This window comes from Colwellia sp. KS18-150 (assembly GCF_057551365.1).
Map to the genome: position 1 here is coordinate 230,686 of NZ_BAAJMC010000003.1, position 57,671 is coordinate 288,356.

At 36.7% G+C, this 57,671-nt stretch carries 46 protein-coding genes and 2 pseudogenes (2 of these 48 only partly in view); 13 read left to right on the top strand and 35 right to left on the bottom strand.

All coding sequences use genetic code 11. From position 1 onward, the window contains the following. The 5 genes from AC27IF_RS06605 to pgi all read right to left on the bottom strand — a co-directional run. Positions 1–952 carry the 5' portion of a cupin-like domain-containing protein gene (locus AC27IF_RS06605; protein ID WP_487053070.1) on the bottom strand. 71 nt of this gene lie to the left of the window's left edge, so the window shows 952 of its 1,023 coding nt (coding positions 1–952); the start codon lies at positions 950–952; its stop codon lies off the left edge, out of view. 10 nt (positions 953–962) lie between these two features. Beyond that, entirely contained in the window at positions 963–1,679 is a 717-nt protein-coding gene (locus tag AC27IF_RS06610; protein WP_487053072.1) for a SapC family protein, read from the bottom strand. A gap of 310 nt (positions 1,680–1,989) precedes the next feature. After that, on the bottom strand, positions 1,990–3,543 hold the full coding sequence (locus AC27IF_RS06615; protein ID WP_487053074.1) for a tryptophan halogenase family protein: 1,554 nt from the start codon (positions 3,541–3,543) through the stop codon (positions 1,990–1,992). Positions 3,544–3,632: 89 nt separating this feature from the next. Beyond that, on the bottom strand, positions 3,633–6,293 hold the full coding sequence (locus AC27IF_RS06620) for a TonB-dependent receptor (RefSeq protein ID WP_487053075.1): 2,661 nt from the start codon (positions 6,291–6,293) through the stop codon (positions 3,633–3,635). A gap of 560 nt (positions 6,294–6,853) precedes the next feature. Further along, a complete protein-coding gene (gene pgi / locus AC27IF_RS06625; protein ID WP_487053332.1) occupies positions 6,854–8,494 on the bottom strand; it encodes a glucose-6-phosphate isomerase in 1,641 nt (546 codons plus the stop codon). Positions 8,495–8,782: 288 nt separating this feature from the next. Here pgi and AC27IF_RS06630 point away from each other — a divergent pair, with 288 nt between their 5' ends. Beyond that, positions 8,783–9,808 carry a LacI family DNA-binding transcriptional regulator gene (locus tag AC27IF_RS06630; protein ID WP_487053076.1) on the top strand — a complete coding sequence of 342 codons (1,026 nt, stop codon included), beginning with the start codon at positions 8,783–8,785 and terminating at the stop codon, positions 9,806–9,808. 18 nt (positions 9,809–9,826) lie between these two features. Here AC27IF_RS06630 and AC27IF_RS06635 read toward each other — a convergent pair whose 3' ends face one another. Further along, on the bottom strand, positions 9,827–10,438 hold the full coding sequence (locus AC27IF_RS06635) for a TetR/AcrR family transcriptional regulator (protein ID WP_487053078.1): 612 nt from the start codon (positions 10,436–10,438) through the stop codon (positions 9,827–9,829). A gap of 183 nt (positions 10,439–10,621) precedes the next feature. Between AC27IF_RS06635 and AC27IF_RS06640 the strand changes: the two genes are divergently transcribed. Further along, positions 10,622–11,797: an efflux RND transporter periplasmic adaptor subunit gene (locus AC27IF_RS06640; RefSeq protein WP_487053080.1), complete on the top strand. Its 1,176-nt coding sequence runs from the start codon at positions 10,622–10,624 to the stop codon at positions 11,795–11,797. Next, positions 11,797–14,910, top strand: coding sequence for an efflux RND transporter permease subunit (locus AC27IF_RS06645; RefSeq protein ID WP_487053081.1), 3,114 nt, complete (start codon positions 11,797–11,799; stop codon positions 14,908–14,910). Before AC27IF_RS06640 ends, AC27IF_RS06645 begins: the two co-directional genes overlap by 1 nt. A gap of 256 nt (positions 14,911–15,166) precedes the next feature. Here AC27IF_RS06645 and rraB read toward each other — a convergent pair whose 3' ends face one another. Continuing rightward, a complete protein-coding gene (gene rraB / locus AC27IF_RS06650) occupies positions 15,167–15,517 on the bottom strand; it encodes a ribonuclease E inhibitor RraB (protein ID WP_487053082.1) in 351 nt (116 codons plus the stop codon). 5 nt (positions 15,518–15,522) lie between these two features. Beyond that, a complete protein-coding gene (locus tag AC27IF_RS06655) occupies positions 15,523–16,260 on the bottom strand; it encodes a 1-acylglycerol-3-phosphate O-acyltransferase (protein ID WP_487053083.1) in 738 nt (245 codons plus the stop codon). Between the two features lie 279 nt (positions 16,261–16,539). On the opposite strand from AC27IF_RS06655, the gene AC27IF_RS06660 reads away from it, so the two are divergent. Next, positions 16,540–17,139: a hypothetical protein gene (locus AC27IF_RS06660; RefSeq protein WP_487053085.1), complete on the top strand. Its 600-nt coding sequence runs from the start codon at positions 16,540–16,542 to the stop codon at positions 17,137–17,139. 33 nt (positions 17,140–17,172) lie between these two features. Here AC27IF_RS06660 and AC27IF_RS06665 read toward each other — a convergent pair whose 3' ends face one another. From AC27IF_RS06665 to AC27IF_RS06685, 5 genes are all read right to left on the bottom strand, one after another. After that, positions 17,173–17,943: a response regulator transcription factor gene (locus AC27IF_RS06665; RefSeq protein WP_487053087.1), complete on the bottom strand. Its 771-nt coding sequence runs from the start codon at positions 17,941–17,943 to the stop codon at positions 17,173–17,175. 259 nt (positions 17,944–18,202) lie between these two features. Further along, positions 18,203–19,072, bottom strand: a complete 870-nt coding sequence (locus tag AC27IF_RS06670; protein ID WP_487053088.1) for a sulfite exporter TauE/SafE family protein — start codon at positions 19,070–19,072, stop codon at positions 18,203–18,205. A 14-nt stretch (positions 19,073–19,086) separates the two neighbouring features. Beyond that, positions 19,087–19,587 (bottom strand): YcxB family protein, encoded by a 501-nt coding sequence (locus tag AC27IF_RS06675; RefSeq protein WP_487053089.1) that lies wholly within the window; start codon positions 19,585–19,587, stop codon positions 19,087–19,089. A gap of 67 nt (positions 19,588–19,654) precedes the next feature. Then, positions 19,655–21,109 carry an HDOD domain-containing protein gene (locus tag AC27IF_RS06680; RefSeq protein WP_487053090.1) on the bottom strand — a complete coding sequence of 485 codons (1,455 nt, stop codon included), beginning with the start codon at positions 21,107–21,109 and terminating at the stop codon, positions 19,655–19,657. A 138-nt stretch (positions 21,110–21,247) separates the two neighbouring features. Continuing rightward, complete coding sequence (locus tag AC27IF_RS06685; protein ID WP_487053091.1) at positions 21,248–22,060, bottom strand: crotonase/enoyl-CoA hydratase family protein; 813 nt, start codon at positions 22,058–22,060, stop codon at positions 21,248–21,250. A 293-nt stretch (positions 22,061–22,353) separates the two neighbouring features. Here AC27IF_RS06685 and nagB point away from each other — a divergent pair, with 293 nt between their 5' ends. Continuing rightward, positions 22,354–23,160: a glucosamine-6-phosphate deaminase gene (gene nagB / locus AC27IF_RS06690; RefSeq protein ID WP_487053092.1), complete on the top strand. Its 807-nt coding sequence runs from the start codon at positions 22,354–22,356 to the stop codon at positions 23,158–23,160. A 338-nt stretch (positions 23,161–23,498) separates the two neighbouring features. Here nagB and arsJ read toward each other — a convergent pair whose 3' ends face one another. Genes arsJ through AC27IF_RS06710 form a run of 4 tightly spaced genes read right to left on the bottom strand, consistent with a single transcriptional unit; the run spans position 23,499 to position 26,654 of the window. After that, positions 23,499–24,731, bottom strand: a complete 1,233-nt coding sequence (gene arsJ / locus AC27IF_RS06695) for an organoarsenical effux MFS transporter ArsJ (protein WP_487053094.1) — start codon at positions 24,729–24,731, stop codon at positions 23,499–23,501. Further along, a complete protein-coding gene (locus tag AC27IF_RS06700) occupies positions 24,731–25,741 on the bottom strand; it encodes an ArsJ-associated glyceraldehyde-3-phosphate dehydrogenase (RefSeq protein ID WP_487053095.1) in 1,011 nt (336 codons plus the stop codon). Before AC27IF_RS06700 ends, arsJ begins: the two co-directional genes overlap by 1 nt. A gap of 22 nt (positions 25,742–25,763) precedes the next feature. Continuing rightward, positions 25,764–26,264 carry a phosphatase domain-containing protein gene (locus AC27IF_RS06705; RefSeq protein ID WP_487053096.1) on the bottom strand — a complete coding sequence of 167 codons (501 nt, stop codon included), beginning with the start codon at positions 26,262–26,264 and terminating at the stop codon, positions 25,764–25,766. A 39-nt stretch (positions 26,265–26,303) separates the two neighbouring features. Then, positions 26,304–26,654: a metalloregulator ArsR/SmtB family transcription factor gene (locus tag AC27IF_RS06710; RefSeq protein WP_487053098.1), complete on the bottom strand. Its 351-nt coding sequence runs from the start codon at positions 26,652–26,654 to the stop codon at positions 26,304–26,306. 371 nt (positions 26,655–27,025) lie between these two features. Here AC27IF_RS06710 and chrA point away from each other — a divergent pair, with 371 nt between their 5' ends. The 4 genes from chrA (at position 27,026) to AC27IF_RS06730 (ending at position 29,429) form a co-directional block, all read left to right on the top strand. Continuing rightward, entirely contained in the window at positions 27,026–28,180 is a 1,155-nt protein-coding gene (chrA, locus tag AC27IF_RS06715) for a chromate efflux transporter (protein ID WP_487053099.1), read from the top strand. Positions 28,181–28,270: 90 nt separating this feature from the next. Beyond that, positions 28,271–28,438 (top strand): hypothetical protein, encoded by a 168-nt coding sequence (locus AC27IF_RS06720; RefSeq protein ID WP_487053100.1) that lies wholly within the window; start codon positions 28,271–28,273, stop codon positions 28,436–28,438. A gap of 134 nt (positions 28,439–28,572) precedes the next feature. Then, positions 28,573–29,091: a hypothetical protein gene (locus AC27IF_RS06725; protein WP_487053102.1), complete on the top strand. Its 519-nt coding sequence runs from the start codon at positions 28,573–28,575 to the stop codon at positions 29,089–29,091. After that, positions 29,088–29,429, top strand: a complete 342-nt coding sequence (locus tag AC27IF_RS06730; RefSeq protein ID WP_487053104.1) for a hypothetical protein — start codon at positions 29,088–29,090, stop codon at positions 29,427–29,429. The genes AC27IF_RS06725 and AC27IF_RS06730 overlap by 4 nt, the downstream gene beginning before the upstream one ends. Positions 29,430–29,526: 97 nt before the next feature. On the opposite strand, the pseudogene AC27IF_RS06735 reads toward AC27IF_RS06730, so the two are convergent. Then, a pseudogene (locus tag AC27IF_RS06735) lies at positions 29,527–29,814 on the bottom strand (thymidylate synthase); the annotation flags it as partial. Positions 29,815–30,246: 432 nt separating this feature from the next. Here AC27IF_RS06735 and AC27IF_RS06740 point away from each other — a divergent pair. Further along, positions 30,247–31,362: a cysteine desulfurase family protein gene (locus tag AC27IF_RS06740; protein WP_487053106.1), complete on the top strand. Its 1,116-nt coding sequence runs from the start codon at positions 30,247–30,249 to the stop codon at positions 31,360–31,362. A gap of 46 nt (positions 31,363–31,408) precedes the next feature. Here the strand turns inward: AC27IF_RS06740 and AC27IF_RS06745 are convergent, their stop codons facing one another. From AC27IF_RS06745 to AC27IF_RS06755, 3 genes are read right to left on the bottom strand one after another with little or no spacing between them, the layout of a single operon-like run. Continuing rightward, positions 31,409–32,488: a phosphoadenosine phosphosulfate reductase domain-containing protein gene (locus AC27IF_RS06745; RefSeq protein WP_487053108.1), complete on the bottom strand. Its 1,080-nt coding sequence runs from the start codon at positions 32,486–32,488 to the stop codon at positions 31,409–31,411. After that, positions 32,489–35,719, bottom strand: a complete 3,231-nt coding sequence (locus AC27IF_RS06750; RefSeq protein WP_487053110.1) for a hypothetical protein — start codon at positions 35,717–35,719, stop codon at positions 32,489–32,491. Continuing rightward, a complete protein-coding gene (locus AC27IF_RS06755) occupies positions 35,719–36,663 on the bottom strand; it encodes a DUF4007 family protein (protein ID WP_487053112.1) in 945 nt (314 codons plus the stop codon). The genes AC27IF_RS06750 and AC27IF_RS06755 overlap by 1 nt, the downstream gene beginning before the upstream one ends. 302 nt (positions 36,664–36,965) lie before the next feature. On the opposite strand from AC27IF_RS06755, the gene AC27IF_RS06760 reads away from it, so the two are divergent. Genes AC27IF_RS06760 through AC27IF_RS06770 form a run of 3 tightly spaced genes read left to right on the top strand, consistent with a single transcriptional unit; the run spans position 36,966 to position 41,352 of the window. Continuing rightward, entirely contained in the window at positions 36,966–38,600 is a 1,635-nt protein-coding gene (locus AC27IF_RS06760) for a DEAD/DEAH box helicase (RefSeq protein WP_487053113.1), read from the top strand. Further along, positions 38,597–40,405, top strand: a complete 1,809-nt coding sequence (locus AC27IF_RS06765; RefSeq protein ID WP_487053115.1) for an ATP-binding protein — start codon at positions 38,597–38,599, stop codon at positions 40,403–40,405. Before AC27IF_RS06760 ends, AC27IF_RS06765 begins: the two co-directional genes overlap by 4 nt. Positions 40,406–40,431: 26 nt before the next feature. Continuing rightward, a complete protein-coding gene (locus AC27IF_RS06770) occupies positions 40,432–41,352 on the top strand; it encodes a phospholipase D-like domain-containing protein (RefSeq protein ID WP_487053117.1) in 921 nt (306 codons plus the stop codon). A 93-nt stretch (positions 41,353–41,445) separates the two neighbouring features. Here the strand turns inward: AC27IF_RS06770 and AC27IF_RS06775 are convergent, their stop codons facing one another. The 14 genes and pseudogenes from AC27IF_RS06775 to ptsP form a co-directional block, all read right to left on the bottom strand. After that, the gene (locus tag AC27IF_RS06775; RefSeq protein ID WP_487053119.1) at positions 41,446–43,479 is read right to left on the bottom strand and encodes a DNA phosphorothioation-associated putative methyltransferase; all 2,034 of its coding nucleotides are present in this window, start codon (positions 43,477–43,479) and stop codon (positions 41,446–41,448) included. Further along, positions 43,469–44,173, bottom strand: a complete 705-nt coding sequence (locus tag AC27IF_RS06780; RefSeq protein ID WP_487053120.1) for a hypothetical protein — start codon at positions 44,171–44,173, stop codon at positions 43,469–43,471. The genes AC27IF_RS06775 and AC27IF_RS06780 overlap by 11 nt, the downstream gene beginning before the upstream one ends. A 192-nt stretch (positions 44,174–44,365) precedes the next feature. After that, positions 44,366–45,427 (bottom strand): hypothetical protein, encoded by a 1,062-nt coding sequence (locus tag AC27IF_RS06785; protein WP_487053121.1) that lies wholly within the window; start codon positions 45,425–45,427, stop codon positions 44,366–44,368. Beyond that, the gene (locus AC27IF_RS06790) at positions 45,424–45,930 is read right to left on the bottom strand and encodes a hypothetical protein (RefSeq protein WP_487053122.1); all 507 of its coding nucleotides are present in this window, start codon (positions 45,928–45,930) and stop codon (positions 45,424–45,426) included. Before AC27IF_RS06790 ends, AC27IF_RS06785 begins: the two co-directional genes overlap by 4 nt. Next, a complete protein-coding gene (locus AC27IF_RS06795; RefSeq protein ID WP_487053123.1) occupies positions 45,930–46,463 on the bottom strand; it encodes a hypothetical protein in 534 nt (177 codons plus the stop codon). Before AC27IF_RS06795 ends, AC27IF_RS06790 begins: the two co-directional genes overlap by 1 nt. Before the next feature lie 319 nt (positions 46,464–46,782). Continuing rightward, positions 46,783–48,060, bottom strand: coding sequence for a hypothetical protein (locus tag AC27IF_RS06800; protein WP_487053125.1), 1,278 nt, complete (start codon positions 48,058–48,060; stop codon positions 46,783–46,785). A gap of 44 nt (positions 48,061–48,104) precedes the next feature. Further along, complete coding sequence (locus tag AC27IF_RS06805; protein ID WP_487053126.1) at positions 48,105–48,689, bottom strand: hypothetical protein; 585 nt, start codon at positions 48,687–48,689, stop codon at positions 48,105–48,107. Continuing rightward, positions 48,682–50,775 carry a tyrosine-type recombinase/integrase gene (locus AC27IF_RS06810; RefSeq protein ID WP_487053127.1) on the bottom strand — a complete coding sequence of 698 codons (2,094 nt, stop codon included), beginning with the start codon at positions 50,773–50,775 and terminating at the stop codon, positions 48,682–48,684. The genes AC27IF_RS06805 and AC27IF_RS06810 overlap by 8 nt, the downstream gene beginning before the upstream one ends. Beyond that, the gene (locus AC27IF_RS06815; protein ID WP_487053128.1) at positions 50,775–53,708 is read right to left on the bottom strand and encodes a hypothetical protein; all 2,934 of its coding nucleotides are present in this window, start codon (positions 53,706–53,708) and stop codon (positions 50,775–50,777) included. The genes AC27IF_RS06810 and AC27IF_RS06815 overlap by 1 nt, the downstream gene beginning before the upstream one ends. 14 nt (positions 53,709–53,722) lie before the next feature. Further along, positions 53,723–54,637, bottom strand: a complete 915-nt coding sequence (gene thyA / locus AC27IF_RS06820) for a thymidylate synthase (protein WP_487053129.1) — start codon at positions 54,635–54,637, stop codon at positions 53,723–53,725. A gap of 290 nt (positions 54,638–54,927) precedes the next feature. Then, positions 54,928–55,497, bottom strand: a pseudogene (locus AC27IF_RS06825) (thymidylate synthase); the annotation flags it as partial. Next, on the bottom strand, positions 55,497–56,345 hold the full coding sequence (gene lgt / locus AC27IF_RS06830; protein ID WP_487053131.1) for a prolipoprotein diacylglyceryl transferase: 849 nt from the start codon (positions 56,343–56,345) through the stop codon (positions 55,497–55,499). The pseudogene AC27IF_RS06825 and the gene lgt, both read right to left, overlap by 1 nt. 69 nt (positions 56,346–56,414) lie before the next feature. Continuing rightward, complete coding sequence (locus AC27IF_RS06835) at positions 56,415–57,221, bottom strand: sulfite exporter TauE/SafE family protein (RefSeq protein ID WP_487053132.1); 807 nt, start codon at positions 57,219–57,221, stop codon at positions 56,415–56,417. A 4-nt stretch (positions 57,222–57,225) separates the two neighbouring features. Next, on the bottom strand, positions 57,226–57,671 hold the final stretch of the coding sequence (ptsP, locus tag AC27IF_RS06840; RefSeq protein ID WP_487053133.1) for a phosphoenolpyruvate--protein phosphotransferase. Its footprint extends 1,876 nt past the window's final position; the window shows 446 of its 2,322 coding nt (coding positions 1,877–2,322); the start codon falls outside the window, past its right edge — the gene reads right to left on this strand; it ends in the stop codon at positions 57,226–57,228.

Consider the following 57,671-nt stretch of genomic DNA (forward strand, 5'->3'; position numbering starts at 1 on the left):
TGCCCAAAGCATGCTCTGGGATATGATTATTTTTTGAACTTTGCTCTGAAAAAATATAATAGTTAAAAAACGCCTGCCAAGCGTGTTTTTGTTCTTGCGGCAAATCACGAATAGCCAACATTGCCATTAACATAGCATCAAGTGGCACAGGTTTAGCTTTACCAGCAATAGAGCCCCCCGACCAATAATTAACTAAAATATTAAAGCCACCATAAGAATGAACATGGTGCCACCATAATGAAGGAATATATATAGCATCCCCCGGCGCTAAATCCGCCACCAAAGCTTGTGATAACGCGGTTTTAAATTTGGGGAATTGTTTAAAGTCTGGCTTGGCAAAATCCACTAAACTCACTTGAGCTCCAGCAGGAGTAAAATCAATTGGACCAGGATAAAGGTTATCTATTTGGTTAGGTGGGAATAAAGTAAAACGTCTTTTACCGCTAACTACACAAGCAATATTCTCAGCATCATCAAAATGCGCGGCAACGACAGCGTTATTACCAATCCAAATGCGTGGCGGTGTGGCTTCATCAAAAAGATCAAAGGTATTCTCTTTAGTAAACTCAGGAAAATAATCACTAATCAGTGCACTTTGTAAAGCAAGTGTTTCTCTACCCTCTTGTTGAGAATTATTAAATACCTCCTGCAAAAACCTCTCTAATGGCGCAACCTCTCGCTTAAAGTTAAAGCCCGTCATATCTTCATTATAAGTGAACAGGCCATCATATTTAGCCGCTAGACGAGCAAATCGAACATTACCACCAACATACTGATTAGTTAAATATTTGCAGGCAGATTTTTCACTTAAATCAGCCGCTTTTACAGATGGCCAATCATCCACATACCCTTTCAATATAGCCGGCTCATAACGGGGAATAATATCTCGTTCTAGTACTTCACGAGTAACATTATTCCACACTGACACTTGTTTTAAGGGTATGTTCATCATTAAATAACCGTTATTTATCACTATCTAGTGAAGATTTTAACTGTAGTAATCGTTTAAACTGACTTAACGATGTTAAGTGTGAGTAAATAGCGGAAAAATATTTACGTTTGTATAAATCTAATACCACCTCATCATCAAGTTGATGTAATGCTTCTTCATTCACTTTATACAAACCCGCTATTTTTCGTTCTCCCTGCTCTCCTAAATTTACTTTAAGATCAGCATCTTGTAATAATTCATATTTTACCAAAGTCGCTATCAGTAAATCGGTTGCCTTCTCACGAGCGATTAAGTCAACTAATAATGTAGAAACGTTATTTGTGGTTTCACTCGGCTTTCCATCTTCATCAAATAAAGCGATGCCCTCATTAGCAATTAAATCACTATTAAGATCAATACACAGCACCATATTTTCATCGTCACTATTTTCACCCGCAACCGAAAAAGGTTGGCGCCTAAAGTGAACCGGTACATAAGAAGTATTAACTTTGCCTTGAGAAAAAAATACATTTTCGCCTTGCTCAAAGCCCATTAAAGCAACACTTTTAAATTGCCCGGTATCTTGTTGCTTAACAAAAACGATAGGAAAATTTCCGGCTGCTGATAAATACTCTGCCGCCACTAAAGGTACTATATGTTGATTACTAGCATGAGCATAATTTTGCTCGGGTTTTATACATATATTTTTATGCTTATTAGCATCTAATGGCACTATATTTTGAGACATGAATTATTCCTCTTACTCTATTGTCATCATAGATGATATTTAACCGTTTATATTTTACTTAATACCAATCCATCTAAAGAAGTGACCACTTAGAACGACATGGGCGATATGAGAACAAACAAAATATGTTTAGATATAGTTATTCTACATCAAACAAATTTTGTGCCTTTATCATGATGCCCATACGTTCCCGAAGGGCGAGCTTTAAAGGCTTATATGCTGCGTTATTGATTTTAACAATAGAATAACTATTGTTTGCAATCAATGCCTTGCCTCTAAACCTTTAAATTCTCGCTAAGCGATCACTTTCTTAGATGGAATGGTATATGCCATACGTTTTAATTTTTTCAATTAACTCTCTATGTGAGCCAAATTGTGTACTCACTTGCTCTGCATGTAGTTTTACTTTAGCTATTTCTGTTTCAGCCTTGTCTTGATGTGGAAATCTACCAGCACAGCTAGCTAGCTGTGTGTTAAATTCCATGCCGTAGAGAACATACTGATAATTCTCCAATTGAAAGACTTCATACTTACTAAAAAAATCTGAGGCTGATGGCGGTGTATGTTGCCAAAAGTCTAGTTTATCTAACAAACTATCAGGTATTGTTTTTCGGTCGGTGTTATCTAACCAAAACTGACTATCTGTTCTTTTACTCAAGCAGTAGTGCAATTTAATAAAATCAATAACCCTCTCCCAAGCGTAATGAGTAATCTTGTTAAACGATCGTTGAGCATAATCAATTCCAGCCTTATTAGCAGGTAATTTTTCGGCAAGTAACTTTGCTGTGGCTTCCACAAGTAACAAAGCAGTCGCCTCTAAAGGCTCGACAAAACCTGCAGACAAACCAATCGCAACACAGTTTTTATGCCAAAATTTTTCTCTAAAACCTATTCTCATAGGTATACGTCTTGTAGCTATATTTTTACTTTCACTGCCAGCATAATCTCTTAATACTTGTTCGGCTTGCTCATGGCTAGTATGTTTGGATGAGTAAACATAACCAAGCCCACGACGTGCGCTTAATCCTATATCCCAAATCCAGCCAGCTTCTTGGGCCGTAGCAATAGTATATGGAGAAATTTCTTGTTCCATATCAGCATAAGGTACTTGTATTGCAATAGCGGTATCCACTAATAATTGCTGCCCTTTATCAATAAAATCGACTTCGAGGGTTTCTCCTAATAATTTAGAAGCAAAGCCTGAGCAATCAACAAAAAAATCTGATGATATGCGCCTATCATCAGTAGTAACCAAGGTATCTATGTTTCCTTCATTACAACGCTCTACCTCTTTAATCGTTGCAAAGATATGATTGATGCCTAGCTTTTCTGTGCCATGTTTACGAAGAAAACTTGCAAACTTTGTTGCATCTAAATGGTATGCATATTCAAGTGGTGCTTGGTATTCTTTATGCGTGATCTTCTTAGGGGCTAGCTTATTCAAACAAGCCCGACCTTGTACGCTAATGCTATCAGCAAAATTATCCACTCGATCACCTAACAACCAATAAGGTGTTAGATCAAAACCTGGAGTATGGGGGTAATTAAACAAGTGATGATAGCTATGTGAAGATTTTTCAGTCGGCGCGTGTAACCAATCAACAAACTTAATTGATTGTTTAAATGTTGCATCACATTCACGAATAAAGTCACTTTCACTAACACCAATTAACTGTAATGTATTCCTCATGGTTGGCACTGTTCCCTCACCAACGCCAATCGTTGGGATATCTGCAGACTCAACCAAAGTGATACTGACTTGATTACTGTTAGCGCAATTTAGCTGTTTAGCTAAAATACATGCTGTTAACCAACCAGCGGTTCCACCACCCAGAATGACAATGTTGTTAATTTGGCTATTCATTAATGTACACCTCAATAAGAAAAGCGATGAAGCCTAAAATAAAAAAGTCGAACCTAGGCTCGACTTTTTATATCTCTTGCAAGCGTTAATTAGAAATTAACACGAATACCGGCAACAAGGCGAAGACCATTAGCGTAAATAGACATTACACGATCTTTTTCTGTATTGTATTGCACGACTTCTTCGTCAGTTAAGTTAATCGCTTCTAACGTCAATGAAACACTTTCAGTTAAGTTATATGACGCACTTGCATCAATTTGACCATATGAATCAGTCCATAATTCATCACCATTAAAGTGTAATCCTGTGTACCACTCACTACGGTAGTTATACATGATACGCGCACCGAAAACATCGTTTTCATAATAAGCCATCAAGTTAGCCATATGCTCAGAAGTACCATCAATCAAGCCTGAGCCTGGTTGAGTTAGGTCACGTTCAGAATCGGCACTAGAATCAGTGAATGTATAGTTAGCAGAAACACCAAAACCACCGAAGTCATGTTGCAAACCTAATTCTAAACCAGAGATTGTGCCACCAGGGCCATTAGTTGGCTGCGTAAAATCAACATCAACCATTTCACCTGTTGACTCATTGAAACGAGGCTCTGTCACTACAGTAGATGCTCTAAGTGAATCAATATCTTTGTAGAATAACGTCGCGGCTAATAGAGACGAATCCGCATAGTACCATTCATAAGCAATATCGAATTGATTAGCAATTGTTGGTTCTAAATAAGGATTACCACGTGTACCTTTAGGATCTTCAACATTTAAACTACCGAACGACTCAGAAGAAGAAATATCTGCCCAGTTTTGACGAGCCATTACTCGAGCTGCAGCAAAACGAACCAGTTGATCATCTGAAACATTATAAGTTAAGTTAAAACTTGGTAAAATTTCAGTGTAATCATTATCAACACTCACCCATGCTAATGTTTCTGGGTGTAGCCATTCGCCATTAATAGTATTGAAGCCCCAGCTGTCTGTAGAGAATTCATAACCAGAAGAGGTTTGATCGGTTGATACGTAGCGAATACCTACATTACCTGTGAAGTTTTCACCTTCAAAATCACCTTGAATATAGGCTGAAAGGTTTTTCTCTTCTACATCCCAAATATTAGCTAGATTTTGGCTGATTGCATAACTAGCATCGATTCCGCCTAAGCCATTAAAAGCAATATCTTCCATTACTGCGCGGTTTTGCGCAACTTGGTCGGTAATATTACCATTGGCGGCAACATCAACACTTACTGCACCTTTATCATCTAAACCACAAGTTGCTAAGGTTGGACACGTGTCAAAAATGTGTTGTAAATATACGTCCCAATCTGCGCCTCCACCATCGGTAAATGGTGCATGCCAGCTGTAAACATTGTGATCTTGAGTACGTTTTGCGTCACGGTATTTAACACCTGTTTTAATCGCTGTAAACATACCCATTTCAACTGGGATATCAAAATCTAATTGAGCAAAGTCTTCATCATCCGTAGTTGGTTTTTCACCACCCCATATCCAACCGGCCGCAAAATTAGCGCCGTCACTTGGGTCAACACCAAACTCGACTGTTGGTTTACCGGTTAAGTCGTAAGAATAACCAGCATCGGTATCGATATATTCCCATGAAGTTTCGCGATAAGTACCACCTTCAGCTGAGGTAGTACCAATTTCAAAGTTTAAAGTGAAAAGCTCAGCATCATAATCAATATCTAAATGAAACTGTGAAGTTTCTGTGCTTGAGATACGGTTAATGTAGTTATAACCGATTTTTCCTGCCGGGTTTGATGTGGCAAGAACAGCACCGTCAGAGCCAACTTTAGTTACATTAGCAATGTCAGTGGCTGAATCAGAGAAATGCAATAAGTTAGCATTTTCATTATTAGCGTCCATTTCAGATGTCATGGCGTTAAAGGTAATTAATAAGTTATCGCTAGGAGCTGCTTGTAAGGTAGTGAAGAAAGTTGTTCTTTCACGATCTTGTTTAAATAGTGGCACACCAATATTACCTGGTACTAAATTATCATCAACTTCATTCCAGCTAAGTACTTCAAAACCTTTACGTTCTACCGTACGATCTTGCTTAACTGCTGAAACCATAATACCGAATGATTCATTTTCATTTTTCCATGAGTACATGGCATTAGCTGAAGGGTCTGTTTCTTCTGATGCATCAGAATAAGCAGCTTCCAAACCTAAGCTCACGGTATTGGCATCCATATCTAATGGACGGCGTGTTTTGAGTATTACCGTACCACCAATAGAGCCTTCATCAATACTAGCTGTTGGTGATTTGTGTACTTCTAACGATTTAACAATAACAGATGGCAATAAAGTGTAGTTAAAACTACGTGATGCTTCATCCAAAATAAACCAATCAGCAGTACCAACGGTTTGTCCATTTAAAAGAGTACGGTTGTATTTCGGACCTGCGCCACGAATACTGATTTTTTCACCTTCACCAAATTCACGGCTAACCGAAACACCCGTAATGCGAGATAAAGAGTCGGCAACGTTCTTATCTGGGAACTTGCCCATATCTTCAGCAGTGATAACATCAACGACGGTATCTGCAAATCGTTTGGCATTAATGTTTTCTTTTAAAGAGCCACGAATACCAGTTACTTGAATAACTTCCATGTCTTTTTCTGCGGTTGATTCTTCGGCAGCCATAACCATTGGTGCAGTACCACCGGCTAGGATTAAAGCGATTGAACTCGCTAAAGCACCTTTCTTAAATGTTTTTGATGACATCGACTTTCCCTTACACACGTTTGTTTTTTTTGAAAATGTATTTTTATACACTAATAATATTTTATTCTTCCTCAAGGACAGCGCTGTCATAATTTAATGACAACGCTGTCATATCAGTAAGTCAACCATAACGCTTATTTGTACATTTGGCTAGCTTAAATTGACAAAAAATTGCACATTCGATCTTAATTAAAACAAAAAGCCTTTATTATCAATAAATTAAAAACATACAAAATATTGAAAAATTCAGTTGATTTCAATGATATTCTGCGCAAAATTACAAGTAATCGCGAATTTATCATGGTGTTTTTACAAATATGAACAATGTTAAAATAGATTCGAGCAAAGATTTCTAGCTGAAGAAAACAGTAAAGAATTGCTATCTACAAACAATGCCTACTTCTAAAACTTTTAACTCTTGCTGAACGTGGATAAACGTATTGGAATTGAAATTGGTGTCACAAAACTGAGGGTTTGGAGTGTGAGAGTTTTGGCTTTTATTCGAGCACTTCAATAAAAAAGTGCCCGAACGAACTGGCTATTTACTCGTGAACGATTCTTTATTTAGATTTTTGATAAAAGGCCATCAAGCTTGCCGTTGAACAATCATGATGTGAAGAGACTTTATCTCCCTCTAATTCTGCTTGTATTTCTGCAGCTAATCCTTTGCCAAGTTCAACGCCCCACTGATCAAAAGAACAGATCTGCAGAATAATCCCTTGTACAAATATTTTGTGTTCATAAGCAGCAATCAAACTACCTAACGCTTTTGGATCGATACGTTTTAATAAGATGGTATTTGTTGGTCTATTACCTTTGTGAACTTTATGCGGAGCAACCTTATTTATATAATCATCCGTTCTCCCCTTCGCTTTTAAATCAGCCCTAACCTGTTTTTCATTCACTCCTGCCATTAACGCTTGTGTTTGGGCAAAGAAATTCGCCATTAAAGTCTCATGATGCCCTTTAACTGGTGTCACACTTTCTACTGAGCCAATGAAGTCAGCTGGTACAACATTATTGCTTTGATGTAAATATTGATAAAAGGCATGCTGACCATTTATACCTAATTCTCCCCAAATTGATGGTACCGTAGCATAATCAACCTCATAACCATCCCAAGTAACCGACTTACCATTACTTTCCATCTCAGCTTGCTGTAAGTATGCTGTTAACATGTGCAGTGTTTGATCATAAGGCAAAATAGCTTGTGACTGAGAGCCTAAGAAGGTGGTATTCCAAACACTGATTAATGCCATAATAACCGGCATATTTTCTTGTAATGGCGCATTAACGAAATGTTGATCCATTTCATTAGCACCACTTAATAGTTCTTTGAATTTATCAAAGCCTAAGTCGAGCGCAATTGCCAAACCTATTGCAGACCACAGAGAGAAACGACCGCCAACCCAATCCCACATATCAAAGATATTATCCGCTTCGATACCAAGGCTCATTGCATTATCTTTATTGGCAGTGACCGCCACAAAGTGTTTCGACACCGATTTTTCATCAAATGAAGCGCTTGTTAACCATTGCATTGCAGTGCGGGCATTGGTCATAGTTTCTGTGGTGGTAAAAGTTTTACTGGAAACAATAAACAGTACTTTTTCTGGCTCAAGCGGACGTAATACTTCAGCAATTTGAGCGCCATCTACATTGGATACATAATGAACATTTACACTACCATCGCTATAATGCTTTAGTGCTTCTGTCACCATTTGAGGCCCCAAATTAGAGCCCCCTACGCCAATATTTACGATATCCGTAATACGCTTTCCTGAATATCCAAGCCAATGACCTTGTCGTACTTTATCGACAAAAATTTCCATTTTAGCTAATTGATTTTGCACATGCTCAGTAACATTTTCATTATCGACAATTAATGGCTCATTACTTTGTCTACGTAATGCTGTATGTAGTACAGCTCTGTCTTCAGTTTTATTTATTTTCTCACCGGAAAACATCTTTTCACGCCACTGACAAACTTCTGTTTCCTCAGCTAACGCCAAAAGACTCTCAAGTGTTTCGCTATCAATTAAATTCTTCGAATAATCAAGCAACATATTGGGAAGTTCAATAGAGAATTTTTGAAAACGTTCACTATCTTGAGCGAACAAAGTATTCATGTGCTGAGACTTTTTATCTTGAGCGAGTTGCTCAAGCTTTTTCCAACTCGCTAAGTTTTGACGCGTTGACACTGACATATTGATTCCTATTTTTAGGCAAAGTAATTAATCTATTTATCGCTTTATGATAATAATGAAACTAAATGACCTTATTATGAAAACGCTAAAACTTGTGCTACCCTAATAAACTATGACAGCGCTGTCAATTCAATATTTATCTCGGTTATAGTTTCCACGCTCATTAAGGTGCTAAGTAGATAAAAATAACAATAGTTATTGCCGCACAGGGAAAGAAGCACTACTCTATTGCACGTAGACTCAGTACAATATGAAAAAATAGCTAAAAGGCTAAAGGGATAGATGAAAGCAACAATTAATGATGTCGCCAAACTTTCTGGTGTTTCGATAAAAACAGTATCACGTGTGATGAATAATGAGCCGTCTGTGCGTCAACTTACTCGTGAAAAGGTGCAAGCAGCAGTTAAAGAGCTAAACTACCAACCCAACTTAGCAGCTCGAAATTTAGCAGGAACAAAATCATATACAATTGCTTATGTTTACGACAACCCCAATGCTTATTATGTAATCGATATGCAAGAAGGTATTTTATCTGCTTGTCGACAACAAGGTTTTGAGTTATTAATCAACCCATGTAACTCTCAACAAGAAAATATTACCGAAGATATTATTAACACCATTAAGCAAGCACGTGTTGCAGGCTTAGTATTAACCCCGCCTTTTTCTGAAAACCCTGAGTTTGTAAAACGTATTACCGCGCTAGATATTAAAGTTGTTCGTATTATGTCTGGTGATACCGCTCCCGATGAATTAAGTCCATGCGTTATGGTTAATGATAGAGACGCAGCACAAACAATCACTCAGCACCTCATTGACTTAGGGCATAATAAAATAGCTTTTATTGCCGGTGATGCAGAGCATATGTCAACCATTGAGCGTTATAAAGGCTACCGTAGAGCATTGAAAAATAATGATATTGAATTCAATAAAAACTTATTAATTGAAGGAGAGTACTCATTCGAGTCAGGGGTTGAAGGCGCTAAGCAATTGATGTCTTTAGACAATGACGAAGATGATCGACCTACCGCCATTTTTTCATGTAACGATGAAATTGCTGCCGGTGCTTTATTTGCCGCTCGGTTAATGAACTTCAATATTCCTGAGCAGTTATCTATTGCCGGCTTTGAGAACAGTCCTTTCTCTCGCCAAACTTGGCCAAAGCTCACCACAGCTAACCAGCCTAACAAAGAAATTGCAAAAAATGCCGCTAGCTTGTTAATAAGCCAAATACGCAAGCAAGACAATAATATTGAAACCAGTCAATATGTACCACAATTAGTCTCTCGCGATTCTACAGGTAAAATTTAACAACTCTTTTATGGGTTACTATTGATCTGTATAACCACGAACGAAGAATTCAACACTCGCTTTTAAATAGGCTTGTACATCTTCAGCTGAAATTCTGTCCTTTGCGTTAAATTCAAGTTGCATCCATAACTCACCTTTCATCATAGTTAAAAACTGTACGGCTGCGTGTCTCGGATTTTCAATGTTCAAGATGCCTTTCTTGTGTAAGTTTTCCATTAACTGTGTCACTTCATTTGTCACTTTTAATGGTCCGGATTGATAAAAAATATCCGATACTTGCGGGTATGCACTTGACTCAAAAGCACATATTTTATGTACCGCGCAAGCGTGTTTAGAAGTGATGATTTCAGTAAAACGTTGGGCCAACTCAAGTAAGATTCGTTTAGGGTCATCAAGATCATCAATAGACAAATCAATAATATGCAAAGATTCACATTCTTGAGCTATGGATGCAGAGAATAACTCATCTTTATTCCCAAAATGGCTATAAACGGTTTGCTTTGACACATCCGCATTTTTAGCGATTAAGTCCATGCTGGTGGCTGCATAGCCTTGCTCGGTAAACAAATTGATTGCAGAGTCTAAAATTTGTTGTCGTTTTGTTATATTTTTACTTCTTTTATTAACCATTTAGCTCTCATTACTTCAAGTTTTGCATTTATATCTAGCATTATTTTACCAAACTACACTAGACAGTCCAGTTTAATCTATTTACACTACAATTAAATAGACTGTACAGTCTAGTCTGTTTTTGTTCAACTTTGTTTCTTTTTGTCAATCGCCTTATTAGGCTTATACTTTAGGCATAGTAAAATGAATTTATTTTCTAATATAACGTTTTCTCTTACTTCGATTACCAAACTTCACTTATTAGCCTTTGCTAGCTTAGTATTAATAACAACTTCAGGGTGCTCTAAAAAACAAGCTGAAACGCAAAAGCCATTTCACCAAAGTGCAACGCTTACTACCATTACCCCTGAACAAGGTTATGTAATTACTCGTAATTATCTCGGGCAAATAAAAGCAAAGCAGCATACTAGTTTGAGTTTTGAATACTCAGGTAAAGTAAAAGAGTTGATCGTTGACGATGGAGACATTGTTCAAAAAGGTCAAGTACTCGCAATTCAAGACACTCAGTTATTAAGCTATAAAACATCTGAATTACAAGCTCAAATCAAACAGCTCACTGCGCAAATCAATTTAAATAGAGCTAACTTAACAAGAATCTCAACATTAATTTCTGATGGTTACAGCTCAAAACAAAGCTTAGATGAACTAAATGCTGAGAACCAAATACTCAACGCACAAATTAATGGCATAAAAGCACAAATCAACTCTTTGGATTATCAAAAAGCCAAAGCAAATTTAATAGCGCCTTTTGATGGTGTTATCACTAAACGTCTTATTTCTACTGGGGAGGTGATCGCTTCTTCCGTTCCTATTTTTCGTTTAATCGAACAAGGTAATAATGAAATTAGTGTCGGTGTACCAGCTAAATTAGCCAGTACATTAGCATTAGATCAAACGTTTACTGTTTCCATCGCCAATCAATTAAATTCGCCGCAAACTGCACAGTTGATCTCTATTGGTCAACAAATCGATGCGATTAATCGTACCGTGCAGTTACGACTGAAGTTAGCAACAACATTAAATAAAAGCGAACGTTTTAATGGCCAGTTAGTGCGAGTGGCCATTGAAGATGTGATACAAAAATCTGGTTTTTGGCTGCCACTAGAATCAATTACTGATGGCGTTAGAGGGCAATGGCAAGTATTTATCGCTTCTCCAGTAGCTCAAAATCAGAACAATTATATTTTACAAACGGCAATGGTAAAGGTTGAACATGCCAATGAACATTCTGTTTATGTAACCGGACTTGCTATTGAGCCTCATAAAATAATATCTCAAGGAGTTCATCGTTACGTCGGTGGTCAAGAGATTCAATCCACTCATCAAGCTGCTCAACTAACGACTACAGGTATTCAATAATGATCCGTTCATTCGTTAAAAATGGTCGGTTAATGTCGCTAGCAATAGTGTTGTTATTCGTTTCTGGTTTAGGTGCTATTTCTACCATGCCAAGAATGGAAGACCCACGCATGGAAAACCGACATGCTAGTGTATTAACTCGCCTACCAGGTGCAAGCGCAGAAAGAATAGAAGTACTTATTACTGAAAAGATTGAACAAAAGTTACGGAAAATTCCAGAAATAAAGAATATCACCTCAGTCTCCAAACCGGGTATATCGGCGGTCAAGCTAGAGCTATTGGATGAAGTAACTAATTCAACACCTATTTGGTCTAGAGTCAGAGATTTAATTGATGATGTTAGCTCACAACTGCCAGCGAATACTTTAGCGCCCACCTTAGAAGATGATAGAAGTTATGCGTTTACACAGCTAATTGCGTTAAATTGGCAAGGAAGTGGAGAAAGCGACATTACCAGTTTAGGGCGCTATGCTAATGATTTACAAAACGAATTACGCACGGTTACCGGTACAGATATAGTCAACATTTTTGGCCAAGGTAATGAGGAAGTATTAGTTGAAATCGATCAAGGATTAAACGCTAAATTAAAATTATCTAGCCAGATAATTGCCCAAAAAATTCAACGCTCTGACGCTAAAGTTTCAGCTGGTCAATTAGTCAATAATAACAACCAAATGCAAGTTGAGCTTGTTGGTGCTTTTGATACGGTCACACGAATTGAGAATATTCCCGTACGTGAAAACCAATCAGGCGCTATTCTACGCTTAGGGGATATTGCCAAGGTTAGCAAAAGCCTTGCTTGGCCGGCACAAGAGATGGCTATAGTTAATGATAAACCGGCTGTGGTGGTTGCTGCTCGTATGTTACCTAATTTACGTATTGATATTTGGAGTAATAACATTACTCAAGTATTGGAAAAATACCGCCAACAACTACCTAAAAATATTAAGCTTGAAGTACTTTTTGATCAGAATAAATATACTGAAAAACGCTTAAAAGATTTAATCAATAATATTGCTCTTGGCTTTGTGCTAATTTCCGTTGTGCTTTTTATAACCTTAGGTTGGCGTTCGGCTGCAATCGTTGCAGCTTCATTACCACTGACAGTACTATTCACTCTCTCAGTAATGAACTTTTACGGTATTCCCATTCACCAGATGTCGGTCACTGGTTTAGTGGTAGCTTTAGGGATTATGGTGGATAACGCCATCGTTATGACAGATACAATTCAGACTAAGCGACAGCAAGGTATGAGAAGGCTGGACTCTGTTGGCTATGCCGTCAAGCATTTATGGCTGCCGTTACTTGGCTCAACCATCACTACTATTCTCGCCTTTATGCCGCTTATTTTGATGCCTGGAGCATCTGGAGAGTTTGTTAGTGGCATTGCCTATAGTGTTATTTTCTCATTAATTGGTTCATATATCATTTCTCACACCATCGTTGCTGGCTTAGCTGGCCGCTTTATTCCTAAGGGCTCTGTAAATACTAGTCAAGAGCAGGTTAAAAAGAGTTGGCTACAAGTGGGAATTCACCTACCAAAACTTAATGCCCTGTTTGTACGATGCTTGAAATGGGCTTTACACTATAAAAAGTCCACTGTCTTATTGGTTTTTTGTATTCCGCTAATGGGCTTTGTTTTATCAAAGCAATTAAGCGAACAGTTCTTTCCACCTTCAGATAGAGATATGTTTCAAATAGAATTATTTCTCCCAGCGCAAAGTAGTATTTTGAATGTACAAAAGGTTAGCCAAGAAATCAGCTCTTTCCTTTATCAACAGCAAGGTATAGAGAAAGTAAGATGGTTTTTAGGTAAAAATGCCCCTTCTTTTTATTATAATTTAGTGCCGACTAAAGATGGTTGGCAAAATTATGGGCAGGCCATGATCACAGCAACAGACTTTAAAGCCGCCAATAAACTTATTTCCTCATTACAATCCGATTTAGATGTACTTGTGCCACAAGCGCAAATATTAGTCCGTAAATTAGAGCAAGGCCCTCCGTTTAATGCTCCGGTTGAATTACGTATTTTTGGACCTAATTTAGATACCTTAAAACTGATTGGCGATGATCTTCGTAAAGTGATGTCTCAAACTACCGATATCACTCATACACGAGTAACTTTACAACCGGGAACACCTAAAGTATGGGTAAAAGCGGACGAAGAAGCTGCGGCCTTAGTAGGGCTTTCGCTAGTTGATATCGCTGAGCAGTTACAAGGAACATTAAGTGGTCAAGTCAGTGGCTCAATCATTGAAGCTACTGAGTCGATACCCGTTAGAGTAAGAATTGCCAATGAACATAGAGCAAACGTTACTGATTTGGCCAACATCAATTTGCTTAGCCCAAACAGTAATGAACAGATCATTCCATTGACTGCCCTTGCTGATTTTTCACTTAAGCCAAGCCGTGGCGCTATCCCCCATCGAAATGGCTCTAGAATTAACGTTGTTGAAGGCTACATTCGTGCCGGTGTATTACCTAGTGTGGTGTTAACACGGGTAAAAGAAAATCTCGCTTCACAAAATTATCAACTTCCTGCTGGTTATCGTCTTGAAATCGGAGGGGAGTCATCCCAACGTGATTCTGCCGTAGGGCAACTACTGGCAAGTGTTGGTATTATTTTCGCACTGCTAATCACTGTCGTAGTGCTTTCTTTTAACTCGTTCAGGCTTGGCGGTATTATCTTTTTCTCGGCCATGCAATCGGTTGGTTTAGGTTTGCTAAGTGTCTATTTATTTGATTACCCGTTTGGCTTCACCGTTATCATTGCTTTATTAGGTCTCATGGGGTTAGCGATTAATGCTGCTATTGTAATTATTGCAGAATTAAAAAGTGACCCTCTTGCTATCACAGGTGACACTAATGCAATAATTCAAGGCGTTCAAAGTTGTACTAGGCATATAACGTCAACCACAATAACGACTGTAGGTGGCTTTTTACCCTTAATTTTAGCGGGGGGAGGTTTTTGGCCGCCATTTGCAATTGCAATAGCAGGCGGCACGGTGTTAACCACGTTATTATCCTTTTTCTTTGTACCCGCAGCGTTTTCATGGTTTAGTCAAAAACGTGCTTTTGAGTTAAATGAGCATGAAGCCCAAGTGCAAGGATAATAGTTTTTAGAGTATTTCCTTATGAGTTACCTACGCTGAAAAGATGCTTTGGGGTTGTAGGTCTCGTCAATCTTTTTGATTCGCTCGATGTGCTTAAAGTGAGCACGTCGAGCGGCATAGATAAAAATACTGATAATAACAATCACAGGTATTGCTATTGAAAGAGGTTCTTGTGTGAAAAAATTACTTAGCCATTCCATGGTATATTAATCCTTTTTGAAAATTTACTTCTGTTCTTACTTTAAAGAGTGCTTAATTATTCTTCAAAGTATGTTCCCCATCCATCATAGTCTACTTTACACTGCTTTGCTAACTCAAACATAGTTTGTGTTTCAGCTTTTAAGGTTTTTATATTCAACATTTGCTCAGTTACAATATCAAAAGCAAAAACTTTTTCACCACTTTCTAGCTCTGCTTCTTCAGGCTCCTCAATTTCAAGGCCTAATTTGAACGCGGTGATGGCAGCTTTTTCAAGTAGTTCAAAGTCTTCACTAGCAAAGTGATGCTCGATAGTATGATAAACCTCATCATTAGTACCATCTTCAAGTAATTCTGTAACTAGTGTTTCGGTATGTTCAAACCAATGTTGTAACTCATCATTATTCATGACAATTATCCTTCTTTACTCGCTAAATTATTAGCAATTTCATCATCTAATTCGTTAATTTTTGTCTTCATTAAACTATGTGTCTGATCAGCAGATTTTCTAATATTCTCACGGCTACTGCTATCAATATATATAGGCTCTAAGAACTCTATAATTATTTTTCCGTTATCCCAACGAGAAAAGTCAATCGTTTGATGCTGATTGCTACTACAAATTGGTACTATTGGAACGCCTGCATGTGCGGCTGTACGAAAAGCCCCCGTTTTAAAAGGCAATAACCCTCGCCCACGGCTACGTGTTCCTTCTGGAAACATCCACACAGAAAGCTTACTTTCTGTTATTTTTTTAGCGGTTAAGCTCATGGTGTCCATAGCTTTACTGGTATTTTTTCTATCAATAAGAATATTACCCGTTAGCCAATACATTTGTCCAAACAGTGGTATCCACTTTAAGCTTTTCTTGCCAACTGTCACCGTACCCGGCTGTACCGCGTTTGCCATTGTTAGTAGATCATAGTTATTTTGATGATTAGCTACATACACTACTGCGCCTATCTCTTTAATCGACTCAGGTATTCTCACCTCTACATCTAAGCCAATTATTTTCGTTATTTTTCCTAAATACTTCGCAGTATAATGAACGTTATTACGATGAAATGGCCTTAACAATGAGTATAAACAAGACAATAAAGCGACAATGACAAATGCGACTAACATTAATGCGAATCGTAAAAGAGTTAACAAGATAAAATCCTATAAAATTTTCAAGTGGCGAGTATATACTATTGGTAGTTTTACTGCTCCACTTTTTCTTCTGTACAACAAAATCAATCACTTAGTTTTTCATCAGAAAATATTGTCTTTTTTATAAAAAATTTACCTTACTTTCCACAGTTTTTGACTATAGTTAATTAAGCGACATATTGAGTTTTCTGATTCACATACTCGACAATAAAAATATCGTTAATCATTTAAATTCTTCAAAGATAAGATCAAAATAGTGGTTTAACGACAGGGAATGACATGAAAAATTTGGCTTTTATCACAGTGCTTATTTGGTTTCTTTCATTAGCGAAACTTAGTTATGCCGAAGAACAAAAGAAACTGATTAATGCAAGCTCTCCAATAGCAAGCACCTTCACTATCAACCACTCTCAACTTTCTCAGTTACTGACTTATCACGACTTAACAAAAGCAAACAATTACACAGTAGATGCTATTGAGCAACAGTCACAAATTCAAGGGAATTACGCGGCAGGTATAGTGTCATTTGAGACAGGGTTAATACAATCAGAGCAAACATCGAGCTGGAGAAAATATTACTTTTCAGGAGCCGTTACCCTTCATCAACAGAATGCTTTTAACTTGTCTTTAACAGCAAGTATTGAGCAATTAACTGATGTTCAAGTTAACTCTTACCAACCCCGTATTTCAGATAGTTTTAATATTATTAATGATTCAGAATTAATTTATAGTTACGGTTTAGTGGGTAGTTATTCCGTAAATTCTACATGGAATTTTTCTGGAGGGATTATTCTTTCACCCGTTGAGTATGATAGCCATAACACAACGTCGTATACTAATAATCATATGGCATTAGTTGGCACCACCTATTCCTTCTAGTGATACCAACTCATAATTCAGTACGATGGATATTTATTCTGCAACATTAAGCATATAACCTTGTCCCCATATTGTTTCAATACGAGTCTGTTGCTCAGGTGATACCGTAAGCTTTTCTCGTAACTGAGAAACGCGAACATCCACCGTTCTTTCACTACCATTATATTCACGACCTAACAGGGTACGGTAGATATAATCTCTACTCATTATCTTTCCTGTATTTTCAGCCAATAAACATAACAATTTAAACTCAAATTGCGTTAAAGCAATTGAATGGTCCCCTAATTTACATTTATATGAAAAAGGGTACAAAGTTAAATCGCCAGCACTAATTTGACTACTTTCATCAATGACTTGGTTTTTTACATAGCGTCGAAATAATGCCTCTATTCTGACGGTGAAAATATTCGCCGAAATAGGTTTCACTAAGTATTCATCAACACCTAAGTTAAAGGCTGTCACTTGTTCTTGTTCACTATCTCGCGAAGTTAATAAGACTAATGGCCCCTTAAAGTGATTACGGATCTTTTCAATGACAGATAAGTGAGTTAAATCACTAAATCCAATATCCAAAATAACCATGTCAGCGGTCATGCTTGGCAAACCTTGTTCAAATTTACTGTCGCGAAGTTTTTGTTCAACTTCATAGCCACGAGCTTGCATGTGCTGTTGCAAGGTATTTGATAGCAGTTGATCATTTTCGATTAATACAATCCGTTTACTTTGGTTATTCCCAAGAGTATTACTTGCTGCTAACTTGTTATGTGAATGCTCACTGTTCTCAGTTATTAAATCATTTGTCATCACAACTCTCCTTACCTTCAAGTGAATAAGTTTTCTTGATAAGGAAAGTGTAAAACAGAGTTACAAACTTAGTTGTAAACTCTTGTTAATATCCGGTTTAAATTTGTTATTTAAATAAAAAAACTGAAATTAAGTCAGGAATTAACCAATAAAGAAATAATTATTCTATCCGGTTATTTTGATAAATCTGCGAAGGGGCTTTGTTCGATGCATATTACCTTCGCCATTAAGCAAGGATAAGAGTTTATCGACTCAGTGATTAGATGATACCGACACTACCTGTAATTAGTAGCCAGATTGCAAAGAATAATTTAAGCCTTGTTGCAGACATATGAGTAACGAGTGTTTTGGCAAAAATTCCTCCAAGAACGGCACCAGGACCTGCAAATAAAATAACTTGCCAGTAAACATCCTCTTTAACTTGTCCTATTGCAACCCAAACAGTTATAGCAGACACCACAACAGCTGCTGCCACTGCCATATTAATATCAAAGCGTCTTAAGATAAGGTATATCACTAACAGCTCACCAACGCCTACACTCAACCATGCTGTCACAGCACCACCGAACAGACCCAAAACGATTAAAGCAATGTAATCGAAAAGATAAATTTCACTTCTTTCTCGGTGTGGTTTAAGCATATAAACCGTTAATATAATAAACACACCTAATAAAAGAGAGAACCAACTAAAACTGAAATGAAGCGATGCTGGTGATGATACTTGCCAACTAAAAATACCGGTAATTGCAATCATCGATGCTACAGAGGTAACTGAAATAATACGTTTAAAGCCTTGCCATAAACGTAAATCTCTTTTTTGACTATGATAATGATGGCACCAAGTAACGGCACCCGCTGTCATGCCAAAACATTGAATTGCAAAACTTGTGGCAATTGCTTGCTGCTCAGTAAAATTCAACTGAGTAAACATAGGAATAAAAATTACGCCACCACCAGCGCCTGTCGAATTGGCAAATATAGCACCAATGACACCTAAAAAGCTGAATAGCCAATAATCAAATAATTCTTGTAAGGGCTGGCTAGCGCTGTACAGCATAAATAGCCATAAAAGAGCAAAAACAACAATAAACTTAGGGTTAGACAAGCGAATTGGATTAGCACTAGACATGAGATTTACAGCTCTTAACTCTTTAACGTGTTAGATTTTTCTACGATATAAGCCTGAGCTTCAATAGATAAACAATTTTTCGATAAATAACTTTTACCGCTTGTTTTATCCATAGTATAAAAAATAGTAAAGCCTAGCTCTGACTCTTTTATTTCAGTGGTATCTTGCCATAAAATTCGGCCTGAATTATAAAAGGATTCACTTAAAACGCCTTGTTCATCGATAGTTAACGTCACTTCACTATTAGAAGCCCTTGAGAGCATCTGTCTGATGACCCACCAAGGTTGGTGGTAAAATATACTTACGGCTTCCAATATCCCTAATGCGATCACAAACCAAGCCGCATAAGCATTTACCTGAGTGAAGAGTAAAAGATATAAACCAAACACCGTTAAAATACCTGATTTGAAATATGCCTTGTTCGAACGATCAACCGTATTGGTTTGGGTATAACATTCTATAAAATGCTGCTTATCTAGGGTAAATTTACTGGTAAAAGATGGAGAAGAAGTCATGAGGCTCTATAGCAATTATTGGAAATAATAAAAAACAGAGTCTAACAGATGTTAAACGGTAATGTCATTAGCTCCGCATGATCATAGTTAAGCACATATTTAAGTGATCAACTAAAGAGGATAACTGCGTAAAATCATCTGTTGTGATCTTTTTATTATTTGTTAGAAACTGTCCACAGACAACACCGATAGTTTTATTACCAATGCTTACTGGCATGATAGCGATAGCCCCTTCATTCATAAATGTTGCAAACTCTTTAGTGATTAAATCTCTAAACTGTCGATGCGTATAATCATTAATCAGTACAGGTATGCTCGAGGCTATAACACGTGTTATGGCACTTTCACTTTTTTGAATATTGAGAACATATTTACTGAGATCTTTCTCTCCATGCTCATTGAAAACAAAGCGGGATTTCACCATACTTTTATCATCAGATAGCATTAAAAAACTGCAACGTTCGAATTCAAAAGCTTTCGCGGCATCAATTAATACGGTTTGAATATATTCATTAAAATCACGACTAGTTTTCATTAACTTAGTTAACGACATGAAAGAAGAGAGTACCGCTTTCTCTTTACTAATTTGTTGGATGGAAGCAAAGTGCTTATTAACACCAAAATCGCTACCTTTAGGCAGTACCTTTATTAGATCAGATAGTACTTCTGCGCCATAGGAGCTTAATAACTCTACCGCCTTCTCTCGAGTATGAGCAATTCTCACCTTTAATTGTTTGACACTGATATCCATAATATCAGCGATACCTTCAAGTAAATCAGTAAAGTCTTCTTCATTATCACCAGGCTGAGCTATGTTAGCACTCAACTTATCAGCAAAATAAATGATCTTTATTTCATCGGTACGGCTTTCTGGCTGATCTAATGCTTTTAATAATAAATCACTTAAGTTCCAAGTGGTGGCTAAACCTTTGCTTAACGCATTAAAACTTGTCCCTATTTCTTGCTCGCAATATTGAGAAAAATCAGGATTATCCATATCAACAGAGTTTGCTAGTTTATCAGCAAATTCGCCGCCACTACTCCAAAAAGCAGTTTCCCCAATACTGTAAAGTAACGCTGCTAGATAAACTTCTTCTTGAGTTTCATCGCTATAATTGGGCACCATCATTTTAGCTAACATGGCAGCATAAAAAGAGTTGGCCATTAACTGCATCAGCTTTTCATAAACGCGAAAATCTAAACTTTTACTCGCTAATAAGCTATCGACTAATTTAGCAGTTAAACAAACATTTTTAACCGTTTGAATACCTAAAACAACGGTTGCTCTAGATACTGTCGTCACCTTATTAATACCTATATGTTGGGCATTATTGGCAACTTTTAGTAAACAAGAAGAGAGGGCTTGATCATGTAATATCGCTTTACTTAATTTGGGTAACGACGATTTATCATCATTCGAAAATTTATCAAGCATTTTCGCAGTTGAAGTTATTGCCGGTAGCTCAGTATTAGCAATCAACTCTATCCACTGCTCAGTCGTTTTGGGCGATTGTTTAATCATTAATAATGTTCACTTCAGATAAATCCCCTCAAAACCATCAAACACCTTATGAGCATTAATTTGAGTTTATTTTGAAATAGATACTATTAACTATGCACTCAATTAGTTGTTTTGTCGAAAGTTATTTATTTCCCCCTGTTAAAAACTACTACGATCAAAAAACGCCTGCTTTTCTTTACCTTTTTTAGCTAAACCATTTTGCATGGCTATACGTTGATTCTTTCTCCCTAGCAAACGTAACTGAGTGATTCGCTCCCAAAGCAAAGCGCCCCGAGTATCTTTTTTCCAGGTTTTTTTATACAGATATTTTGTTGCTGCAATAGCATCAGGGCTTTGCTTAGCAATTGTTTGCGCTAACGTTTCAGCAACCTCTAATGGTGTTTCACTCACTTTTGAAGCTAAACCGTACTCCGCAGCCTCTATACCAGAGAAAAATCGCCCTGTCATCGTCAGCTCTTGAGCAATATCAATACGAGTTAACCGCGACAGTGTCACCATGCCGCTCATATCGGGAATTAATCCCCATTTCATTTCTAAGATTGACATGTTGGCATCAGGCGTTACCACCCTATAATCGCAGCCTAAAATAATTTGCATACCTGCACCAAAGCAGTTGCCCTGTACAACAGCAATGACAGGAATAGATAAGTCACGCCAAACATGCCCAACACGCTGGAACATATTATCTTTTCGCCAAGGTAGTTTAAGAAAAAAACGCGCAATCATGGATGGGTGTTTAGCGACATAATTAAAATCTAAACCGGCACAAAATGAAGCTCCCTGCCCTTGTAAAATCACACAGCGAATAGAGCGATCTGTTTTAATACGTTGAGCCGTTTGCACTAATGCTTTAATAAGCCCTTCATCTAAACCATTATGCTTGTCGGGCCTATTTAAAGACACATAAGCAATATTATCATCAAGGTGAAAAAGCACTTTATCGTTAGCCATATTTTAATCATTATCAAACAAGTGGTATTTGCTAGTCTCTCACAAACACACTGGTAGAACCAGATGAAATATTCATATTACAAATATGTAAACAAGCAATAAAATACCTTATTTATACTCCATAAACACTATCGCTTGTGATAAACTGCAAAAACGCACCTAGATAAATGTCATTGCAAAAAATAATAAGCCATAGGCTACCTAACAGACAAACATGTTAATAAGCAATGATTCTGTTCCCTATAGGAAGTTACTTCCTAGGGATAATAGTTTAATTTTTCTAAGGAAATATCATGCAAGTTATTATTTTTGATGATGCACAACAAGTAGCCGAAAATGCTGCTGACTGGGTTGCTGAATTAATCAATAAAAAACCTTCTCCTGTTTTAGGCTTAGCTACGGGTAGTACCCCGATTAGTCTTTACCAACAATTGGTAAGCAAACATAAAACCAGTCAATTAAGTTTTAAAAACACCACCACCTTCAACCTTGATGAATACCTTGGTATTGAAGCGAGCAACGCGCAAAGCTATCGTCACTTTATGAATGAGAATTTATTTGATCATGTCGATATAAATAAAAACAACACCTTTTTACCTACCTGCGCTCAAGGACAAAATCCCAGAGAGCAAGGTTTAGCTTATGAAGAAAAGATCAAACAATATGGCGGTGTTGATTTACAAATTCTAGGTATCGGCGCTAATGGCCATATTGGTTTTAATGAGCCAACATCAAGCTTAGCTTCTCGTACGCGCATTAAAACCTTAACACAGCAAACACTTACCGATAACTCTCGTTTATTTGATGCCGATGAATTTCAACCTACCCTTGCCATGACCATGGGTATTGCCACCATTTTAGACGCTAGATATGTGTTATTAATGGCAACAGGTGAAAATAAAGCTAAAGCGGTAAAAGATATGGTTGCCGGCCCACTATCGGCGATGTGCCCAGCATCTGCATTACAAATGCATGAAAATGCCATCGTGTTACTCGATAAAGCCGCAGCTAGCCAGTTAGATGATCAAGAATATTATCAATGGGCTAATAATCAAAATATTAAAATCAACCAAGAGTTTGGTTTATATCATAATTACTAATTTAATAAGATAAGAGACACTATTGCTGCTTACCCGTTTAAGCTATACCAATCCGTATAAGAAAGTAATCGCTTAGCGAGAATTTAAAGGCTTAGAGGCAAGGCATTGATTGAAGAGAATGGTTATTCCCTTGTCAAAATCAATAACGCCGCATATAAGCTTTTAAAACTCGCCCTTCAGGAACGCATGGGCACCATGATAACTGCACAAAATTTGTTTGATGTAGAATAACTATACCTTCACATATTTTGTTTGTTCTAATGTCGCCCATGAAGTTCTAAGTGAGCACTTCTTTATGCGGAATGGTATTAACTGATAAGCAGCAATAATATTGTTAATTAAGTTTTTGCCAAATTCGTATTAGGTAACTTAGTTGATAACAAGGCGGCGATAATAATAAACGCCGTTGAAATCCATAAACAGGCTATCAAACCATATTCTTGAAACACTAAACCTGATAATACAGTACCTATCAAACGCCCCATGGCATTAGCCATATAATAAAAGCCAACATCAAGAGAAACTCCGTCTTCACCTGCGTAGCTGACGATAAGATAACTGTGTAAAGACGAGTTAACCGCAAATATAGCGCCAAAAATCAGCAAGCCACCCAAGAGTGAAAATTTAGGATAAAGATCAAAAGTGAGTGCTAAGGCAATAGCCGCAGAAATACTGGCTAAATATATGGCCCATTTAAGCGCCGCCCCACCTGAAGGAACTTTACCTTGTTTTTTACCGGTAAAATGTGGGGCAAAAGATTGCACTAGCCCATAACCAATCACCCAGCAGGCCATAAATGTACCGACCCACCAATGATCCCAGCCAAATGACGCAGCTAAATAAATAGGTAGTGCCACCACAAACCATACATCTCGAGCACCAAATAAGAAGAGTCGCGCCGCAGAAAGTATGTTGATGGCCGGGCTTTTAGAAAATATCTCGTTAAATTTAGGTTTGTTTTTCGCTTTACCTAAATCTTCTTTCAACGCAACAAGGCTATATACCCAAACCATTAGCAGCATTGCCGCCATCAACAAAATAGCCCCTTGAAATTCCAACAAGGTTAATAATAAACCGCCGAGGAAAAAACCTACCCCTTTTAAGGCATTTTTAGAGCCGGTAAGTACTGCTACCCACTGATAAAGTTTGTCTTGGGCATCACTTTTTACCAATAATTTTATCGAGCTTTTGGCGCTCATTTTATTGAGATCTTTAGCGATACCCGATAACGCTTGAGCCGCCATCACGTACACTACGCTAAGCATAGAAGATGGCGCAGCTAACATGGCTAACGCCAAAATTTGCAAGCCTAAGCCTATATTCATGGTTTTATTAAGGCCTATTCGCGCTCCTAGCCAGCCACCGACAAGGTTAGTAACCACACCAAAGATTTCATAAAACAAAAATAACATGGCAATATTAAGTGGGCTGTAACCTAACTGATGAAAGTACAGCACAATTAACATGCGCAGCGCACCATCTGTTAAGGTAAAAGCCCAATAATTACCTGTAATGATCAGGTATTGTTTTACTTGCCTAGACATACTAGACACGCCAGATAAAAGTGCCATTAGTTAAGATCTGAGCGGCCTACCATACGTGCTATTTCGGCGGTACGATTTGCATAACCCCACTCGTTGTCATACCAAGCATATAATTTAAGTTGGGTGTCATTAACCACCATAGTCGATAACGCGTCGATGATACTTGAGCGTGGGTCAGTTTTATAATCAATTGATACTAATGGTCTTTCTTCATAACCCATAATATCTTTCAATTCATTGTCTGCTGCCGCAGATAAAAATCCATTAACCTCTTCAACAGTGGTTTTACGCTTAAGCTCAAAAACACAATCTGTAATCGATGCATTTGCTAGCGGCACGCGCACAGCATGACCATTTAATTTCCCTTTTAACTCAGGAAAAATATGGGTAATTGCCGTGGCTGAGCCAGTAGTGGTTGGAATTAAACTCATGCCACAAGCACGGGCACGACGTAAATCTTTATGGGGCGCATCTAAAATCGTTTGGGTATTGGTAATATCATGAATGGTCGTCATAGAGCCATGCTCGATACCTATTTTTTCATGAATAACTTTTACCACTGGCGCAAGGCAGTTTGTTGTACAAGAAGCAGCAGTCACAATAGGGTGTAACTCTTTATTATATAAATCATCATTAACTCCCATGACGATATTTAAAATCCCCTCTTCTTTTACTGGCGCAGTCACCACAACACGTTTAACACCTTGTGATAAATATTTCTCTAATAAGGCAGTTTGTTTCATCACACCAGAAGCTTCAATCACCACATCACAGCCAGACCAATCAGTGTCTTCAATGGCTTTATTTTGACTACAAGTAATGACATGCTCATTAATGATGATTGACCCACCTTGGTGTGAGGCTTGATGACGCCAAATACCGTGTACTGAATCGAAAGTTAATAAATGTGCTAAGGTTTTTGCATCACCTTCGGGATCATTAATATGAACAATTTCTACATCATCCCAGTCAAACGCTGCACGCATTGAAAGACGACCCATACGGCCAAAACCGTTAATACCAATTTTAATTGTCATGCTGTTTCCTATCTAATAATGCTTACGCTAATTTATATGTTTCATTAAAATAATCTAACTGTACCGGATGCTTTAATGCTTTAGGTCGTATTGCTTGTACCGCACTAATAACACCTTTTGCCGCCCAACCATGTGCAGCTAATATCAAGCCAATAACTAAACCTGTTCGTCCTGAGCCACCTTTACAATGCACCGCGATACTACCGCCAGCTTGAATATGGGCAATGATACTCGTTTGATGTTGTTGCCACTTAGTTTCAAAAGCGGCATTCGGAGCTGCATCATCGGCAATAGGTAATTGTAGCCAAGTAATTTTATGCTCATGGCAAATATCAGGCAGCGAAGTTGCCTCCAACCTTGATATTTCTTCATCAAACATCAAGGTTAATAACATTGAAGCGCCAGCAGATTTTAACTGCGACACAGAATCAACAAGCGAGGCCTCTTTTGTACCAGGGCAAGGGGTAAATATTAGCTTAGCGCCATTTTCAAGGGTTAGCGCATCAAAGGGATGTTTATTCATAAAATTTTCTCTAGATAAGTTAATAACGACTAGCTGTAGCTAATCACAACAGTTACTTAAACGTTCTGGTCTATCACCCATGCTATGTAAGTTTTCTATGGCTGATTGCAAAAAGGCATTGTTCTCACGAGCCGTTAAACTAAGTACTTGCTTTGCCCACTCGGCTAATTCAGGATTAATGGCGTAATAAACCCACTGCTTTTGTTTTCGATCCGTTAACAAACCGCACTTTCGCAATTGTGCTAGGTGGCGAGAAACTTTCGGCTGGCTTTCTTCATTTAACGCCGTCATCAATTCGCACACACATAACTCACCTTCTCGTTCAATGAGTAACAGTGATTTCAAACGAATATCATCGGCAAGACATTTATAAAACTGCGTGGGCGACATCAATCATCTCTATGCTTTAACAATATAACAAAATTGTTATATACTAATTTTATTATATTGTAGTGAGTCATGAATTTATGTCAAGCTTGAATTATTCCTAATGACGATATTAGAAAAGCAACAAATAAAGGATTAGCATTAGGAAATGAACAGTTTAAGTTTAAAGTGGAGGACTTAAGCGGCAGGTCTGTGATCGAAGGTAAACGTGTAAGACCTATTGGTGGAAGAAAGCCTAGACTGTGACTATTAACTTAAAACGGCTATTAGATCACATTATTGCCCTATATCGTGAACTTGGTTTAGTGGTAATATTTAACATCATCAAGTTTACATACAGATTATTTAGCAATACTTAGTGAAGTGAAAGAATAATGAAAATTTGGCAGGTGTTTTGGCAGTTTTTTATTTTAGGGCTAATTAGTTTTGGTGGCCCAGCGGCCCATATAGGTTATTTTGAAAAAGTATTTGTACAAAAGCTTAAATGGATAGGTAGTGACGAGTATGCTCGTTTAATTTCGTTGAGTCAGTTTTTACCTGGCCCAGGTTCAAGTCAAATTGGTTTTGCCATTGGATTACGCCAAGCAGGTCTCTTTGGAGGTTGTGCAGCCTTTATTGCCTTTACCTTTCCTTCGGTATGTATATTATTCTTTTTGGCGTCGGCCCCACATATTCAAGAGGCAAACTGGCTAGCGAGTGTCACTCATGGTTTAAAATTATTAGCTGTAGTTGTAGTCGCTGATGCAACACTATCCTTATTTAAGAATTTTTGTAAGGAGCGCAATGCCGTTATTATTTGCGTACTAACGAGTGTTGCATTACTAGTTTTTCCGAGTATTACTACGCAAATGTTAGCACTTATTATGGCCGCAGCTAGCGGTATCTTGATGCATAAATCAACCACAAAGGCTGCTGTATTCCAATCCAAAAGGCCTATTAATTATGTACCGTTTATTATTTTTATTGTGCTATTCCTCGGACTTCCTTTATTAGCACAATCAACACTTTGGTTGACTATATTTACTGATTTCTATCAATCAGGTAGTTTGGTTTTTGGTGGTGGTCATGTAGTGTTGCCCATGTTACAACAGACGTTAGGTGAAGCCATTGATACCGACCGCTTTTTATTAGGCTATGCGGCTGCTCAAGCTGTACCTGGCCCAATGTTTTCGTTATCTGCATTTTTAGGGGCTGATTTATTCACAACGAATCCACTTATGGGAGCATTGATTGCAACTGTTGGCATTTTCCTTCCAGGCTTTTTACTTGTTCTTAGTTTTCATAAAGCGTGGGAATCCCTAGCGTCAAAGCCTAATGTTGCTGGGGCGGTGTGGGGCATTAATGCCTCTGTAGTAGGTTTGCTAATGTCAGCATTATATCACCCAGTATTTGTTTCTGCGGTTTTTAACCCTATTGATATGGCCGCAGTCATCGTTGGTTTTTGCATTATACGCACCACCAATCTATCCATAATGCTACTCGTAATGAGTTTTATAGCTTTTGGCTTTATTGTATCCTATGCACATTAATTATAGTGTTTCAATATCATATAAACTTCCCACCCTGTGTACTTAGCCATTCACCCAGATATTAAGGTGAGACAGGAAAATTATAGATCGTTGTTTACTCATCATGTTGAGCCAAAGTTGGTTGACGATATTAGACAAGCAACAAATAAAGGGTTAGCACTAGGAGATGAACAGTTTAAGTTTAAAGTTGAGGAGTTAAGCGGCAGGTCTGTGATCGAAGGTAAACGTGGAAGACCTATTGGTTGGAAGAAAAGTTAGGCTGTGACTATTAAATTAAAACGGCTCTGACCCCTTTTATTTCTCGACGATTAATGGAGTTTTTATTAGCGCCATTAATGCGTGGGGTGAGTGAAGGGGCAAGGGAAGGTAGTTTTTTAATGTAAGGAAACTGAATGAATCAATTACATAAGCGTCAACAAGGTGGAGGGATTATAAAAACCATTGTTTTTATACCTCTTGCCATTATAGGGTTTGCGATATTTTTTTTTATTTATACCGAGCTTAATAAGGCTTATTGGGATGTTCGAGTAAAGAAGCTTTGTGAAAAAGATGGAGGAATAATTGTTTATGAAAAAATATTTCTTAGTAAATTGGAATATGAAAGCCATTCCGGTTTAGCAAAAGGTTTAATAGCACCGCCAGAATCAAGTTCAAATATTGAAAAATACATTTTTTTTTCAAAATATAAAAAAGAGCATATTAGCGTATCGAATCCTGAGGTTTATAAAAGGGAAACTATTGTTTATAGCAAAGCAGAGGGTAAAATTTTAGGGAGAATGACTCATTACCGGAGAATTGGAGGAGACTTCCCAACAGTAATAGCTCATCCGTCTAGTTTTGGATGTGAAAATACCACAAATTTAAGACTGTTATTAGACAGAATATTTTTTATTAAGGAAGATTCAAAATGAACGTAGAACAAATATTTAATAATGCTGCATTGGCACAAACGGCTTATTCAATCTTAAGTACAGGTAATACTGTAGATCAACTTAATGCATTAACAGATACTAACGGCGCTAGTATGACTCAAACTCAAGCTGAAACATTTTCCGCCTTATACCCTGTAGTAGTAAGCCAATATTCTGATCCAGTTACAGGCTTTTCTGCAACTATTTTCAAAACCTCTACCGGAGAGTTAACTCTTTCTATACGTGGTACAGAAATTGGAGTGCCAGATATATCGACCGATTTGAGTATAGGTCTTTATGGAGGCGGTTATGATCAAATCACAGCTATGGTGAATTGAATAAAAGGAATAAAAGGCTCAGAGCCGATTTAAGCGTGATAAAAGTAAAAACCGACTGATGTCGGCTTTTATCATTATGAATCTATAAAGTTACCCCTTACACCGCAAACGGGTACTTAATTGCGTCATGGCATTCATAACCTTCCACAGTAAAGTCATCCATGGTGACCCAAGTTTCTAAATCTTTTAACGACTTAATCTCAGGGTTAATGATTAATTTAGGAGATGGTAATGGTTCACGCTTTAATTGTACGTCTTTCATTAATGCCAATTGGTCTTCATAAATATGGGCATTGACAATTTTATGGTACGCCTTGCCGGGTTTAAGACCGGTAATTTGTGCCATAATAGCTAAAAAGAAGAACACTTGCACTTGGTTAAAATTTTTTGTGACATTAGGGGTTTAAATTAAATCGTTTCGCACAAGATTAAATATTTCTCTTAATTACCGTACATTACCAAAAAAATAATTGTCAGCTGAAATATTTATTAGCTAATTCTATTCACGCACTTCAGCTCATAACTACCTCAGAGATTTTATCTAAAATACATTACAACATAATACAAATTAATTTAAGTGCTAATCAGTAATAATAAAGGTAAACAGTCTTTATGCCTAAGTTCAATATTCGAAACATCATTAGCTATTATCGGGTTGTTGGTCAAAATTGAGACCCTGTAAAAATACATAGTAATATAATACAACCCACTAAGTTCTAATTCGACAACAACATGGGTAAACAATCCCTATTTTGATCATCTTAAGTTAAACCATGTTATCCTGATGTGTAAAATAGTTTAACTTAATCACAAACGAATGATTTATTTAGATACTGCCGCGTCATACCCTATCCTGCCTGAAGTCAAACAATCCCTAAATGAGGCTTTTGAACATTATTATGCTAACTCTGCATCGAGTCATTTATTAGGAGAGCAAGTTTCTGATGAAATTAATAAAGTCCGAGAACAACTAGCAGATCAAATAGGAGCATACCCAAGTGAAATTATTTTTACCAGTGGTGCAACAGAATCGAATAATATTGCTTTTAAAAGTCTGCTTTTAGGTAAAGAAATATCAGAAGATAAAAAGCATATTGTAACTACTCAGGTTGAACATAAATGTACATTTGCCATATGTGATTATTTTAAATCCATCGGTTATGAAGTTACTTATGTAAAACCAAATAAAGATGGGATAATTGAAACTGAAGCAGTCACAAATGCAATCAGACCAGATACAGCGTTTGTTTCAGTAATGCATGTAAATAATGAGTTAGGAACTATTAATCCTATCGAACAAATAGGAAAAGCCTGTTTTGATGCTGGGGTATTATTTCATAGTGATGCAGCTCAAAGTTTTGAAAAAGTAGATGTTGATGTAGATGATATTAATGTAGATGCCATGTCATTTTCTGCTCACAAAATTGGTGGGCCGAAAGGGATAGGCGCAATCTATATTCGTGATTTACGTAAAAAACATTTAATGCCATTGATACACGGAGCCGGGCAAGAAGATGGCTTACGAGGCGGTACTGTTGCAGCACCACTAATTTTAGGTTTTGGTGCAGCTATTAAATATTTTGGAAAGTACTATTCCAGCTTTAAATCTAAAAATATTAAACAGTACTTTCTAAGTAAGCTTAAAGCCGAAAACGTAATATTTAATGTCAATGGTGCCAATACATTAGCAAATTGTTTATCGATAACGCTACCTGAAACAGATACAGAGACATTGGTTAGAAAAAACGAAACCCTATTATGTTTAGCACAAGGTTCTGCTTGCTCATCAAAAGAAATAGAACCATCACATGTGCTCTGTGCCATCGGTTTAACAAGAGAAATAGCTGATAAAACTTTTAGAATAAGTTTTCCACTAGACATCAATTATGATTCGATAGACAAACTAGCCGAAGAGATTAAAGCTTTTTCTTAATCTCATCGTAGATCTATTTGTGTTTTTGTAATGAGGTAATTCTTAGCTACTTATAGCAGGTTACACAAGCTCCACCGCCTTCAGCTTCATCGTATATGTCATCCATATAATCAGTATCAATTTCCTTAACGGCAATTTGAAGCGCGTTACGCCTCTTATTTTTCTTCTTTAAAAAACGTTCAAACTTCTTTTTATGGTTCGTTTCTATTTGCTCTTTTCTTGCATCAGATTCTAAAGTTGAAAGAGGTGTGTCTTTGCCTAACCAATAAAACGTACCATCTTCTCGTTCATCTTCAGCAGCTTTTTCATATTCTTTCGCCTCTTCAAAAGCTTCTGGATATATTTCTTTTAATCTTAACCATTCAATCTTTTGTTGATAAAAGCAAAATGTACAACCACTCCTAGAACGCCAACCGTAATAACCAGGTTTACCATCATCCATGGCTTCAACTATTTTTCGTAAAGTATTAGCGTCAACATTCCCTTTATATTCAGGGTCTCTATGCTTCTTTTTCACTAAAGCACTAAAATGCGCAGTTATTTCACTTTCACTGAGTTCTTTAAGTTCACGGTACGAAATTACATCTGGATGGTCGGAAAATAAGTCTGCTTTTCTAAGAATGTCAAAAACACCATTACGGTCAATACCATCTTCCCTAAAAGGCATTTTAATTTTCATATAGTTTTCAGAGATAGAGTTAGTCATGAAACCTGTTCGTTCAGGTTCATCAGCTCTTATTCCTACATACGAAACAACTTCTTCATATCCTTCATCTTTCATTTTCTTATTTACCCACAACTCATAAGGCACTAACTTCATCTGAATAGTGCACCATCTTGCTTGGGGGGACGGAAGGTAATTTTTATGTTTTTTTAAATGGAAATCAAAATTTTTCTTTTCCCTGTTAGAAGTATAAACTTCTTCATAAGGGTCAATAATAGTTCCAACATAACCTTCCAACCTATTAACAAAATCTATAACTTCTGGTAACTCCTTACCAGTATCAGTAAAGTAGTAATGCATATCTAGGTCGGGGTAATTTTTTCTCATATACATAGCAAGTGCAGCGCTATCTTTACCGCCAGAAAGGCCGAGCACATGTAATGTCTTTTTTGTAGAACTCACTTAAACTTCCTCTGTTTCTAGTGACTCAAGAATTCTTAATAAAATAGCTCGTTGCTTGGCAGATTCTATTTTTTGAAGAGTCTCTTTTACTGAATTCATTTCTTGTTTAAATTCTCTATCTACTTTATTGGGAGATAAGTCTCCTAATACAGCATAGTGAGATGCTGTTTTAAACTTGTCTATCATCTGAACCAATTCAGAGTTAGCCTTTTCAAGCGCCATATCATCCCAGTTTCGTTCAGCTACACCCGATAAAAGAGATATAATACTTGAAACCCACTTTTCGTTACTTGCAAATTCCGCTAAGCGTAAAGCGAATGTTTCAAGTTTATAGTCAGATGTATATTGGGTAACATTTTTACATTGAGTAAGTAACTTAGGATCCAGCTTAAAGAATGATGTTATGCGTGCCCTATAAGCATTAACCATGTCTAGATGTGCAGAGCGTAATTCATTAATTACTTCAGAAATTTTATCTGTTTCAATATTAACTTTGTGTTTATTGAATAGCTTAGGAATATCGTCCATTAAATACTGTGTAGGGTCTGATGCTAACAAAGTTAGATCTCTAAAACCGCGAGCAAGTTTTGACAGGTTATTTGTCTTTTTTGTCCAAGGAGTCAACTCGCTAACGAACTGAACATATTCTTGAGCTAATTTCAATGTTGAGGGTTTTACTGAACCGCTGTTTATTGCACTTGCTAGAGAAGCAAGGTGGTTCAATTTTATTCCATCCATTGCAACAAACTTAATACCAACGTTTTGAGGCTCTTTAATTAGTTTTATTGCAAACTCTTCATCAGGTTGAGAAATAAATATATCGTTATTATTAACGTCTTTATCGTAAAAAGCTAAGTGCTCTGTGTTAGCCATTAGAAATGCTAAACACCAAATAGGCAGTATACCTTTTGCTACACCAAAAGGTTCTTTACCCCATAATGAATAAATCTCAGATACGTAAACAACACTATTCTGATTATCTTGTAAGTAATTAAACGCACAATTAAATAATAACGCCATATCAGCATTATTTTCGTTCGGCATATAAAAGTCAGCCTGCTCACTCTCAGGATCAAACTTATGTAGCTCTTTTTTAACTAAACATGAAAGGTAGAGCCCTTTCTCAGGAGGGAAAGTTTCTGCGTCGAAGCCTAAATCTCTTTCATCGGGGTAATCAACCATTCGAATAAGTAGCTTTTTAATTGCTGCATTAGCACTACCTGATGGTTTAGATCTATTAACGAGTTCATTAATAACTTTAGGTGCTGCATTGAATACATTACCAGCAATAACCGAAGCAACTTGAGAAAGAGAGCGTCCTATTATTTCCTCACCTTGATGCTGCCAAGTAGATTGTTGAAAAACAGACGACAATTCTTTTTCAACTTGTTGAGATGCCAATAAAACTCGACTATCAAGCTCTTTTGTTGCAATTAGATCATGCTCGATTTTGTCTTCTTCTTTTGCTATTTGATTTAAAGCTATTAACTCAATTGCTGCTTCTTTCAACCTTTCTAAAGAGCTAGCGTAACCAATAGCTGCAAATGGTAGGTTAGGCATTGCGTCTGCTAACTCTTTTGCCACCTCAGCAGATGCAGGGAGAAGAAAACTAAGAAATGAAGCACCTTTCAAAGGCTCTTTCTTTAACGAATTAATAAAACCTGGTTCAATTTTATTGATGAGTTTTGTGTTTGCCCAACGCATGGTGCCAGTTCTATGGTAATGTGCTGTTGCTAAAATATTTTGCGAAATATCACAAACTTTTGTCCAATCAACCCCTTGGCTAACTGACTCAATACGTTCTAACACCATGTTGTGAATATCAATATCGCTGCCCTGAAATACAAACAAAGCATTGTGATTTTGACGATAAATAATGATCGTCCAAGACTCTAAATCTTTAATGGCTTGAGAAGTTTTTGCTTTACTTACACCCTGAGCAGAAAAGTAAGAAATTATAAATTCTTTTTTCGCATGTAAATGATGTTGAAAACCAAATATAGTCAACAGCGCAATTACTTTTGTTATTGATACGTGTAGCTCCGTACCTTTTTGCTCTGCTCGATAAATTGCATCACACCCTTCTAACCAAGCTTTACTATCATGCGAAGTAACAATGAGGTGATGTAAATTGTAATGTAGGTAATCCCACAGTAATTCAGGACGGTATAGAACTGTTGATTCAATCCCTGAATCGAAATTAGTCGATAAAAACTCTCTAAACCCCAATTTTTCATGTGAGGCTAAAAAGCCGAATAAGCTTCGTTCATTTTGCGAAAAACGTCTTCGAGAAATAGGACCAAGTAACAAGCTTACAATTGGATCAAGTGGAAGTGTTTTTAATAAAGCTTTTTCATTGATGTTTTTATGTTCAAAGTACGCTAACACATGACTAACTAGATTCTTATGCTTTTTTTCTAAAGCTTTAATAATTTCAGGTGTTTTTGCAATTGAATCACCTACTAATACAAGTGACTCATCAATTGAAGGATTAAAGCTTAAATCTCTATAACGACCTTGAACTTTTGCCCATTCTTTTTGAGCTTTAGCATCTTTATTTTTTGCGTAATCTGAAAATGACTGATGTAAGAATCCTACAAGCACAACCGAGCTTTTGGCTTGTTGCGCAATATCCGCAAGTGATTGGAAAAAATGTAAATCTTTATTATTCCTTGATTGGTAATCTAGTGCTTTACCCATCTCATCAAGAAAAATAAGCGTACCATCAATTTTTCTTGAAGTAGTTCCTAACGTATGTTTAATTTCAACTAAGCATTCATCATCATCAAAACCATTAACGTCTTCGACACTAAAGTCAATTTCAAAAGCTCTATATATACTTTTTAAAATAGAGTTAGCAGGTGCTTCAAGACCGCAAACATGCTTAATTACCTGCCAACCCTTTTTTACACTAAAACGATGAGTAAAATCATCAAGAACGCCTTCAGCTTTCTCAAGTTTATTTGTTGCATATGTACGTTCTGCTTTATTTGTAGAAAGCAAACTAGCTAAAAACAATGCAACTGTAGACTTACCTGAACCGTATGGACCTGTTAACGTATAGGCTCTTTGTTCACTACCTGCAAAATCACGGCTAATCGTATCTAATACATTTACCGCTGTACCATGTAATATGAAATCATTTAAAAACAACTTAAAATCAACTAGTTGACTATCAATTCTAGTTGAGCTTTTATAGCGCTGATTTATACTAATCAATGAGTCCGTCATTATGAAGTAGCTCCATAGAATTTGTTAAGCACGGCTAAAGGCTCGCTTAAATATTCATCATTTATTTTTACCTGACGCAAGCCCAGTGAATCAATCCAAGATACTCCATCTTTAGAAAACTCTTGTGCCTCATCCAACTTTTGCCCTAAACCGCTTTCTGAAAGCCTAAATATTCTTCCAGGCGAACAAGGTTTCGTTAATAGTGAATCGAAATCGATACTGTTAATCTTTGAGTCTTTAGTTTCGACTTGAGCAAACTTAATTAAGCCATAAATAAAAACTTCAATAGGAAGTTCAGGACGCTCAGCTAAATCGCTCACATAAAAACCTCCACCATTATCTGTAATTAAATTAAGTTCAGTTAAAGGTGAGGTAAAATGCTCTTCATCTATTGTTAGTTTTTTCTTAACAGCATCACTTTTAAACTTTTTACTATAAGTATTTAAAAAGCAGTCAATATCTTTTTTAAGAGTACTTTCATTACCGGTATCGTTAGTAACCAACTTTTTAGCATCACTCGAACAATCTGAAAGCAGTTTTGATTTTTCGAAATGCTGCACATGAGAATAATTAAAAAAATAGCGATAAGCGCTAAGGTGCTGAAAATTAAAATTTAGCCAAAAATGAACAAGCCACACAGAGCCTATTTGTTCTAAATACGGATCTTTTCCTGTATCTGTATTAAATAAGTAATCGCCGTTTTCTGAAGTGAAATAATCAATATTTGATTGAGATCTTTTACTAGATAGTAACTCAGCAGACTCTGCCCAATATCTAATAGCATTGACCATATTTTTACCCACACCAAGTTTAATTATCGCTTGTTGAGTTTCTTCTTCCTTGCTTGTTTGTAATTTACCACCGGAATTCAAATGGTTAACAGCTTTAAAGAGCCAGCCATATCTAAGGGGAAAAGTGTCGTGACCGGTAAATTTAGCTTTCATTCCTGTTGCTACCTCTGGAGAAATTGTCCAGAGGCAATAATATATGTTTATTCTTCAAGGTTAAAGTAAAAGTTTACCTTTATCTGTATATTTAAACAGTGCACAGAGAGGAAGGTTAAATGGGTGTTGTGGACCATTAATAAACACATGATTTAAAGTGTTTTTAAGTTGAATTGATTAATATAAATCAATAAACTGAGGTAAAAGAGAATATTATAATAACTGCTACTTTAAAGCGAGTATTGTTTGAATAAAAAACTCTAAGGATATCGTGCTTTGTACGACTTTTAAAAAGGATCTCCATGTTACAAAAAATATTATCTAATTTCTCTGAAGACGAGTTACTTACCTTTTTACCTAAGCAATCAATAGATTTTGCGGTAAATGTTTCATCAGAAAATGCAGAGTTAAGTAAAATCAAGCTTGCGGGTATCGTTGCATGTACTAAACAAGTTGAATTTATTTTTAATGATAAGTTACGCGCCCTACTAATCGATCGGTTAAAGCCACAATTATTTATAGAATTATTTCCAGAGTTTGAACTCTCCCCTCATCAAGTTTCACCTAAACACTATAGCGCTGCTATTAGTTGGGCATCTGAAGATTTATTAAAATTCTCAGAAAAAATTGGTTTACAAAAAATTTATGAAACCGAAAGTAACAATGATTCAGAAGTAGATAGCATTTCTAGGGTTGAACCGAATTATGCTTTATATCCTTATCAGCAAGAGATTTCTCAAAACGTCCTATCTTCTTTAGCTTCAATACCTCGCAATAGAGTTTTAGTTCATTTACCTACTGGAGCAGGGAAAACCCGTACAGCTATGAATATTGCTTCTGAGCACTTAAGGGCCAATAAATCAAATGTTGTATTATGGTTGGCAGATAGAGAGGAATTATGTTCGCAAGCCTATTCTGAATTTGAAAAAGCATGGCAATCACTTGGAAATAGAGCAACGTCTCTATACGGGTTTTATTCCAACTCAAATGAAAGCTTGGGGGGAATCGATTCAGGATTTGTTGTGGGGGGATTACATAAATTTTTAAGCTTGAGAGAGAACGATACTAGAAAGTTACAACTACTTTATAAGGAATTAAGAAAGTCCGTCACTATGGTCATTTTTGATGAAGCTCACAAGGCCATAGCTCCAAAATTCTGTGAAGTTGTTAACGACTTCATTTCCGGGGACGACTTTACTGCTGATCTTATTGGTTTAACAGCTACGCCAGGTAGAAGTTATTCGGCTGAAGGATTATCTGAAGAAGACAAAGAATTGGCAGATTTCTTTTATAACAACAAAATATCCATGAAAATTTCAGGGTATTTATCCCCGATTGATTACTTAGTAGAAAATGGTTATCTAGCTAAAGCAAACTTTAAATCATTAAATTATGATCATTCTGGTATTGCAGCGTACGAATTAAAGGATTCAGGCGGGACAGAAACAATGAAGGCATTAGCGAATAACATTGAACGTAATAAAATAGTTCTTAATACTGTTATGCTTGAATGTGAACTAGGTTCACAAATTATCGTTTTTGCTTGTAATGTAGAACATGGAGTTAATTTAGCTACAGCATTAGCTTATAAGGGGATTAAGGCTGCATCGATCGACAGCAAAAACGACTCAATTGAAAGTCGCAGAGCAAAGATCAATCAATATAAAGAAGGAAAGCTACAAGTACTTGTTAACTTTAATGTACTTACTGCCGGCTTTGATGCCCCTAAAACTAACGTCACTGTAATTGCTAAACCTATGAACTCTTTAGTGCAATATCTGCAAATGGCCGGGAGAGCAATGAGAGGGTTTAGAAGTGGTGGAAACAAAGAATGTAATATTTATACGGTTATGGATGATATTCCTGAATTTCAAAGTGTCAATATCGCTTTTGAATACTGGAATGATATGTGGGTTACAACTGAGGAAGTAAAATGAGCAATAGGTTTTTAAGTGCATCAACAGTAATAGAATCGTTAAGAGACAACGGTTATAACAATACCGCATATGCCCTTGCTGAATTAATTGATAATAGTCTACAAGCTAAAGCAACAAGAGTTGAAGTTGGCTTTATTGAAGAGAAATTAGCTAAAAGAAAAAACTATACTGTTTCTGAAATATCCCTATGGGATAACGGTAATGGTATGGATGCAGAAACATTGCGAGTTGCAATGCAATTCGGTGGTGGCACTCATCGTAATGATAGTTCTGGCATGGGAAAGTTTGGCATGGGGCTGCCTAATTCATCTATTTCACAATGTAAAAGAGTGGAAGTCTGGAGTTGGCAAAAAGGTGGGGAGCCTTATTACACCTATTTAGATGTAGATGCTATGAAAGAAGGTACCTTAGAAGAAGTGCCTGTGCCTGAAGTTTCTCCTATTCCCGTAAAATATGAAGAAGCTTTTTTTAACAAAAGACCTGAATCAGGTACGTTAATCATTTGGTCAAAACTCGATAGACTCAGTTGGAAAACAGGGCAATCTATTTACCGTCATTGTGAACATCTAGTTGGTAGAATGTATCGTAACTTTATTTGCAATGACAATATAAAGATTGAAAGCCGAACTTATCGACCATCTGGCTCTGAAAAATTAGATACTTGGAAGATTGAGGTATTTAAAGCTAATGACCCTATGTATTTAAAAAAGAATACATCATTACCTGTATTGCCTGGTAGCTATAAAAATGAAGCTTTTTTTGAATTGATGGATGAAGAAGTTGTTTCAGTTGAGTATATAAATGAAAACGGTGAACCAAAGCGAGATGATGTAACTATAACCACATCCATGGTTAAGAAAAGCATTGCAGATAAGATATTAAAAAATACTGTAGGAAGACTAGGCGGAACAGAATGGGGTAAACACTGTAGCAAAAATGTTGGTGTTTCAATTGTAAGAGCTAACCGAGAGTTAGTCTTAAGAGATTCCTTTCTGACGTCAGCACTTCGTGAAAGCAAAGGCCGTTTTATAGGTGTTGAAATATCATTTCCACCAAGTTTAGATGCTGTTTTTGGTGTAACTAATAATAAGCAAGATGCTGTTAAGTTAATACCATATGATATGAATTCTATTAGTTCACAGGCAGGCTTTGATTCTGAACAAGAGTACCTTCGAGATTTAGAAGAGAATTCTGACTCTTTACTTCAAGTTTTAAAAGTAGTCAGTGTTATAAAAAAACAAGTTTCCGCATTAACAAAATCGTTAGAAACGATTAATGTCATAGGTAAAGGCGTTAAAGGTGCTGAAGAAACAAAAACTGTTGCAGAAGGAGCGGCAGGTAAAGCGACTCAAGGTTCGGTAAGCAGAGAGAAGCATGGACATAAAACCGAAACCATAAAAGAGGAGTTAAAAAAAGAAGATGTTGTTGAGCACCTTAAAAGTGCTGGTGGGATGACTCAAGATGAAGCTGAAAGTAAAGCTGAACGATTAATCCTCACAGGTAATCGCTTTTTAATTGAAGATGTTGCAAGAGACTCTGAGGCTTTCTTCGATGTTTCAACTAGTAAAGGCTTAACACTCGTATTATTCAACACTAACCATGTTTTCTATAATAAGCTTGTGAATAAACTTGGTGAAGAAGAGTTAGAAGTAATACAAACCGCTATTGCAGGCTTTGCCCGTGTAATGAATGAGACTACACATGAAGGAAAGTTAAACCACTTAAACTTTATTCGTAGAGAGTGGGGACGTGTAATCAGTGAATTCTTAGAAGAGCCGACAGACGACGATGTTAATGATTTCTAATTTAGCCAATCAACTACTAGGCAGACATGACTAGTTTAATTTCAAATAAAGAGCTAACTATTAAGTTAGAGTCATGTCTTCCTTATGCAACAAAAGTTAATATCATATCAGCCTTTATCACTAAGCCAGCATATCGCTGGCTTAGTGAATTAACTAAATTTAATTTGCCTGAAGTAGCTTTAGTGGGTAGATTTTTGCCCAAAGACTTTATAGATGGTGCCAGTAATATTGAGGCCATTAGAGAAAGTTTACTATCTGGATACTCTGTTAAGGCCCTTTCAAATTTGCATGCAAAAATATATCAAATAGATAATGATTTGATATTTACAGGTAGTGCGAATATGACAGGTAAAGGACTTGCATTAATTGAAGAATGTAATCTTGAAGCTTGTGCAAAAGTAGCTCCAAGCGATGAATCAAAAGCTTTCATTGATAAGATAATAAACACTTCTGTTAAGTTAACCTTAGAACGGCTGGATAAAATGCAAGCCTTTATCGATGAGTTAAATTTCTCTACAGAACCAGAGGTACCTGACAATTGGCCTGAAGATATCATGCCAAAAATTAAAGATATATTTGTATCTGATTTTCCATTAGCAAAACCGGGTGAACCATGTGATATTTACCAGATAAACCCTTCTCTTGATTTCGCCATTATTGAGTCAAACAATACTAATTTTGACAATGCTCAGTCATTATTTAAAAACTCTAAGGCATATCATTGGCTCAAAACAACTGTGGTTAAACACCAAGGAGATAGAAATTTAGGGTTTGGTCAAATATCACGTATGTTACATGATGCGTTAGCAGATGACCCTGCACCATATCGAAGAGATATAAAGGATATTCAAGTTAATATGTACAAATATATAAGACTTTATGCGCCAGATGAAATAGAAATTTATGTTCCAGGTAGCAGAAGTGAAGTAATAAGAATAATCAAATAAGGAAAAGTAATGAAGCAAGTTGCCTCTGAGGCTTTAAATCTAGAGCCTAGAAGCTGACTGTGTTAGTTAATACAGTTAGTTAGTTATAGTAATTCACTTTAATTGTGTTAGTTTAAAGCCTTCTATTACATAGAAAGGCTTTATTAATTCATATAATGAAAGCATTGTTAATTTATGTTTATTTATTTCAGAGAAGTCGATGGCTTTTCGTAATTTCGTATTAAAAGATTTTTGCTTTTTATATTGTTTAAAACTTTCATCGATATACTCTATCTTATCAAGTAATACTGTCCGTTTTTCTTCTCGAACATAATCAAAAAAGTCGACATCTTGTTCTGCCATCTTTATTTTTACACGCTCTTTAAGTTGTGGTAGTGGTGAATTATCAAAACCTTCATAACCTAACAAAGTTACCTTACCTGATGTAATATGTATTTTGATGAGCTGAATCTCATCAAGCTCACCGTACAATTGCAAGGCTGAATAAACATATACTCTTAATAGAGGAGATAATTCATCAATAAAATTTTTGTGAAGAGTAAGAGAGTGTGGTAACTCATTTTCTAGCGTTAACTTAGATGCAGGTAATGCCTGCTTAGCCTTCAAGCATTCAGCAGTAATTTTTTCAATATTAGCAATATCAAACAGAAGCTCTTTAGCTTGATGCTGTGCTATTTTATGTGTGTCGAAAAAGGCTTTAATATCCCGTTTTAAATCGTCAGGGAGGTGAGTATAAGCTTTTCTTCCTTCAAACATGCCTAAAGCAAAGTAGATTAACAAATCTTCTTTACGCATACTTTTAGCTAGCTCTAGCTCTTCCAACCCAAACCAATCAGTTACTAGCTTTAATGCTTTTTTATTTGAACCTATTACTTCCTTTACTTTGTCACTCTCTCTGAATTCTTCATTAGATGGAACTCGCCCATAAGCTAAACAGCTCAGCCAAAAAGACTCTAGAAGTTCTTGATGTTTTGTAAATAGTATTCTGGCCTGATCTTCACTAACAGGCTTAGGCGCTGTTAATTGTTGCCATTGATAGCTTCGTTTATGCCTATTTTGCAAAAACTGTTGTTCAAGCACCTTATCTTTAAATATATAAAATATCCCTGGCGATATGGCTATAGGCTCTTCATCAAGGGTTCTTTCTATATAAACTTTTAATTCAGCTTGAGAGAAATACTTTTGAAATGTATTTCTAGAGGTAATGACTCCATCTTTATAAGGCTTAAATTGTGTTAAATAACTTTCATTTGCCAACATAGCAGAAACAACTAATAGTTTATTAGTTGCTTCCCATGCGCCTAATACAGCACCAATTCTTTCGTCTTGATCTTCAATAACATTAATTACAAAACCAATATTAACTACATCTGAGTTAATTATTTCAGCATCAGGCCTGAAATTAGGGTCCCAGCCAAGTGCATCAAGCCCATGAGCTTCTAACTCTCTTAAGTCATCACCCCTACCACAACCGTAATCGAATATTGAATACTCACCCGATAAAAATCCATTTTTGGCTAGGGTTTTCATAGGGGCTGATAATTCATGCCTTACGATGGCGGTTTTATGTCTATCAATTTCTTTGTCATCGTTAATATTGTTATTTACTGCTGAGCACCTAAATAAGCGCCCATCAACTAACTCATAACCATGCTTAGCAATTAGTCTCTCCCAAGAGCTTTTAAAGCCTATCATACGACTATTCTCATAAAGTCCAGCAGCTTCACCCTCCTGTGTAATCATACAAAAGTGATCATAAAACTCATGTCCTTTAGGAAGCATTGTCTCTTTTCTATGAAGGATGGGAGGGTTTTCTTGTGCTGAGTAGCTAGTTATGCGATGCGATAGTTTAATTAAATCAACATTTACGCTTTGTTCAAGTGCAGGGTAAGAATCATCATAAAATAATGGGTAATTTAAAAGAGATAAGCGAAAGTCATTTCTAAAAACTTTAACCAAATTCCAATTTTTATCTTCAATTTTTAATGCTTTTGCGACAACGTTAATAAACTTAGACAAAGCCCGCGGAATATCAGAAAAAGCATCTTTATGGAAGTAAATCGAGTCAGGAAGCTTCTTACCTACATCAAGTGAGTTAACTAACTCTTTAAATTGTTCAGCATTCATGTTGTAGTTCTTCTGCTAATTCTTTGGCTTTATTACCGTATGCTCTTTTACCAGGTATCCTACGACCATTTTTACTTTCATTCATTACCTGCAAATGCTTAGAATTTTCATTTCCTACGCTTACGTGTAAAGGTCTGTTTTTTCCGTAATAGTACACTTTGTCAAAAGCTAAATTGCTCACTATAAACAGCATAACTTTATCCATTTCATTTTCATAACCTTTAGCGATGAAGTCACAGGCTAAACCGTGTCTTTTGCAAATTTGATTATTAGCGTTGTTGAACTCTGATGCTGCATGTTGGTCAATAGAAGGGTATGTACCAGATGCACTGTTTTTTTGAATGAATTTATTTAATTTTGCTGACACAAAACCATAGGTGATATTAATATCGCCAAATTTATTGTTGATGGGTAATAAAATAGTTTCGAGCATCATTTTCGCTGATAGGAATGACTCACTTGCTTTAGGAGTGTTATCAATATTAATTGAGTGCTTATCTTGATACCAATTGAATAATTGACTAGCTAGAGGATGCTTTAGTAATAATTGCTTATCATGAAGTTTATATAAAAAAGCATTTCCTTTTTTCACAAATTTTAACTCACCAGACACTCGCATGTGCATCAGTTCGCAATCAGAAACACCTAATAGTTGCTTGAATTCTTTAGAGGAAAATAATATCTCTGTAGTCATAAGTAATAGGCCTAATTGTCTTCCTCTAACCCAATAAAATGAAACATTATAGTATTAATAATTTTTATAATATACCTGCGTGTAAATAACATTAACTTCGGCTTATTTTTTCTATTCTTTATGAGCACCTACTATTCTTATACCTAACATAATTTAGATAGTCGATCACTTTACGTAAATAATCGCTATTACTTAGTGAGAATAAGTAGCACTGATACTTCTGATTCTTTGAGAAAATTGAGGGGTCGACATAATAAAATTAATAGACAGGTTAACCAGTGATTTTAATGGAATATCATAATGATCTGTTTTCCCTATTGCTGGGTGTATATCAAAACAGCGTAAGTATTCTCGAATCTTGGTTTCAACATCTAAAGCAAATTTTTCATTCGCTCTAGACTCTAAACAAACAACAATGCCCACATCTTTTTGTGTAAAACGATCAGAGTTATCAGCAGATCCTATTTTTGAGCTACTCTCTGTCCGCTTTATATAAAAGTATGGCGAGGTTCTATCGATTGCTGAAATTGAACTCGTATAGTTTATTTCGTTATTAAAAGAAGATGCATTTATCCAAGGTTTGGGAGGGTTATCATTTTTTCTAATTAATGAAAACTTTCGGATTTCATCATCAAAGTAATCGTTCAGCTTTTGTTTAGGTATACATGCAACCTCAGGGCTTTCGATGAGGCTCTTCAAGAAATCGAAAATAATTTTTAGCTGTGTAGGCTTTGAGTGTGAAACAGGAAGGGCTACGAATAATTGGTGCCCAATTAAAAAATCTATTAGCTCAGGCTTAGGCCAATATCTCTTATCACCGACTGGCATCCCTTTTTCACACCAGACTTGATAACATTCGGCTACGACTTGATAACTAGCAGCATTTTTAATCGATATTTGAAAAAAAGAAATTGCACTTTTTTTTTCAGGTTCCATAAGCCATCTACCATTTACTTGAGATAGGCAACATCTTGATGAGGGGGCTTCATTGATGTTTAAATATTTAGCAACATCCTGAACTAAGTAGTAACCATTATTTTTATATATACTTAAATTATCAGGCGTTATTCGAACACCTGTGATAGATAATATCAAATCACATATAATATTTGATGATATTGCATTTAATTGTACTCCCTTCTTTTTTGAATACCTAAAAATGTCAGCTAAATGTTTTATCACCCCTAGATAATCGTTGGCTTTGAGACCCAAATTAACTGCCACTAATTCGAGCTTAGACGCGACTGTTTTCATTGTATAGCCCCATGTTCCATAACCGTGTTAAATTTGATATGCCCTCGGATATACGCATCGACTTCTGGGCATATATTTAAAGGGATAGCCACCCTATCGATCATTTCACTCGCAATTAGCATAATAGACTTAAACTCCCTCGTTGATTCAAAGCATTTAACAACTTCTCTTGCTTTTTTGTCATACTGCAAGTTTATCGTTGTCTCAATAGCTCCAAACATATATATCTGAGAAAGTTCATAAGAACGAACAGGCCATTTCTTCGAGCTAAATGGAAACAACGAAGCGGCAAACCTCATCATCGATATTGGACATGACAAATTAGCGAAAAAGCATAGAATTTGTTGAGCTTGAAATGATGCTTTAGTTAGCTTTACCCCTTTGAATTGTATGTTATTTAGTATACATATCTGACCATCTGACTCATTCATTTTCTCTTGAAACGTTGACTCGCAATCATTATGTAGCTGTTCATCTAACCCTTCTAAATCGAGATAAATCATTATAAATCCCCCTTCAAGCGAGCTTTAACTTTAATGGTTGAATTAATTCTTACTGAGCCGCTTATTCTTAAGCATAGAACTGACTGCCTTAGGAGTAGAATAGAAGAACACAGTAGATATTCATCATTTTCTACTTTCAATTCAGCTTCACCTGTTAATGTGTTTGTCAGTGTCACATATTCATTAAGTTCTAACTTGCCCAAGATTTCATCATTAAAACGATCAATAAGCACTAGTTCTATTTGATAATTTTCTCCCGTCGAAATGAAGGCTTCAATGATTTCTAAAAGGCATTCATTAGGGCCGTGGATCAAAGGGATATCACATGAAAACTGTTCGAGTTGAGGTACAAGCTTCGAGAAATGGAAATGACTATCTTTCTCTGCAAGCTCGATAATATCTGAATGATCGAGCCCAGCAGTATAAATTTTATTGAAATAAGATAAATAGAACCTTTGAAATACTTCAAAGATATTAACGTATGTATTTTCATTCGACTCAATAGCATCAATATATAAAAATCTATTTGCCATAGTTTTAACCTCAAACATTTGCCATGAGTTAACAAATAGCTTAATTCAATAAATAGTCAAGTCATTGATATAACAAAAATTATTATTATACGAATTCTAATTCAAAGCATGTTAAAGGCTTTATTATGTTACAACTTATTTTGCAAAATAAATCAAAAATGAGAGAGGGTAATATTTTATACCAGGATGTATTAGAATAAAAAATAGGAACAGCCCTTTATATTAGATCTTTAGCTCCATTAAACTGCTCAGGCCTTAAGAGTCACCCCACAGTAGTACTATTTCTATTTAAAAGCTTTAATTTAGGCGATATAACTACTTATTTTAAGTAATCTTGCAAATAAGCCAATATTACCTCTTCAACATTCGTTTCATTTTTTATCGCCTCGAAAAGAACGTTTGCTTTATCAATTTGAGCAAGCTGTTTTTTACGTTTGTGTATTTTAATTTCTAAATCACGTAACAATTCAATATTATTCATTTTTGCAGCCAGTCCCTCACTTCTAGATAAAGCTAAGTAGTAGCGAAGCGATTGAGGGTTCGAGTGCCCTGCTTTTTCAGCAGCTCTTAACAGTACATCTTGAGCTGATTTCGGCTGTCCCCGATCATCAAATCCATCAAAAGCAGCAACGATATCAGTTAGCCCTTTAGCTCTAACACGATGACCAGTTCCTGCTACCCCCGCCTTTTTCATCAAATCTGAGAGCCTACGGGAAACATATTGCATATTAAGCGCCTTACCTGTTGTTGAAGCTAGAAAAACCTTTTCAGGCTCTTTGTAAAATTTATTACGCCTTTTAGCTGCATTAACGGTTTTTGCTCGATCATTTTCAATATACTCTCGAATCAATTCCATTGACTCAGGTAAAAACTCCAAATCACGTCTTATTCTTCTTTTACCCGTTACCTCAACATTAAAAATTTTATTATCAGCTTGATAAGCTTCAATTTCATCCCAATCTGGCACATCAGACACCTTAATTTGTAAAGCCTCCATTCTGCGGGCAGATCGTTCATAAATATTAAAAATTAATGAATCACGAAAACCTACTAAGGTAGACTCTTCTATAGTAGTTGTATGAAGTATTTCAAGGTCATGGTTGGTAGGAGTTGGTTTTGCCTTTGAGGTTGACGAAGGTAAATGCGGCCACTTCCAACTTGTTTTCGTTTTTTCTGCTGATATAGCATACTCTTTCTCATCATTGTACATGGCGACATGATGGCGAATATATCTATTTCTCTCTGCCCATAAATAAAAATCAAAGACAGTGCGTAAAACACCAGCTACGTAACGGTCTTCTTTCCCACTTTTTTTCTTTATATCTCTAAACTCAACCAAATGCCCGTCAGTAACTTTTTCCCATGTTAACCCTTGACCATTTTCATCAATAAACCTTAGAAATGTTTGAAGCTGATCAGCATAGGTAATTACGGATGACATCTCACCTGTATCTTTCATAGCCTTAAAAATGAGATAATCGCTCACTGCCTCAATAACACCTTTGTTATCGAAAAAGACAGGGATACCACTATAAGATGATTTGTTAAAAGCTCCTTGCAAAATACAGTCTTCGTCCGTTGTTTTATAAAAGATCATTATGCATTCATACTTATTTTATAAAGCTGTGTTGCTTTTGATTATCAGTTTTCACGGTTTACACCTCTACCGAACTGGACTTTAGTCACCGGTGATGCTTTGCTTCCTGCACGTTTTGCTAATTTTTTATTTAACAAAATGACTTCATCACGAGCTACTTTTAGCTCCCCCTTTGTTTCAACTAACTCTTCCTCTAAGCCTTCCAACTTACTATTACATAGTAATAACTCTTCTTGTAGCCGTTTAGTTTCTTGAGAGTATTTAACATACTGATTAGCAGTATTAGTCAATGATTCATTGAGTTCTTTATTCTTCGTCTTTAATTCAGTTAACTTTTGTTCTTTTGGTTTTTTACTTGGCTTTTTTTGTTTTTTAAGAACCTCTAAGCAATTTGCAATTTTTGTAACTTTTCGGCCATGCTCCTGATGCGATGTGACGAATGAACTTGGACTACCAATTTTCTCAATCCCCAGCTGTTCATCAACCCAATTACGAATTTTTGTCAAACTGATAGGAACCTCAAGTTCTGTATGCTCACCTTTTACTTTTTCATTTAGAACCTTTAAACGAAGCTCAATCTGCTCAGTCAGTTTTTTCGCTTTTTCAGCATTACTTGCAGAATTAGTCATTTGGCACCTCAAATGGCGACTCAGCTTCCACTTCGGTTAACAATTTTTGTAGCGAAATGATTTGTACACCTGTGATTTCATCTAGTATGGAACCTTTCTCGCAAAAAGACTTAGTCGTTTTCCTTGCAGCAATATCATCAGAAATGGCATCGGCAAAACGATCCGTGTAAACTGCATATGCGCAACCACCACAAGTTTCGACAGAGCCTTTTTCAACATTAGGTTCGCCCTTTTCGTTAGCACAGTTTGAGTGTTTTCTTAATGATGTTTTCTTTGGACACGCGCAAATGGTTCCCCATGTCTGTTGAGTAAATTCGGTTCCAACACGCTTCATATAACGTGTTAGTTTTTCAACTACTCGTTCGCGCTCAACAATATCAACCTTGCCGCGAAAATGTTCTAACCAATTGGATAGTTTACGCTTGATTTTATCACCACTTTTACCACCTATTGTTACTTTACCTGATACAACTTTTCGCAAGAAACTCGCAGTCCAACCTTCACCGATCTCTTTCATTTCCTTCATGAACTTTTCATCGGTGATATATCGCTTGGTCATATCGATATTAAAATGACGTAAATGATAAGATAACGCTCCAATATAAGCTCCTTCAAACCGATAGTAATAGAGCAAGGCAAACATTCTGCGAAATTGATGAAATGAGAACTTCCACTCGAGTGACGAATCTTCGTCTACAAAGGATGTATAAAAATCCTGAAGGCTATTTCTTATCTGTTGATCATTTAATTGAACTAGTTCGCCTTCTCTGGAAACGTATTGCCACAGAGAATCAACTTCAGACTGCTCTCTTGCTTTTTCGCTTAGCTTTTCAAGTATATCAATGGCTTTTTTAACTAGGGTTGGTACTGGGCATAAATCATATCGTTGGCTGGTTTTTTCAATATATATCGTTAACCAATAAGCACCATCGCCTCTATCTTCATCGATACATTTGTAACCCAGATCAAAAATCTCCTCTTTTCGTCTTGCTGTCAATGAGGCAATAACAGTAAAACACGCGGAAGCAAGATAGCGTACAACCCCTTCGAGGGTTACTACTCCATAATGGCTTTGCTTTCCGTCCCTAACGTTAAGACTTAAGCCTTTATCAGATAATCGCTTTATTGCTATTTCAGCATCGGCACCTGAAGAATATAAATCAACAATTTCATCACCAAAGTTCAATACCCAATTGGCGCATTCCCTCATCATAGAAAACGCAACCTTAGGCGGTATAGTTTTAGTGCGTTTGGTTTCAGAGCCAAGCCTGCTTGCTGCTTTTGATGAACCTTCAGGGAAAGGGTTATTAGAAAAAGGTTTGCTTCTGAAATAATGCTGCCAACTCCAAATCTCTTCCAATGGCAACAGCTTTCTGTGCAGATCCTGAATAGTAACAATGTTCGGAATAAGATCCAGCTCTTCTAAAATGTCATGAACTGTGAGTTTTTCTAATTCAACGCCTTTGAAATTATGTTTTAACTGATGTTCGTACCAATCCATAATTCGAGTGGTATAAGAAAAGTTTCTTATTGGCAAACCATCAACACCAACCATTTTATATATTTCAGTTCTTCTGAGTGTATTCGCTTGCCTAAATGGTAATTTATTCCCCTCAAGCAAGTGTTTTTGAACTGCCTTAAAAACTTTCTCAGGAACCCTTAGAGAAAACTCTGCCCCGAAGGCTGTATCATTTGAGAATTTTTCAAAATGTGTAGTGGTTACTTTTGACAACGACCGTATTTTATACTGACTTAGCCAGCAAATAAAAGAAAGAAGGGATCTTATGCGTTGTGCATGAATAGATGCTCCTATTACCGGATTGTGTAAACGGAAAACCTCAACATATTCAAGTAGCAATTCATAAAATTCTCTGTTTCGCTTATCTGTTAATCTACTGCCATCGAGAAGTCTAATATTAAGATCAACGGTCGATTTTTTACGTTTTTCACCTACGGTATCTGTTATTTCAATTGAGCTTTCAGCTATCGATATATTACTGAGCCAAGGCCAGGTTTTTTTATGGTTTTCAAATATGCTCTCGGCATCAGGAGCTTGAAAAACCTCTAGTAAGGCTAGGTTACTCATCACCAAGGCTCCGGCATCATAAAGTTACTATCATTCATCTTTTGATTTGCTATTTCAGTGGCTTGTTTTTTTATTAAACTAAGTTTGCCTCGCGTCATTTTTTCTTCTAATACCACCGTAAAAAATGCTTGCCAAGGTACCCAAACATCCGCCCATCGGTTCATATTCTTAGCTGTAAAGTCTATTTCATTTTTCTCTAGTGAAGTCTTCCAAATGATCATATCAGAAATGGATATTGGATCAGCACTTACAAGCATTCGATCATGTTTGCACTTAACGCAGTTTTCTACTTCGCTGCATTTAACCTTCTCACCTGCCTCTGTAACAATTTCCCTGCTTTTACAGAAAACGCCCCAGCCAGTTTTTTCTATTTTTTGTTTCTTGGCCGTCCATTCTTTTTGATCCATGTCCAACTTTTCATGCACATCTTCATCGTCATATACCATAACAACTTCAATCGTTTGCTGAAACTCCAGCATATCTTTTTCCATTTGAATACGGTGTGGCAGCTTGTTGGTATAGCCTTCTGTAGTTGAGCCTGATTCATGTTGGGCGATAAGCTGTGCAACGCCAAGGTTAGCAGGGTCTTTAAGTTGAACATTGAGTAACACCGTTGGTCTAAGCATGCTAGGGACAAGTCTGAATTGCTTTAAGTAGTCTGATTGATTACAAATGGCTTTGAATTCATCCCTAAATGCAAATTCTGTTAGTGGTTGAAAAACGCCTCTCTGATAATATTGCAGCGTATCATCACTGACTTTAGGTTGTACGGAGCAAATATAGTTAAGAGCATTTACTGCACTTACGCATTCTTCATTGCTGGATTTTACAGCCAGATCATCATAAATAGGTTTACCAAAGGATCTGTCTTTTTTACCTAGCACCTTTTTATGTAGAGCAACACCTGACTTGCGAACACAGTCTTTAGGTAGTGTTAAGGCAACAGCGACATTAGCACCGCTTTCACATAGATATAATGTTAATGCGGAGCTAATAGCTTTGCGGGTTGGAACCAGATAAGAAGATACTTGTTCAATACCACCGAATAGTTGATATTTTTTGATCCACATTTGCATGTTGGTTGTTGCCGTATTAGGGGGGCAAGAGTTATAAATCTCTTTTATCACCACAAGTAGATTGGCGAGAGTAAGTTGCTTATCATCGATAGGAAATACATCTTTGATATATTGAGTCCATATATAAGAGGAGATTGACTCACGCTTTTCAAGCATTGAACGAAATTCATCACAATCCACCGTGGCTAAGCTAAGTAGTTCAATACCTTCTTTATGGAGCTTTTGCCATTGTTTAAATACTTTACTTGCCTGAACCTGTATTTCTAACAACCTTGACTCAGTAATTTCCTGCATAGCTTGAGAAAGATCTTCAGGTAAATCAGGTTTGTTCGCCTTTTCAAATAGTAACGTTTCTAAAAAAGCCTTAGTATCTTTACCTTGGCTTAGTTCTATCCCCCTATATTTGGCGGCATCGGTTAAAACTTTCTCTACACACTCTACCTCGTCTTTTTTAATACTCGCTTCAAGAATGGATTGTATGTGACCTCTATCCTTATTGACTCTGCCTTTCGTTAAAAAGGTGTACTTGGGAATAACTCTGGCATCACCAAATTGCGTGATAATGTGTGTATTCAACTTAGCATCTGGATTCTCAAGTAATAAAGCTGCGCGATATGCCATACAAGCCCGACCAAAATCTGCTTGATTTATTTTTTTGTTGTCTCGTATCAAGGTTGCAACATTACTATCTATATTGTCTGGATTGGCTAACCATTCGAAAAAGTGAAGGACACGTAAATACTTATTCTTTACGGTTCCTGCCGCTGCTTTGTTGGTGATTGCGATAAACGTTGTTCCAACTTTTTCGGCCAGTTCAAGGTTGTACAACTCAATAAGCGAAGAGAAAGAGTATACCCGACCATGCTTTTCAGAGTATGGCGTTGCACCTAAATTTATTGTCGCAGCACCGTATACATTAAAGGACTTATTCGTTACTCCTCTCAGCTGGGTTTGATGAAGCTTTTTGGTTCTTTTCTCTACCAAGGCCATCAGTTTAGGGCTAGTGCTAATAGTATTTTTTGCAATATTTAACTCTTCCGCCAACCACTTAAAGCTGATCACTCTTGATGAAGAATCTAGTACAAGCTCATTGTTTTTGAGTATTTTTGATAAAGCTTCTTTGTATTTATCTCCGGCATATTGTGAATAATCTTGCTGACTTATTAACTTATTATATTCTTTGAACAACTCTTTTAATTTAGGGGCACGATTTTCAGCAATACTAATGCTTTGATTGGCAGGTAAACCAAACTCAGACATAACTGACATTCGATTAAGCTTTCCAAGCTCATTAATGGGTAACTCTTGTTTTTCGGCAAGTCCCTCTAAATACTTTCTGATTTCAGGAACTTTTCGCTCCCAAACTGTCCCCGTTATACCTTGCTCGTAAAGCTCTTCATCAAATTCAATAAGCATATCACGTGCCCACTGCCATGTTTCCGTTTTACCAACTAAAGACTGTGCAGGAAAGCCAAATTGCCTCTCAAATGAGCTAAATGAAATTCTACCTGATCTACTCCCTTGACCAGCCAAGGGTAGATTTGAAATATTTTCTCTTAGTTTATCAATCAACTTCCTAAATCGAACAGGTGTCCCATGTTCAGTGTTGATCCCAGAGATATCCCCGCCTTCCTTTTCAATTAGTTCGTTTTCAAAAACATCAATAACATTTTTACACCATAGATACTTATCAAAGCCATGATAGTTAGATAGAGAACAGTGTTGAAAACCATATTGTTTTTCTATCAATGAACGAGCAACTTTACCTTTATGCGTCGGTAACTTATTTTGACTAAGCAACCCCTGAACAAATTTTCGTAATTTTTCAGGAGTGTTATAAGTCTCTAGCCCTGCCATTTTTTAAATGAACCCTATACGGCTACTGGCGCGGGAATTGCAGAGTGTGGGTCATACCCTTCTAACTCGAAGTCATCAATCGTGTAATCAAACAGTGAATCAGGTTTGCGTTTGATAACTAATTTAGGGAATGCTTTGGGTTCACGAGACAGTTGCTTTTTAGCTTGTTCGATATGATTCATGTATAAATGCACGTCCATACCAAACCACACGATTTCACCAACATCAAAGCCTGTTTGTTCCGCAAGGAGCGTGGTAATAAAGGCTAAATTTGCGATATTAAATGCAAGTCCAAGATAAGAATCACAAGATCGTTGTACCATAGCACCTGAGAGCTTATTTGTATTTGGATCAACATAAAACTGATAATGTTTATGACAAGGCGGAAGTGCCATCTGATCGAGTTCTCCAACATTCCAGCCATCAAATATAATGCGCCTTGATGAGGGGTTATTTTTCAGTAAATCAATTACCTGAGATACTTGGTCAATTTCTTGGCCATCTTCAGTTTTCCACCTGCGCCATTGTTTACCATAAACAGGCCCAAGATCTCCCCATTTTCGCGCAAACTCATTATCATTAATGACTCTTTGCTCAAATTCTTCCATCGTTATTGATTTATCAGCACTAGTTTCTAATTGGGCTTCAATAAATTTTTTGTACGGCCAATCGCTCCAAATATGGACATTTTGCTCAACTAGCTCTTTTATATTGTGACCTCCTGATAGCATCCATAGCATCTCTTTGAATGCCGTTTTCCAGTAAACACGTTTTGTCGTAAACACTGGGAAGCCTTCTGATAAATCGAATCGCATTGTGTGTCCAAAAATAGCTTTTGTACCAACGCCAGTTCGATCTACTCTTTCGCTTCCAGTTTCTAATAGCAGGGTCAATAAATCTAAATATTGTTTTTCGGGGTGTGTTTTCATTTGGTTACCTTTGTAAGATTTAGTTATTGATACAGGTTAACGTAATTTACTTATAATTTGTGTTTGTTTGTCACTTCCTTCATAAGTGGACACATATATCAAAATATTTAATTCGTCTGTAACTAAGTTGGATGTGCATTTTATTAATTAAATTTAATTGCCAATCATGCCCTAAAAACCCTGCGTAACGATTCGCTCAATAACAAAATTAAATTATATCACATTTATCAAATAAATCAATTGATAGAGAGACTCATAAAACCGTGCGTATCGTTTTCAACATCACAAATGTAAGGAAGTCCTAACGGTACGTCACACGAGCGTTGGAAGCTAGTTAAATGTAGCGTGTCACCTAAAATAGAAAAATTATGGGTGTGCATACAAGGGCGTAAACAGCCCATGTGAAATTCACCCGGATTGTAGAAAGTGATAATTTCAGCGCGATCATCAATACCTTGACTTAGATTATCAACAATTTTTTGCAGTTGATCAATAGTGCCACCATCAGGCTTAGCCCAAGCGCGTCCTTGGATGCCGTAAACACGCCCCATATCGTCTTCACCTTTACGATATTCGTTATTGAGCCATGCATCATTTAAATTGGCATTGGCATCCCACGTTTTGGTGCCTAGTGCTCGAAAGTCTGCGGCATTATCATAACCGCGAATGTAACCAAGAAACTCAGCAATGGCTGATTTAAAAAAGCTTTTACGTGTGGTGATCATCGGAAATTCATTGTCAGCAACATTGTATTCCAAATCGGCATTAATGACGGTTAAACAGCGCTTGCCAGTGCGCTTGTTTTCTACCCAAGTACCTTCATCAACAATACGTTGACATAAATCTAAATAAGCGCGCATTATGCTTTTCCTCTTGCTTTGTTTTTCGGTGTTGCAGCTGATTTTATCGCAGATTTCTCTTGGCTAAGGTAACCTAAATAAATCACTAATATGCCACCTAAAATCATCGGAATACTTAAAATTTGTCCTTTAGAGATAAATGAGAAGTACAAACCTAGGTGAGCATCTGGCTCTCTAAAGAATTCAACTATGGTTCTAAATACGCCATAACCAATTAAGAAAGCACCTGAAGCTAACCCTAAGGTTCTTGGCTTGCGAGTAATAAAGTAAAGAATGGCGAAAAGCACAACACCTTCTAAGAAAAATTCATAAAGCTGTGATGGATGACGAGGTAGTTGTAATGGGTCTGTCGGGAAAACCATAGCCCAAGAGACATCCGTTTCACGTCCCCATAACTCAGCATTAATAAAGTTACCTAAACGTCCCATCCCTAAACCGATAGGAACCAGTGGTGCTACAAAATCCCCAACCGCTAAAAATTGCTTGTTACTTTTACGCGAGAAAATGAAAATAGCCGTGATAACGCCAATTAAGCCACCATGGAACGACATGCCCCCTTGCCATATTTGAAATAAATACAAAGGATCAGCCAAAAAGTAATCGAACTGGTAAAACAAGACATACCCTGCTCTTCCGCCAACAATCACACCTAGAAAGCTATAAAATAATAAATCACTCACCTGCTCTCGTGTCCAAAGACCTCGACTGTTATCAGCCGCTTTATTGGCGATAAACATAGCGGCAACAAAACCGATTAAATACATCATGCCGTACCAGCGTAATGCTACTGGGCCAATGCTAAAAATTATCGGGTCGATAACGGGAAACTGTAAAAATTGTTCAGTCATTTTCTATCCAAAATATAAATACAAAATCCCCAAGTAACAAAACAAGAGGAGAGAAATTAATATGAGCAGCTAAGCTAGCATCATCTTCAATGCGACTAACATTAAGAATACTGCAAAACATTTTTTTAATGTTGCTACCGGTAATTTAGCCGCAAATTTAACACCTACTGGTGCGAGTAAAGAAGATGTTAACACTAAGCCAAATAACGCTGGCAAATACACATAACCAAGACTCCAAGCAGGTAACAATGGGTTATTAAAACCAGTGACTATATATCCTATCGAGCCAAATAAAGCGATCATCACACCACACACAGTAGCAACACCAATGCAATGACGTAATGGCATACCAAAATACGTTAAAGCAGGGACTAAAATAGCTCCGCCAGCTATGCCCATTAGGCTTGCAATTATACCGGTAACAAAGCTAATAATCTGTAATTTAAATGTCGATGTTAATTCACGCGAATGCTGGGTTTTTATCGAAAAGATCATATAAAAAGCTAACAATAATACCGCAATAGCAAAGAAATTTGTTAATGCCGTAGCAGATAATAAATTGGCAATAAAAGCCCCTGATAAAGCGCCAAGGGCAACAGCAAACATTAATGGCTTGGTTAAATCCCAAGGAATATTGTTATTTTTATGATGTGCCAAAGCAGCGCTAGCTGATGTCACAACAATTGCCGCTAATGATGTTGCTAATGCCATGTGTATGATGACATCACTACTTAAGAATTCAGTACCGATTGTTAATGTCGATAGTAGGTACACTAGCACGGGAACGATAATTAAACCGCCGCCAATACCTAGTAAGCCTGCCAAAAAACCAACGATAGCGCCAAGAAACAGGCAACTAAAAAAAATTATTAACATTTAGCTATAACCCTGCACGGATAAAACCACCTAAGTCTAATAACTCAAGTTGTTCGTTTAAATAACTGTGCACTTGTTTAGCGGTAGTAAGCTTCAAGGTATGAGATAAGATAATTTTTGCTCTTTGGTAGTCAACATGGCGAATAACCCATTTAATACGCGCTATATTATGCCCATTCATGCTGAGTTTATCAAAGCCCATGGCTAATAATAATAATGCACCAGCAGGCTCTCCTGCTAACTCACCACACAAACTTAAGGGTACTAAATATTTAGTCGATTGCTTAGCAATAACGTCTAAAGCCCTTAACACTGCAGGGTGATAGGCATCATGTAAACTAGCCACTTGAGCATTGTTACGATCAACGGCCAAAATATATTGTGTTAAATCATTGCTACCTACTGAGAAAAAATCAACTCGCTGTGCTAATTCTTCTAATTGGAAAATAA

Bases quoted from the DNA above. Each gene is read 5' to 3' on its own strand.
- AC27IF_RS06610 (WP_487053072.1), bottom strand. From the start codon at position 1,679: ATGTCTCAAAATATAGTGCCATTAGATGCTAATAAGCATAAAAATATA.
- AC27IF_RS06615 (WP_487053074.1), bottom strand. From the start codon at position 3,543: ATGAATAGCCAAATTAACAACATTGTCATTCTGGGTGGTGGAACCGCT.
- AC27IF_RS06620 (WP_487053075.1), bottom strand. From the start codon at position 6,293: ATGTCATCAAAAACATTTAAGAAAGGTGCTTTAGCGAGTTCAATCGCT.
- AC27IF_RS06630 (WP_487053076.1), top strand. From the start codon at position 8,783: ATGAAAGCAACAATTAATGATGTCGCCAAACTTTCTGGTGTTTCGATA.
- AC27IF_RS06635 (WP_487053078.1), bottom strand. From the start codon at position 10,438: ATGGTTAATAAAAGAAGTAAAAATATAACAAAACGACAACAAATTTTA.
- AC27IF_RS06640 (WP_487053080.1), top strand. From the start codon at position 10,622: ATGAATTTATTTTCTAATATAACGTTTTCTCTTACTTCGATTACCAAA.
- AC27IF_RS06645 (WP_487053081.1), top strand. From the start codon at position 11,797: ATGATCCGTTCATTCGTTAAAAATGGTCGGTTAATGTCGCTAGCAATA.
- rraB (WP_487053082.1), bottom strand. From the start codon at position 15,517: ATGAATAATGATGAGTTACAACATTGGTTTGAACATACCGAAACACTA.
- AC27IF_RS06660 (WP_487053085.1), top strand. From the start codon at position 16,540: ATGAAAAATTTGGCTTTTATCACAGTGCTTATTTGGTTTCTTTCATTA.
- AC27IF_RS06665 (WP_487053087.1), bottom strand. From the start codon at position 17,943: ATGACAAATGATTTAATAACTGAGAACAGTGAGCATTCACATAACAAG.
- AC27IF_RS06670 (WP_487053088.1), bottom strand. From the start codon at position 19,072: ATGTCTAGTGCTAATCCAATTCGCTTGTCTAACCCTAAGTTTATTGTT.
- AC27IF_RS06675 (WP_487053089.1), bottom strand. From the start codon at position 19,587: ATGACTTCTTCTCCATCTTTTACCAGTAAATTTACCCTAGATAAGCAG.
- AC27IF_RS06680 (WP_487053090.1), bottom strand. From the start codon at position 21,109: ATGATTAAACAATCGCCCAAAACGACTGAGCAGTGGATAGAGTTGATT.
- AC27IF_RS06685 (WP_487053091.1), bottom strand. From the start codon at position 22,060: ATGGCTAACGATAAAGTGCTTTTTCACCTTGATGATAATATTGCTTAT.
- nagB (WP_487053092.1), top strand. From the start codon at position 22,354: ATGCAAGTTATTATTTTTGATGATGCACAACAAGTAGCCGAAAATGCT.
- arsJ (WP_487053094.1), bottom strand. From the start codon at position 24,731: ATGGCACTTTTATCTGGCGTGTCTAGTATGTCTAGGCAAGTAAAACAA.
- AC27IF_RS06700 (WP_487053095.1), bottom strand. From the start codon at position 25,741: ATGACAATTAAAATTGGTATTAACGGTTTTGGCCGTATGGGTCGTCTT.
- AC27IF_RS06705 (WP_487053096.1), bottom strand. From the start codon at position 26,264: ATGAATAAACATCCCTTTGATGCGCTAACCCTTGAAAATGGCGCTAAG.
- AC27IF_RS06710 (WP_487053098.1), bottom strand. From the start codon at position 26,654: ATGTCGCCCACGCAGTTTTATAAATGTCTTGCCGATGATATTCGTTTG.
- chrA (WP_487053099.1), top strand. From the start codon at position 27,026: ATGAAAATTTGGCAGGTGTTTTGGCAGTTTTTTATTTTAGGGCTAATT.
- AC27IF_RS06725 (WP_487053102.1), top strand. From the start codon at position 28,573: ATGAATCAATTACATAAGCGTCAACAAGGTGGAGGGATTATAAAAACC.
- AC27IF_RS06730 (WP_487053104.1), top strand. From the start codon at position 29,088: ATGAACGTAGAACAAATATTTAATAATGCTGCATTGGCACAAACGGCT.
- AC27IF_RS06740 (WP_487053106.1), top strand. From the start codon at position 30,247: ATGATTTATTTAGATACTGCCGCGTCATACCCTATCCTGCCTGAAGTC.
- AC27IF_RS06750 (WP_487053110.1), bottom strand. From the start codon at position 35,719: ATGACGGACTCATTGATTAGTATAAATCAGCGCTATAAAAGCTCAACT.
- AC27IF_RS06755 (WP_487053112.1), bottom strand. From the start codon at position 36,663: ATGAAAGCTAAATTTACCGGTCACGACACTTTTCCCCTTAGATATGGC.
- AC27IF_RS06760 (WP_487053113.1), top strand. From the start codon at position 36,966: ATGTTACAAAAAATATTATCTAATTTCTCTGAAGACGAGTTACTTACC.
- AC27IF_RS06765 (WP_487053115.1), top strand. From the start codon at position 38,597: ATGAGCAATAGGTTTTTAAGTGCATCAACAGTAATAGAATCGTTAAGA.
- AC27IF_RS06770 (WP_487053117.1), top strand. From the start codon at position 40,432: ATGACTAGTTTAATTTCAAATAAAGAGCTAACTATTAAGTTAGAGTCA.
- AC27IF_RS06775 (WP_487053119.1), bottom strand. From the start codon at position 43,479: ATGAATGCTGAACAATTTAAAGAGTTAGTTAACTCACTTGATGTAGGT.
- AC27IF_RS06780 (WP_487053120.1), bottom strand. From the start codon at position 44,173: ATGACTACAGAGATATTATTTTCCTCTAAAGAATTCAAGCAACTATTA.
- AC27IF_RS06785 (WP_487053121.1), bottom strand. From the start codon at position 45,427: ATGAAAACAGTCGCGTCTAAGCTCGAATTAGTGGCAGTTAATTTGGGT.
- AC27IF_RS06790 (WP_487053122.1), bottom strand. From the start codon at position 45,930: ATGATTTATCTCGATTTAGAAGGGTTAGATGAACAGCTACATAATGAT.
- AC27IF_RS06795 (WP_487053123.1), bottom strand. From the start codon at position 46,463: ATGGCAAATAGATTTTTATATATTGATGCTATTGAGTCGAATGAAAAT.
- AC27IF_RS06800 (WP_487053125.1), bottom strand. From the start codon at position 48,060: ATGATCTTTTATAAAACAACGGACGAAGACTGTATTTTGCAAGGAGCT.
- AC27IF_RS06805 (WP_487053126.1), bottom strand. From the start codon at position 48,689: ATGACTAATTCTGCAAGTAATGCTGAAAAAGCGAAAAAACTGACTGAG.
- AC27IF_RS06810 (WP_487053127.1), bottom strand. From the start codon at position 50,775: ATGAGTAACCTAGCCTTACTAGAGGTTTTTCAAGCTCCTGATGCCGAG.
- AC27IF_RS06815 (WP_487053128.1), bottom strand. From the start codon at position 53,708: ATGGCAGGGCTAGAGACTTATAACACTCCTGAAAAATTACGAAAATTT.
- thyA (WP_487053129.1), bottom strand. From the start codon at position 54,637: ATGAAAACACACCCCGAAAAACAATATTTAGATTTATTGACCCTGCTA.
- lgt (WP_487053131.1), bottom strand. From the start codon at position 56,345: ATGACTGAACAATTTTTACAGTTTCCCGTTATCGACCCGATAATTTTT.
- AC27IF_RS06835 (WP_487053132.1), bottom strand. From the start codon at position 57,221: ATGTTAATAATTTTTTTTAGTTGCCTGTTTCTTGGCGCTATCGTTGGT.